Below are 57,671 nucleotides of genomic sequence, written 5' to 3'. Positions count from 1 at the left end.
TCTCCTCCAGCGGGACGCCCCGGTCGGAGAGCAGCGACACGAAGCTGTGCCGGAGCTCCCGGGGCGTCGTCCACTCGTCGGCGCTGATCCCGTCGACGTCCTTGAGTGCCTGGCGGAAGGCGCGGCGGACGTTCGCAGCGTCGAGCGGCTTGCCGACGGCCGAGGAGAAGACGAGCCCGTGTTCCTCCCAGGTGTCGTCGGCGGCGAGCCGGTCCCAGCCCTGATCTTCGAACTGCTGCCAGAGAGCCTCGACGCAGCGCGCCGGCAGGGCAAGGGCGCGCCGGGACTTCCAGGTCCTGGTGTCTCCGCTCCGCCGAACGGAGCGCCACACGGCGATGTGCGGAGGCTGCGGCGATCCATTTCGGGACGCCCCTTCAGGAAGACGTGGTCCCAGGTGAGGGCCCGCAGTTCCTCGGTGCGGGCCCCGGTCAGGAGCGCGAAAACGATGTAGGCGTACATCGAGGTTCCTTCGGCCCCCTTGAGCACGGCTTCGGCCTGGGCGAACGTGAGCGCCTTGGACGGCCGTCCTGCCTGCCCCTGGGGCACAGAGCACAGCTCGACGACGTTGCGCTTCACCTTGTCCCGCGCCATGGCCCGCTTGACCGCGCGGTTCAGGCAGGACTGGAGGGTGCGGGTGCTGAGCGCCTTCGCCTTGATGGCCATCCAGCGGTCTACGTCCTCCGCGCTGAGGTCGCGGAGCTTGCGAGCGCCGAGTGACGGGATGACGTGCTTCTCACTCAGAAGGGTCGTGGTCTCGACGGTGCTGGGGTCGAGGCCGGCCAGGCCGTAGGCAAGCCAGTCCTTCACCGCGTCCTTGACTGTGCAGTTGGTCGGGGCGATGGCGGGGCTCGTCGGCGAAGTGCCGAGAGAGCCGCAGCGAGGCGGCAGGCGGTCCTCCGCCCGGTGCACGCCGGCGACCGGTTTGCAGCCGGAACCGATGTCCCCCCAACCCTCCGCGCATGAACTGCGCTACTCCGGTGGCCGGCCGGGGGGCAGACCACCCCGCCGTCCACGAGCCCTGCCCAACCGTCCCTCGTCGACTCCGCCGTGACACAACTCGGGTACCGGGCCTCGGAGACGTGCCTACTTGCTGACGGCGAAACGCATCAGAGCGTGTTCGTCCCCCTGCTTGATCTTTCCCGTCACGTTGATCACCTCGAGTTTCCAACTGGCGCCGACCCGCTGTGCCTTGGCCACGGCGCATCCGTTGTCCTGGGTGAGCAGGCTCGGCCAGATGTCGGCGACCTGCTGGGAACTGCCCCCCGTCGCGTCGTAGACCTTGAAGCTGATGTTGCGCGCCTTCTGGAAGGAACTGCCCTTCTTGTACGCGGCGGCCACGAACACTATCGACGTGATGTTGGGCGGGATCCGGGCGAACTCGACGGTCACCGTCTCGTCGTCGCCGTCCCCGCGCCCGGTCTGGTTGTCGCCGCTGTGGACCAACGAGCCGTTGCCCATGGGGTCGAGTGAGTCGAGACCCGCCAGGCGCACCGGGTCACCGCCCTGCATGGCGATGGCGATCAGATCGAGGTCGGTGCCGCTCCGGCGGCGCAGCCTGCCCAGCACCCCGCCACTGCTGCCGGCGGTGGGATCCCACGAGACCCCGATGGACAGGTGCGTCACCCCGTCCAGGTCCGCCGGGCCGTCTTCCTTGGTGAGCGTGATCACGTGTGGCTCATTCCTTGCGTCAAAGGGACTTCAACACGCAAAGTGTGCCCGGCACCTTGGTGGTTCCACGTGACGGGTCCATGAGACGCCTCGACACCGGTCAGAAGGGAACAGAGGGAAGGCCGACGGCCCAGCCGCCCGCTCGTCTCCCCGTCCTGGGCACCCGCGATCAGTCCAGTAGAGGGAAGCTCCGCGCTCTCGCCGTCCTGGCGGATCTCCCCTCAGTCACACCCGCATCGCCACGAGTGCGGTGAGGCCGAGCAGCAGGAACAGGAAGGGAGCCAGCGGCCGACCGTGGTCGTCCGGTCGGCTGGGTTCGACGGGCCGCAGCTCCGGATGGCTGCGCAGGGCAGCGACCTCCTCGGCCATGCGGAGGTACGACGGCCGTATACGCAGCCGCCGCTCTCCGGCCGGCCAGCCGAGCACGGTCAACTGCCGGATGGTCCCGTCCGACAGCCGGATCTCGACGTTCCCTTCATCCGTGTACTCGACTGATCGCAGCCGCTCCCACGACACGTGCCGCACTCTCCAGGCCCTGGCCAGCCACAGACCTGTGCTGTCGGCGGTGACCCTCCAGTTGAGCAACGTGGCTGCCGGACCGGTCAGCGACAGCAGTCCGAGCAGAGGGACGAGGGACCAGCTGAACCCCTCCGTCAGCAGCAACCTGACGAGGAACCAGACGCCGACCGCGGCGCCCGCCGTGAACACCAGGCCGAGGACCCGGGCCGCCGCACTCGGTCCCCAGCGCATCGGCAGCCCGGTGGGATCGAGGGTCTTGGCAACCCTGTCCGCACGGTCGATGCGGTCGTGGAGCCGAGACTCCGCCCGGTCGGATGATGCACTCCTGATCGCAGCGGCCTTCGGTACCGGGTCCTCGTCCGGCTGTGGCAGACGGACCGGCGCGACCGTTCGTATCACCAGCGGATTCGCGTCCTCGTCCGTCGTGACGAGGACCAGCTCGCCCCCTTCGTACGGGGCGCCGAACATCACCGCTTCCCGCAATCGCTCGTCCTCGACGAGGAACTCCTCGTCTTCGACCACCCCGCCGTCCACTCCGTCGGGCGGTGCCGAGCCCGCAAGCACCGGCACGCAGTAGCACTCCAGCAGTGGGGTACGGCCCGACGTGTCGTCGGCCGCATAGACCCAGGTACCGACATCACGGACCGAGCGCTCCAGGACGCGCAGGACCGGCACCGGTGAGCGACGCAGCGCCCCGGCACGTCGACGGGCCAGAGCACCTGCGGTGAGCAGCGAAAGGCCCGGCAGCGCGGCGGCCAGGGTCAGCACCTGCCAGCCGAAGGCGTCGTACGGCTCGGCGGCGAGCCGTCGCCACGTTCCGTCCTCCAGGACGGTCACCGTGCTGCCCGTGCCGTAATCCTCCGGGTAGACCGAGCTGATGGTGATGCGGCGGGCGTCGGCCGTGCGGAGACGTAGGGATTCGTCTCCGTGGCCGATCACTCGGCCGGTGACACGTACGGCGCGGGCTGCGTGGTCTTCGTCCTCGTGGATGCCGCTGAGCCCCAGGGCTGTGAACCCTGCGGCTGCGGCGCCCAGGATCAGCGCAGCAACGAGGGGGACCGTCCCTCGTACCAGCGGGCCGACGGGTTCCGGCAGCCGGTGCGGCCTGCCCGAGCTCCGCTCGACGAGTCGCCGCTGCTCGCGCCGCACGGCCAGCCGTGCCCAGGCGGCGGCCCAGCCGAAGGTCAGGGCCGCGATCACGGCGAGATTCGCAACCCGGGAAACCCAGTCGGCGCCCGGCAGCTCCACCCACGCCACGACGACCGCCAGGACGGGCGCGGTGATCAGGACCAGTTCCGGCAGTTTGGCCGGCCAGAACAGCAGGCCGAGGGCGAGGCCCATCTGGATCATGCCCGCCCAGTCCGGGCCGCACGGGGCCACCGCACTGCACGGCGGCTCCGGCTCCACCGCGATCGCCCAGGCCACGGTCACGATCAGGGCCAGGACAGACCACGTCGGACGCGCCCAGGACCCGGGCCGGAGCCTCGCCCACGGCTCGGCGTCGGCGGACAGCCAGGCAGGCACACCTGCGGGCACGGATCCCGAAGGTATCGGGACAGGGGTCTCGGACACGCGAGGATTATGCGGCAGGCCCCATTACTCCGGTCGGCCAGGCTGCGGAGTCCTGGTCGCGGCTGACCGCCGTCGGCCCGCCAGTAGAGTGTGGAAGCTGCGGCATCCCCACAACACCCGCTCTGCCAGAGGGACATGGCCGACAGCGGTCATGTCGTCTCACTGTGTGAGGATGAAGGAACAGGTGCTGATTGCGGGCCGGTACCGGCTGGAGACCGTCATCGGGCGAGGCGCGATGGGAGAGGTCTGGCAGGCGTACGACGAGATGCTCGGGAGTCCGGTGGCGGTCAAGCTGCTGCTCGCCCAGAACACCGATCCCACCGCCGCCGCCCGCTTCCGTCTGGAGGCCCAGACCGCGGGCCGGCTCCGGCACCCGCACGTGGTCGGCGTCGTCGACTTCGGCGAGCAGGAGGGCCGTCTGTTCCTGGTGATGGAGCTGGTCCAGGGCCACAGTCTGCACCGCGTGCTCGCCCAGGCGGGATCCCTGCCGGCCGAGGAGGTCGCCCGCATCGCCGCCCAGGCGGCCGCCGGGCTCGCCGTCGCGCACGAACAGGGTGTCGTGCACCGGGACATCAAGCCCGGCAACCTTCTGCTCGACGCCGTCGGATCCGTAAAAATCGGCGACTTCGGCATCGCCCGCTTCATGGACGACCCGGGCGGCGGACTCACCGCGACCGGCCAGATCGTCGGGACCAGCCTGTACATCGCCCCCGAGCGCGCCCTGGGTCAACCCGCCGGACCGCCCTCCGACGTCTACTCGCTCGGCTGCGTGCTCTACCAACTCCTCGCCGGACGGGTGCCGTTCAACGCCGACAGCGCCATCGCCGTCCTCCACCACCACCTCGACACGCCCCCCGTACCGCCGCGGGAGCTGGGCATCGGACTGCCGCCCGCCTTCGAGAACTACCTGCTCGGTCTCCTTGCCAAGCGGCCCGAGGACCGCCCCACGGCACGCCAGACGGCCGAGTGGTTCGCCGCGGGCTCCTGGAGAGGGCGTCCCGAGCCCCTCCCGGCCGTCGCACCGCCCCCCGAGCCGGAGCCGCATCCGAGCACCCTGGGGTCGCTCCCGGGGCCCCGGTCCGGAACGAACGTGCCCCCCGGCTCCGTCACCACCTATGCCTTCCCGTCCGCCACCGGCACCGCTCCGGCCCACCGGGCCCGGCGCAGTCAGCGTGCGGGAGGCCGCACACTCTCCGCAAGCCGGTCGAGGACGGTGAGCGCCCTCGCCGCAGTGGTGATCTTCCTCGGGGCCCTGCTGCTCGGCATCGCGTGGTTCTCCCCCGACCACAGCTCGGCCGACACACCACCGGCGGACCAGCCGCACAGCACGGGCCCGGCCTCGCCCTCGTTGAGCCCGCCGGGGCCGAAACAGGGTGCGTCGGCACCGACGGCGAACAGGGCCGCCGTTGCGGCCAGTCCGCCGGTCAGCCACACCCAGCCGGTGCACGCGGCGAACCGTTCGAGCCAGTTGCGACGCTCCATGAGACCACAAGCCCCGTCGCCGACGCGCGGGAGGCTCTGCGACGAGCCGGCTGACCTGGCGCCAATTCCGAGTCCAGGCAACGGTGGTGATGGCCGCTGTAGCCCTGCTCGCGCTGCCTCTCGCGGCCACCGGCCACAACCTGTCCGACCTCAATCGCATCTTCAAGCCGCGCTGGTCAAAGGGCTGGCGTACGTGCCGCGGCGACGGCCGGTTCCAGTCGGCGTCCGCGGAGCCGGGTGCGTCGCAGCAGGGGCCGTTCGATGAGGGCGTACGAGGCGAGAGCCGCGCAGAGTGTCACCGCAAGGCCGGCCGGGAGCAGCCAGCCGTCGTGCACACCGAGGCCGGCGAGCAGCCGGATGAGGGGGTAGTGCCACAGGTACATCCCGTAGCTGAGGTTGCGCCCGACCCACACCGGCACGGCCAGCGACAGCAGACGGGAGGGCCATGAACGCGGGCACAGCTCCAGTGCGGCCACCACACATGCCGACAGAACGGCGGCGGCCAGGAATCCCACCGTGTACCAGACTGGATTCCACCCGCTTGACCCGGTGATCGGGATCTGCCAGACGATCAGTCCCAACAGCGCGAGCGCGGGCCAGCACAGTCGTCCCGCCCAGCGGCGGAGCAGCGCCAGCCGGGGGTCTTCGGCACGCAGCCGGGCCAGGACGAGGGCCAGCAGAGCACCGACGAGGAGCTGGTCGGCGCGGGTGTCGGGCCCGTTGTAGATGCGATGTGCCGCCGCGGGATCCCAGAGCACCGTCCGCCAGAGCACCGGCAGGACGCACAGCACCGCCACCCAGCCCAGCACCATCCGTGCCCTCGCGTGCCGCAGCAGCACCAGCAACAGAAGCGGCCAGGCCAGATAGAACTGCTCCTCCACACCCAGGGACCAGGTGTGGCCGAACGGCGCGGTGACACCCGAGTACGCCCCGGGCTCCCCGGCCCGTACGACATTGACCGCCGAACCCACGGCCAGCGCCACCGCCAGCCACACCCCGCGGAACAACGGCAGCGTAAACGCCACGGCCAGCAGGGCGGTGACCGCGCACATCACCAGCAAGGCCGGCATCAGCCGCAGCCACCGCCGCCGGTAGAACGACCACAGCCCGATCCGACCGGTACGGGAGTGCTCGGCGACCAGCAGCCGGGTGATGACGAAACCGCTGATCGTGAAGAACACATCCACGCCCACCGAGCCGCCGGGCAACAGGTCCGGCTCCACGTGGTAGACAATCACCACGGCCACCGCAACCGTGCGCAATCCGTCCAGCCCTGACACCCGCCCACCACCACGCAGCGCCGACGAAAAGCCCCGCCCGCCGCGTCTACCGCGTTCCGCCGACGAAGGGACGGGACGTGGAGTCGCCCGCACATCCAGGCCCTGCTCCGCGGCCTCGTCCGCCGTGCTCCGATAGAGGGTGCTCATGACGGTTGCGCCTGCCCAGGGCCTGCGGAATCACTCAAATTCTCATCTTCCCCACAGACCTGCGCCGCTTTCCGGCTGCCTGGCCGGTCGCTGAGCCGAGCGTCAGCCCGGCAGCTCGTCACTGCAACCGCGCGCAAACCTGCCAAAGCAACGGAGCCCGAAGAAACCGACAGGCGCCGCGAGTGACCACCCTTGGGAGAAATCTGGGAGGAGATCTTCTCCCAAAGCCCTCGTGACACCTCGCCACACCGACCGAGACCAACATCCTGACCTGCATAAACATCAATCTCGGCGGTGACGATCTTGACCGGACCTCATTCGGGACGAAGAGGTCGTGGGCCATGCTCGGGGGGCCAAACAGAGTTGATCAGAGTCTCGGACGTCAGGACGGCGGGTTCGCCCACAGGGGTCCTCGTCCACTGGCCGGCGCAGTTCCAGCTCACGCTTCCCGTCCGCTCCGACCACCGCGTATCGCCCAGCCGACGCGCCATAGCGTCTCATCAAGACGTCAGGCGGCGGCAGGCAGCCGACTGAGTTTGGCGCGTCCACTGACGATCTCCGGTTCGAGCGACGAGCCCGGCGCCGAGCAGGACGCCGATGAGCGCAAGGGCGCTGCTGGGCAATGCTGAGATCACTTGGGCGACGCTCCGATCCACGCCCCTACCGGACCACGTGCGTTCCATGCCGACTCACGAGATCACTTTGTGCCTACGATTGGCGGGTACCGTGGCCGCCTTCATCGAGGCCTACCCCGCCACCCGCTACCTGGTCCGCTACTTCGAGAACCGGACCCTCATCCCCGTCGTCGTCTACCGCAACCTGGCCGGGCCGGGCAGCCTGGCCTTCTTCACCAGCGGCTGACCGGACACTTGCGCGCAGGCCGGAGCGTCACCCGGGAACGCTCCCGGACCCCCGGCTCTGGCAGCCGCCGATTCCCTCACTCACCGAGTGACGTCCAGCTCCGTGTACATCCCGGCCGCGTAGTGGCCCCGGACATTGCACAGCAACTCATAGCGGCCCGGCCGCAGCGTCACCGTGGTCCAGGCTGCCGCGCCGGGGGCGATGCCGTCTCCGGCACCGCTGCCGCACGTGCGCGACGCCTCGCCGAGGCTGCCTGTCTCCGATACCCGGCCGTCGGAGCCGATGGCACGTTCTCCTGCGGCCCGGCCGGTCGGCAGCGGCAACACGACCACCTCGTGCGTGAGGGTTCCCGCATTGACCACCCGCACGGTCACTGTGCCCTCCGGGATCGCCACGGGGTGGGCCGTCAGGCGCATCATGCCCATGCCGTGCCAACCAGGACGGCTGTTGTTCGGGGCGGGCCCGTTCGGACCCCCCATCATGCGCCCCATGTCCCACACGGTCACGTCGACGGCACTACCTTTCGCGGCCGGTGCGCTGCATCGGGCGCTCTGCGCCCGCCAGGAGGCCGGTCCCGTCCTGTGGAAGGAGCCGGACGTGGCCATCAGACCGGTCGTGGCGACACCCAGCACCAAGGCCGCGGCGGCAATGGCGATCACCGACCACACTCCTCGGCGGCGGCGCGCGTTCATCGGTGCTCCCGAAGCAGCGCATGCCGACGTTTGTACTCGTCCTCGTCGATCTCCCCGCGCGCGAACCGCTCGGCGAGCAGGTTCTCGGCCCGTCGGTCCTGCCACCCGCCGTCACCGGACGGTGGAGGAGAGCCCAGTTGCTGCTGCCGCGCACCGGTGAGGTAGCGCACAAGTGCGACGAACCCGACGATCAGGACGGCCCAGAAAAGCACCATGAACACCGCCATGACGATCCAGCCGCTCCAGCCCCATCCGTCGCCGTACCACATCATGCCGATCACTTCCCTCGGCTGATTGCTCCAGTGCCACCAGGATGGATCAGTGAGACCTCAGTCGATCTGGGCCACAGTTCCCAGAAGTAGGGCCGGAGGACCCAACGCCCCACCCGCCTCCGCCGTCCATGGCTGTGCGGAAGACCTTCGCAGAGCACGACGTTCCGCCCAGGCCGTTCACCACCCTGGATTTGACCGTCGCCTTCACCCACTCCGCAACCACCGTCGCCGACGGCCGACTCTCATGACCGGCACGACCGCCGCATACGCGAGGAACGCGTGGCGGTGCTCACTCCTTGCCGCGGACCACCGCCACGGAGCACTGCGCGTGATGCAGCAGGGCCTGGCTGACCGAGCCGAGCAGCAGGCCGGTGAAGCCACTGCGGCCACGGGCACCGGCCACGACCAGCTGCGCGTCATGACTCGCCTCGATCAGAGCCGGGCGGATCCGGGAACGCACCAGGCACCGTCCGCATGGCCCTGAATCAGGGCCGGACGACCCCTGCCGTGGACACCCAGCGGCGCATTGTGATGGAGAGGAACCGGTTTCAGGATCGCCGCGCCGGACGGACCGAGGTACGCCATGACCCACCGCACGTTCACAGCGCAGCTGCGCCGCTTGACCTCGGCAATCGGGTCGCCACGGCTCGAACCCGTCCTCCTGGCCGTCACCGCGGCGGCGCTGACAGCCGGCGGCATCGCCTGGCTCACGGGAGCAGGCGACCTCGCCGACCTCTTCTGGGGGCTGGGCACCCTCTCCGCCGTCGTCCCCGCCGTGGCATGGGTGCTCGTCGCCCTGCGGCACGGGCACGCGGGCGTGGACCTCATCGCCGTGCTCGCGCTCGGCGGCACCCTGGCCGTCCACGAATACCTCGCCGGTGCACTGATCGCGCTGATGCTGGCCACCGGCCGCACCCTGGAAGCCGCCGCCCAGCGGCGCGCCTCCCACGACCTGCGGGCCCTGCTGGAGCACGCACCGCGCTCCGCGCGCCGCCGCACCGACGCCGGTGTGGCCTCGGTGCCGCTGGCCGAGGTCGCCGTCGGTGACCTGCTCATCGTCGGCCCCGGCGAGGTCGTTCCCGTCGACGGCCGGCTGGAGAGCGACGCCGCCGTCCTCGACGAGTCGGTTCTCACCGGTGAGGCCCTCCAGGTCGAGCGGGCCCGCGACGAGACGGTGCGCAGCGGCGTCGTCAACGCCGGTGGCGCTTTCGAACTGCGCGCCACGGCCACCGAGCAGGACAGCACCTATGCCGGGATCGTACGACTGGCCCGGCAGGCGGGCGCCGAGTCCGCGCCCGTCGTACGGCTGGCCGACCGGTACGCGGCCTGGTTCCTGCCGCTGTCCCTGGCGGTGGCGGGCCTGGCCTGGCTGATCAGCGGCTCCGCGGTACGGGCTGTCGCCGTTCTAGTGGTCGCCACCCCCTGCCCTTTGCTGCTGGCCGCCCCGGTCGCGATCGTTTCGGGCCTCTCGCGCGCCTCCCGTCTCGGCGTCGTCATCCGGGACGGCGGCGCACTGGAGAACCTCGGCCGAGCCCGCACCCTCCTGCTGGACAAGACCGGCACCCTCACCCGCGGCCGCCCCCGCGTCCTCGACGTGATCGCCGCGCCCGACGTCAAAGCCGCAGAAGTGCTGCGCCTCGCTGCCTCCCTCGACCAGTACTCGCCGCACGTCCTCGCCCATGCCATCGTCGACACAGCCCGCGAACGCGGACTGGCGCTCTCGGTCCCGACGGACGTCACCGAGGAACCCGGCCGGGGCGCCACCGGAAGCGTGGAGGGGCACCAGGTCTCCGTAGGCCGTATGGGCGCGGCGACCGCCCGGCCGGGCTGGGCGAATGCGGTCGACAACCGCGCGCTCCTCGACGGTGCGGCTGTCGCCTGGCTCACCGTCGACGGACAGCCGGCCGGCGCAGTCCTGCTGCGCGACCCTCTCCGCCACGACGCGCCCCGCACCCTGCGCCACCTGCGAGCGGCGGGCATCGAACGGCTGCTGATGCTCACCGGCGACCGCGCCGCACCCGCCCATGAGGTCGCCGCCGTCCTCGGCCTGGACGACGTGCGCGCCGAACTCGGCCCGGCCGACAAGGTCGCCGCCGTACGCGCCGAACGCGAACGTGCGGTCACCGTCATGGTCGGCGACGGCGTCAACGACGCCCCCGCCCTCGCCGCCGCCGACATAGGCGTCGCCATGGGCGCACGCGGGTCCACCGCCTCCTCCGAAGCGGCCGACATCGTCCTGACCACCGACCGCGTCGACCGCCTCGCCGACGCCGTCACCATCGCCCAACGGGCCCGCCACATCGCCGTACAGAGCGCCCTCGGCGGCATGCTGATGTCCCTGGCCGCCATGGCCGCAGCCGCGGCCGGACTCCTTCCGCCCGCCGCCGGCGCCCTGCTCCAAGAGGGCATCGACGCCGCTGTCATCCTCAACGCCCTGCGCGCACTGCGCGTCGGCCGAGCCGCGCACCCGGCCCTCACCCCCGCTGCCGAAGCCCTCATCCACCGCTTCGCCGCCGAACACGACGACCTCCAGGACGTCCTGGAATCGGTGCGCGACGCAGCCGACCGCCTGTCCGACAGCTCCGGCCCAACGGCCCTGGCCGCGGTGGAGGAGACCCACCGTCTGCTCACCGAACGGCTGCTGCCGCACGAGTACGCGGAGGAGCACGAGCTCTACCCCGCCCTCGCCCCCACCCTCGGCGGCCCCGAGGCCACCGCCACCATGAGCCGCGCCCACACCGAGATCGAACGCCTCTCCCGCCGCATCGCCACCCACCTGCAACTGGCCCACGCGGACGGGGGCCTCTCCGCCGAGCAACTCGACGACCTCCGCTCCTGCCTCTACGGCCTCAACACCGTCCTGCGCCTGCACTTCACCCAGGAGGAGGAGAACTACTTCTCCCTCGCCCCGTGAACGACCGCGAAAGGCGGGTGGGGAGGCCGAGCAGCGCTGTCCCCCGCAGGGACATGAAGGCCCAGCCGCCATTCCCAGGGGGTTGTCATCGGCGTGGTGGAACCACTCCGTGCGCGCATTCCACGCGAGGCGGTGGTTTCGGCTCCCTGGCCGCCTTTGTGCTCGGCGGAAGTACGAAGCCGGTCCGGGCGACGCCATGATGATGGCGGCCCGTCGGCCGATCGGCACGAGGATCGCGCCTGCGTTGCCGATGCCGACGCCGCGCCGGCTCGGCGCCCCCGGGGCGGATATCAGGGTCACCGGGTGATCCGGGATCGGGAGCGTACACGCGGGGAATCGGCGCAGGCCCCATGACCGCCCCATGAACACCTCGTAGGCCGTCTTCATGGACCGGGCCATCGACACCAGGTGGTCGTCGACCGACATCTCGGCGTAGTAGCCGTCGAAGTCCGTCATCTCCTCGCAGACCAGATGCGTCCGGCAGCTGTCCAGGTCGATTGCGGGCAGGTGCGACGAGCCAGGGCTGAACGACGCGTGCAGGAGAGCCAGAAGGGCCAGAAGCGCAACGGCACCCAGGTTGCGGGCTGCGGGCTGCCGCGGGGCTGGCCGTGCGAGGGGTGCGCCGCATCGGGACCTCCTGGTGTCCTCCCGGCGGGGAACCCCTGGACGCCGGCCGGCGGGTCCGGCTGCGGCCGATTGGAGTCCGGCTTCATCCGATGCAGTGATCGACGGCAACGGGATTTGCCCGCACGGGTGTCTGCCAGAGGCGCGTACGGACACCGGCCGCGGCGGGATATCGGCCTCTGTGCGCTGCTGGACGCCGGGTGGCGACCCCGAGGTTTGACAAGAACCTTATGCACCCAATTGATTACTCTTTGTGTTCATGAGGGCTGGCTCGGTCTTTGGCGGCAGCCGCTCCGTGGCACGGACCGGAGCGGTGCTCCTGCTGTTGCTGGCCGCGCTCCTGCACGTCCTGGACTGCGCGCACGGACCGAACGGCGACCCGTCGGGGCGAGCCGACACCCTGCTGCTGACCTCGTCGGCGAGCTGCACACCGGCGCCCGGGCAGGCGCATCGGACGACCGCTCGGCAGACAGCTCCCGGGCAGGAGGGGACGGCGCACTGCTGCGGCTCGGACGAGCCGACGCTTCAGCCGCCGCGCGACGTGGCCCTGGCCCTCCCTGACACGGTCCACGGCGACCCGCCCGCCCAGCATCACGGCGCGCCGCTGCCGCTCGCACGCCCGGCCCCTCGGCATGCGCGCCCTGCCCCCGACGCGGCCTCCCCGGGAGAGACGCGGGCCCGTCTCGGCGTGTGGCGGACCTGACCGGCCCCGCCGCCGCGCTCCGACTCACGACCGCGGCGTGCAGCCGAGCACCTCCGCCTCTTCCCCCGACACACGGCCGGCCCGCATTCTCTGCGCCGGCCGCAGGAGAAGCACGCCATGAACCACACCACCCGCATCACCGTGCCCACGTCCCCAGCCCAGCTACTGGCCCACGCCAAACGCCCGATGCACACCCCCGCCGGCCTGGTCGGCGACACCCCCGTCCTGTGGATCGGCGCCCCCTTCACCGCTGCGGGCCGCGGCTTCTGGGCCAAGCTCGAAGGCCACAACCCCGGTGGCATCAAGGACCGCACCGCCCTGCACATGGTCCGCGCCGCCCGCGAACGCGGACAGCTCACCCCGGGCGCCCGCATCGTCGAGTCCACCTCCGGCACCCTCGGCCTCGGACTGGCCCTCGCCGCCGCCATCCACGGACACCCCGTCACCGTGGTCACCGACCCCGGCATGGAACCCCTGATGACCGGGCTGCTCACCGCGTACGGCGCCGAGGTCGACCTCGTCGGCACCCCGCACCCCACCGGGGGCTGGCAGGAAGCACGCCGCAGGCGCGTCGCGGAACTCCTCGCCGCACAACCGGACGCCTGGTGCCCCGACCAGTACAACAACCCCGACAACATCGCCGCCTACGCCCCGCTCGCCCACGAACTCGTCGCCCAGCTCGGCCGCATCGACACCCTCGTCGTCTCCGTCGGCACCGGCGGCCACTCCGCCGGCACCGCCTCCGTGCTGCGCGGCTACTTCCCCCGCCTGCGCGTCGTCGGCGTGGACACCACCGGTTCGACCATCTTCGGCCAGCCCGCCGCACCCCGCCTGATGCGCGGCCTGGGCAGCAGCATCTACCCCGGCAACGTCGCCTACGACCTCTTCGACGAGGTCCACTGGATCGCCGCGCCGGAGGCGGTGTGGGCCGCCCGCCGCCTGGCCCGCGACCACTACGCCACCGGCGGCTGGAGCGTCGGCGCGGTCGCGGTCGTCGCCCGCTGGCTGGCCCGCACACTGCCCGCCGAAGACCGGATCGTCGCCGTCTTCCCCGACGGCCCCCAGCGCTACGTCGGCACCGTCTTCGACGACGCCTACTGCCGAGAGCACCAGTTGCTCGGCCATCCGCCCACCGACGACCCCGACGAGATCGCCCACCCCGACGACCGGGTCGTCACCCGCTGGACCCGCTGCACCCAGATCACCAGCCCGCTCTCCACCGCCGGGCGGCGCGCCCTCGCCGGAGCCGCCCGATGAAGACCCTCTGGCACCAGACGCACTCCTTCCCACCCGCCGCACGCCTGCTGATGGCCAACCAGTTCGCCATCAACCTCGGTTTCTACATGCTCATGCCCTACCTGGCCGCCCACCTGTCCGGCGGCCTCGGCCTGGCCGCCTGGGCGGTCGGCCTCGTCCTGGGCGTACGCAACTTCTCCCAGCAGGGCATGTTCCTCATCGGCGGAACCATCGCCGACCGCTTCGGCTACAAGACACCGATCATGATCGGCTGCCTGCTGCGCACCGTCGGCTTCGGCCTCCTCGGCTGGGTCGACAACCTCCCCGCCCTCATCGCCGCGTCCGCCGCCACCGGCTTCGCCGGCGCCCTCTTCAACCCGGCCGTGCGCGCCTACCTCGCCGCGGAGGCGGGCGAGCGGCGCGTGGACGCCTTCGCCACCTTCAACGTCTACTACCAGGCCGGCATGCTCCTCGGCCCCCTGGTCGGACTCGCCCTCCTGGCCGCCGACTTCCGCCTCGTCTGCACGGTCGCCGCGGCCATCTTCGCCGCACTCACGCTCCTGCAACGGCGCGCGCTTCCCGGCCATCAGAGCCGCACGACCACCACCAACCGGGAAAACGTCCTCACCCAGTGGCGAACGGTCACCGCCAACCGTCCCTTCCTCCTTTTCTCCGCCGCGATGATCGGCTCGTACGTCCTGACCTTCCAGGTCTACCTCGCCCTGCCGCTCGCGGCGACGGACGCCCTCGGGGCGAACGGCACGACGGTCACCAGCGGCCTGTTCGTCGTCTCCGCTGCCATCGCCGTCGCCGGCCAACTACGGCTCACCGGCTGGGCCAGGCAACGCTGGCAGCCGAGCGAGGCTCTGGTACGCGGGTTGGCGGCGATGGGGCTCGCGTTCGTCCCACTCGCCCTCAGCCCGCGCGGCTCCGCCACAGCCGTACTCACCTCGCTGATCGTGGCCGTGGTCCTGCTGGCGGCCGGATCCGCGGTGGTCTACCCCTTCGAAATGGACACGGTCGTCGCCCTGTCCGGTGACCGCCTCGTCGCCACCCACTACGGCCTCTACCACACCGTCTCGGGCCTCGGCATCACCCTGGGCAACCTCGCCACCGGCGCCCTCTGGGACTTCGCCCGACAGCACGACGCGCTCTGGCTGCCCTGGACGGCCCTCACCGCGACCGGGCTGGGGTGCGCGGCCGCGGTCGCCGCTCTGGCCCGCACCGGATGCCTGACCGCACAAACGCCGAAACTCGTGACGGCGTAGCGGGGGCCGTCGGCTGCACCGACTCCTTCGAGGAGCGGTGGCGAACGGAGCCGCCGTTGTCCACCGCTTCCGAAGGAGTGAGCGTGGCAGCAACACATGGGGAGGCGAGCCGCCCAAGCTCGCCGTCGACGGCGTTTTCAGCCGGTGTCCGTTCGTCTGTCCGGACCTCATCCCGATGCCGGAACAAAACCCCCGGATCAGGTCGAACCAGTACGCCACTTCCCTGGACGCAACCGAAAACCGGTGTCCGCCTGCCCGGATGCGGACTTGCCAGACCGTCTTCAAGGCAGCATAGATTGAGTCCAGTTGACCGTCAGGGGGAACGGTGGCAGGGCAGGACCTTCGGACTCTGTTCAGCTCGAACGACCGCAGCATCGCCGCCAGCGAGGCGTTCACGAACCGGCAGGGTCAGTGGCAAGCGGTGACGGCCGGCCTCGCCGAGCATGTACGGCACGTGAGCCGCGCGGACTTCGACGTGGAGGATCTGGAGGCTCCCCGCCGCAACATCCTCGTGTTCCACGGCGTGGGCGGGATCGGCAAGTCGACGCTCTCCCGCAAGATCGAGGCATCGCTCTCCAGCAGCGAGCACCGTCCCACGCAGTGGGAATCGCCGTCCCACCCCGAGGAGCGGACGCTGCCGGTCCGCATCGACCTGGCGCGCGCCGCGGGCATGGACTTCGAACGCGTCATCCTGACCATCCGCCTTGCCATCGCCTCACTCGGCCGGCCGATGCCCGCCTTCGACCTCGCTCTTCGCCGTTACTGGGAGCACAGCCACCCGGGCGAACCGATCGAGGACTACCTGCGCCGGGGCGGGCTGCTGAGCCGCTTCAGCGCCGCTGCCGCTCTACCGGAGCAGATGCAGTCGGCCCTGGGCGACGTCGCCCAGGCCCTGCTCCTGCCCGGCACCGTCGGGAGCGTGCTCGGGCACGGGGCCGGAGCGCTCATCAAGGCACTCCGAGAGCGGCGCCAGGCGGTCCGCGCTCTCGCAGGCTGCTCTCGCCTGGCCGATCTCCTGGAGGCCGAGCCCGACCTGGAAGCCCTGAGCTTCTACCCGCACCTCCTCGCCTGGGACCTGGCCCAACTCCCGGCCGACAAGCGCGCACTACCTGTGATCCTGCTGGACACCTTCGAGGACACCGGCGACCGCACCCACCGTGACGTCGAGCGCCTGCTCCAGCGCCTCGTGTGGCTGATGCCCAACGCGTTCTTCGTCGTCACCGGACGCAACCGCCTTCAGTGGGCGAAGACGAGCCTCGAAGGGCAACTCGACTGGTCCGGGCCGGATGCCTGGCCCGGCCTCGACTCCGAGACGTCACCTGCCGGTGCAGGTGCATCCGGCCACCAGATCCTGATCGGCGACTTCTCCCCCGATGACTGCGAGGACTACCTGGCCCGCAGGCTGAGCCGCGACGGACAGCCACTCATCGACGAACCGGTCCGCCGGATCATCACCGAACGCTCCCACGGGCTACCTCTGCACCTGGACCTCTCGGTCATGCGCTTCCTGGAACTCCGGCGCGGCGGCAGGCGCCCGCAGGTCACCGACTTCGACCACGATTTCCCGGCCCTGATCGCCCGTACCCTCCGCGACCTGACCGTAGAGGAACGCCACGTACTGCGCTCGGTCAGCCTGCTCAGCGCATTCTCCGTGCCCCTGGCCACCCAGGTCGCCGGCATGGACCACGACGCCCCCGCCCTACGGCTGATCGAACGCCCCTTCATCCGGGAGTCCCCCTCCCGCCTGTGGCCCTTCCACGTCCACGACCTGATCCGCGCCGCCATTCGCAACGCGGACGACGGCAGTGACGACCGCTGGTCGGACCAGGACTGGCAACGCGCGGCCCAGCGTGCCTTCGACGCCCTGGAGTCACAGTGGCGCCAGGACCCTCGTCGCGACCGCGATGTACTGGTCCGTTGCCTTCAGCAAGGTCTCCTCCTTGCCCGGGACTTTCGTCTCGGTCTCGGCTGGCTCTCCGATGCCGCGTTCCAGTACGTGGGAGATTCCGTCTGGGAACCGCTCGCGCTCCCCGTTGCGGGTGGCCCCTCATCGGGCGGCGGCCTGCAGACCGCCGCCGATGCCCTGGTGGAAACGCTCAGCGCCATCGCTCGGCGCCAGCACGAGCACCGCGAGCGTACGGTCAGTCGGCTCTCGGCCGTCCTGGCGTCGGGGCTGCTCCCCGATGACCTCGTCGAACTGGCCACGTACTACCTGGCGAAGGCCCAGCGGGACCTCGGCCTGACCGACGATTCACGCCGGGGCATGCAGCGTGTCGCGTCCGCCGACGGGCGGCTCGCTTCCGCCGCTCGACGGGGCCTGGCCCACCTGAGCCGACTGTCCGGAGACTTCCCTGCGGCAGTGGAGGCCGCCGGGAGGCTGGGCTGGGAAGGGCGGCACCACCGGGTCCTGGGAGACGTGTGGTGGGTGCAGGCGGACATGGAGCGGGCGAACGCCGCCTACCTGGCAGCCAGGACCGAAGCCGAAGAACACGGTGCGGTCGGCGAGACCGCCATGGCGCAGGCGCATCTCGTCTTCGCCCTCTCCATCGCCGACCCACTCCGCGCCGACGACGAACTCGACCTGGCGAACCGGCTGCTGTCCCAGCTCAGCCTGCGCTCCAGCGAGATGACCGTTCGCATCGCCGCGCTCGTCCGCGACGCCGGGTTCACCGCAGACGTGCCCGACCGAGCAGCCGTACTGCGCGCCGAGATCGACGTTTCCGGCATTTCCTATGCCGCAGCCAAACTGCAGTTGGTCCTGTGCTTCCATCACGCCGTCCTCGACGCGCAGGACGACCTCGCCACCGCGATCACCCACCTGCGCGAACTCACGTTGGGCGGCGACTACGCCTACTACGTCGAGATCGCGCACTTCATGGGCGGACTTCCGCTTCCCGAACAGGCCGCGCGAGCACGGTGGATCGACGGAGAGCGACAGACTCGCGAACGATGGCGCCACTTGGTCGAGACACGCCGCAATCACTTCAGTACGGCTCACAGGCCGGCCTGAACATCTCCTCCTCGCGCCCTGTCTGGAGACGAAACCCCACCGGCAGTTCGCTTCACGGAGAGTGAACCAGGTGAACAGCCTGAAGGAGTTCTTCCATGCCACCGCTACGGAGGTACAGGACGCACTGCAGTGTTTCGCCGGCTGGCATCTGATCGAATTCGTCGAGGAACCGCTGGCGTTGGAGTGGCGGTCCTGCCGACGCAGGGGAGATGCCGGTGCGCTCGCGGCGAGCACAGGAGGCGCTCCGCCCCAGACACCCTGATGGACGGCGAGGCGTCACTACGATCAGCGGCATGGACTGGCTGGAGCGCGCCGCAAGGCTGAGGCAGTGGAGTCGGGACGGCGTGCGAGCGCCGCACAAACCGTTGCTGCTGCTGTATGCCCTGGGCCGCTTTCAGGCAGACGCCGAAGACCAGTTGCTGTACAGCGCGGTGGAAGCGGATCTGAAGCAGCTGCTGGCCGAGTACGGCCCGGCACGTGAGACGACACCCGCGTACCCCTTTCACCATCTGGTCAGCGACGGAGTATGGGAGGTACGGACCGACCGAGGTGAAGGCAGTCCCGGCCCCGGCGTGCGGAACCTGCGCACCAGCCGGGCCACCGGGCAGCTGGCCCCGGACCTGCGGTGGGCCCTCCGGCGGGAGCCGTCGCTGCTGGGCCGCATGGCGAGGGTCCTGCTGGATCTGCACTTTCCACCGTCGCTGCACCAGGACCTGTGCGACGCCGTGGGCCTGGAACTGGAGCTGGCGGAGACCGACGCTCTGGCGGTGCCCGAGAGGCGGCAGCGGGACCGGCGGATGCGGGACATGGTGCTGACCGCCTACGAATACCGGTGCGCCTTCTGCGGATACGACGGCATGATCGGCGCGGTACCCGTCGGGCTGGAGGCCGCGCATGTCCGTTGGTGGGCGTTGGACGGCCCGGACGACATCGACAACGGGCTGTGCCTGTGCTCGCTGCACCACAAGCTCTTCGACAAGGGCGTCCTCGGCATAGGCGACGGCCACCGCATCCTGGTCTCGCAGCGCTTCGTCGGCCGCAGCCCCGCCGCCCGCGACCACGTCATCGCCCTAGCCGGCCGCCCGCTCATCGGCCCGCAACCCGGGATCCGGCCCGTCGCGGAGAGCTACCGTTCCTGGCACACCAGCCAGGTCTTCCGAGGTTCCCCTCGCCCCGCCGAGCCCGGGCTCGAAAGCGGGGTCGACGGTCAGGGCGGGCCGCCGCCGGCGAGGAGTTCGTCACTGTAGAGCGGGCGCGGGTGCCGTCGGCGATCCGAACCGCTGGTCGACCCAGTGGACAGCACTCGTTGGTCGAAAGGCGCTACCCGTGCGGACTCCCCTGAGGGGGATATTTGAATCTCCCCACACCTTGCTCGGGGTGGTCTCGGAGTTGCTCGGCTTGATTCCCCACGTGGACCCACGCTGACCTGCGATCGGGCGCCACGGGGGGAGGGGCGCCCAATAGCCCGACAGCACCAGGGCCGTGGCCGCATTCCGCGATCTCGCGATCGCCCGGGGCACTTTGGCCGGCTGGCCAACCTGGCCGACATCGTCGACCGCCGACGGTCACACAAGGGTCACGCGCTCGACCTGATCAAGCCTCGGCGCCGAGCAGGCTCACCCCCTGGGGGACTGTGGCCCGCAGTTCCCTCACCAAGGCGCGCACGACGGTGGATCTGGCCAGTTCGGAGGTGGTGACATAGCCGACCTGGCGTGTCGGGCGGTTGGGACCGAGATCAGTGACACGGACCGAAGCCGGTGCTCCGGCCAGGGAGAGCGCGGGCATGATCGCCATTCCGTGGCCTGCGCTCACCAAGGAGAGCACCGCTCCGTCGTCCTCGGCCTCGACAGTGGCCTTCGGGATCCAGTCCTGGGCGGCCCACCAGTCGCGGGTGTACGAGCCACAGTTTTCGGCCCAGTCGACCAGCGGCAGCGAGCGCGGTACGGCGTGACCGGGCGCGTGCACCAGGGCATACGGCTCCTCGAAGAGTCCGCTCGCGACCAGTCCCGGTGGAAGCGGCGCGGAGCCGCCCAGCGTGGCGATGGCTAGGTCGGCTTTCCCGTCGGCCACTTCGCCGGCGGTGCCACGCCCGACCTCGCGTACGATCCGCACCCGCGGCTCGATCGTGGGATGCCGGGCGCGCAGCCGCTGTAGCACGGGCGGCAGCAGGTGCAGAGCCGCGCTGCGGAAGGCCGAGATCCGTAGCGGCCCCTGCGCCGCGTCGGACCGGGCCGCACCGCGCGCCTCAGCGGTCAGGACGTCCAGCAGGCGCAGGATGCGGCGGGCGTGCGCGGCGGCCTTCTTTCCCGCGGGGGTGGGGCGGGCGCCGGTGCGGCCGCGTTCGAAGAGGACGACACCGATCTTGCGCTCGCTGCCGCGCACTGAGTGAGAGACCGCGGACTGCGTCAGACCGAGTTTCTCGGCCGCGGCCGAGAAGCCGCCGGTGTCCGCGACCGCCACCAGCACGCGCAGCTCGTGCGGGGCGAGATCGGAGTCGGTCGTGCGGGCCACGGGGCGCTCACCTCAGCATATGAGAACTGCTCATGGAACGGGGTGTCGCATGAGCCCAACCGGCTGCCTACCAGACGCATTCCCGCCCTACGGTCCGGTCATGAACGAGACCGCGATCACCGTGCACCAGACCTCTCGCCCCCACCGTTTCCCCACCGCCGAGCACTTCGCCTTCGTCGAGTCCGCGCTTCCCGAACCCGCAGCCGGCAGCGCGCTCGTGGAAAACCTCTACTGGTCCGTCGACCCCTACCACCGCGAAATGATGGACGACGTACCCGGCGGCTTCGCGCTCGGCGCACCGCTGGAGGGCCGCGCCATCGGGCGGGTCATCGCCTCACGCGCACCTGGGTTGTCCGAGGGCGAGATCGTGCTCCACCGGCAGGGCTGGCGCACGCACGCAGTGGTCACGCCCGAGGAGATCCGGCAGCTGCCCCGCTTCGACAGGGTGCCCCTGACCGCATACCTGAGCATCCTGGGTGGCACCGGTCTGACCGCCTATGTGGGCCTGACCCGGATCGCCCGGCTCCAGGAGGGCGAGGACCTGTTCGTGTCGGCCGCCGCGGGCGGGGTCGGCACCGCGACCGGGCGGTTCGCCCGGCTGCTCGGTGCCGGACGGCTCGTGGGCAGTGCGGGTTCGGCGGCGAAGGCCGGTCGTCTCACGCGGGAGCTCGGCTATGACGCTGTCTTCGACTACCACGAGGGGCTCGCCGCCGATCTGCTCGGCAAGGCCGCACCGGACGGCATCGACGTGTTCGTCGACAACGTCGGCGGCCAGCAACTGGCTGCGGCGGTAGGAGCGTTGCGCGAGTTCGGACGCATCGTCCGCATCGGCACGATCAGCCAGTACAACACCCCCGACGCGCCGCCGCCACGATTCAACTACGCGGACCTCGTGGAAAAGAGCATCCGCATGGAAGGCTTCTTGGTCAGCAACTACCGCGATATGCAGGAGGAATTGTACGAGTTTGCGGTACCGCATCTGCAGAGCGGCCGGCTCGCTCTGGACGAGACGGTTGTTGACGGGTTCGAGCACATCGTGGACGCGTTCCTGGGGATGTTGCACGGCCAGAACACCGGAAAGATCATCGTGCGAGACCACACGCAAAACTCGTCCGTAAACTGACACTAAAATCGGTATTGCGGAGCAGCGCCCTCACGCGCTCTTCCCGCCCCGCAGGCAGACACCTTGATCATCAAGGGGTCGTGTCATGCAGCCTCGGGATCCGCCCAGGTCGCCAAACCAGGATGATCACAACTCGTCGTCCATCGCACCTCGCGAGAATACTTCCGGCGTGGGTGCTCACCGCACTTTCCCACTCGCTTGAGGACATGACCGAGTGACGCGAGAAGCAGCCCTGGCCGTTTCAAAGAATTCCCATCACCCCTTCGCCGGTCGCGTCTCTGCCCAGGCGTCGAGCGGGAGGCGCACCGGTCGGCACCGTGCCGTGGGGGCACCGGCTCCAGGTGGCGCATGCCACAGGCGGACATGCCCGTGGGAGAAGCGGGAAGACGTGGTGGGGCACAACCGCGGCAGAGCGGCATGTGGGTGGTGGGGGCAGATCAAGAGGTGAGTTGCTCATATGACTGAGAATTCCGGTACGCCTGCGCTCCGTCCGGGAGAGCGTGGGTCCCAGGACGCCGAGCAGCAGGCGATCGACGCGCGGAACAGGAAACTGGCGCGTGCGGGTGTCGCCCGGGCCGAACGGCTCCTCGTCTCCTCGTACCGGCTCTCCTCGGAGCAGGAGGCGTTCGACTTGCTGCGCCGTGCCTCCCAGCGGTTCAACGTCAAACTGCACACCCTCGCCGAGACCGCCGTCCACCTGCCCGCCCCGCTACCGGGCGCCTCCAGCTGGGTGCCGAGCCGACCGCTCCCGGCCGCTCCGCCGCTGCCCGCCCTGCGCAGCGACGAGCGCCGGCTGGCCGACGACAGTGCCGTCCTCAAGACCGCCCTGGACCGTACCCTGCGCATCACCGGTGCCGAGATGGGCAACGTGCAACTGGTGCAGAACGGCATGCTGCGCATGGAACACCACACCGGGCTGAACGGGCGCTTCACCGACTACTTCACCTTCGTCGACACCTCCACCACCTCCTGCGCGCAGGCCGCGGAGGAGAACCGGCAGGTCACCGTCGAGGACGTCGCCGCCTCCGACGCCTTCGACGAAGCCTCCCGGCGCGCGATCCTGCAGACGGGCAGCCGTGCCTGCCACAGCGCACCTCTGCTCAGCCCCAGGGGCACCGTCATCGGCATGGTCTCCTCCCACCACGACCAGCCCCTGCACCACCTCACCCCCGCCCAGTCGGCGGCACTCGACCAGCTCGGCAGGCAGGTCGGCCGCTGGCTGGTCTGGCACCGCAGCACCACCGTGATCTCCGCCCTCAACCACCTCCACACCACGGCGACCCGCTGACCCTCCTCACTGACAGCCAGGCCGCTGGACAGGACGCCCGGCCGGCTGCGGATCTGCGCGACGGGGGGCCTCGGGAATAGCCTGAAGAGGAGAGCGGTACCGGATGGAACGGGCCCTCCAGCGGCATTCCCTTCGCCGAAGGGGAGGTAGAGACATGCCCTGGAATCTGAACGGCACGTATCTGGAGAGTTGCAACTGCGACGTGGTCTGTCCCTGCACCACCTCGGGCCTGACCGCGCCGGCCGACCACGAGCGCTGCCGGGTGACCTTCGCGTTCCACGTGGACAGCGGGAGCGTGGACGGCGTGGACGTCTCCGACCGCAGCGTCGCCGTCTTCATCGACGCCCCCCGGGTGATGGCCGACGGCGGCTGGCAGGTGGCGCTGTACCTCGACGCCTCGGCCGACGACGGCCAGGCGGAGGCCCTGGGCAGGGTCTTCTCCGGTGAGGCCGGCGGGCCGATGGCGGCTCTCGCGCCGCTCATCGGCAAGGTGCTCGGCGTGGAGCGCGTTCCCATCGAGTACCTCGACGACGGGCGCCGCCACACCGCTCGGGTGGGCGAGGTCATCGACATCGAGATCGAGGACCAGGTCGCCCCGCAGTTCGGCGAGGACGGTCCGGTGATGCACCTGACCGGCATGTTCCACCCGGCGAACAGCACGCTGTCCGTCGCCCGGTCCATCCGGGCGAGGGGCGGTGGCGTGTACGGCCGGTCCTGGGACTTCTCCGGTGGCAACGGCCACTCGGCGCCCTTCGCGTGGTCCGCGTGACCGGTCGGCCGGTCACCGTCCGTGGTGGGACGGCCCCCGCAGGACTGCTCCTGGTCGTGGCGGCCGCCGCCTGGGTCTGGGTGGTGACGCGCTGGGGCGGCACCCGGGCGATGCCGGGCACGATGGGCCTGGGCCTGCCCGCCTTCCTCGCGGTGTGGACCCTGATGATGGCCGCGATGATGCTGCCCGGCACGGCGCCCGTCGCCGCGCTGTACGCACGCACCATCACGGTGCACCGGACACCGCGCATGATCGTCTTCACGGTCGCCTACCTGCTCGTCTGGGCCGCGGCCGGGCTGCCGGCGTACGCGCTGGCCACCGGCCTGGGCCGGGTGGGGGGCCTCCCCGTCGCCACGGGGACCGCGGTGGCCGCGGCCGTTTTCGTCGTCGGCGGCGTCTACCAGCTCACGCCCCTCAAGGACCGCTGCCTGGCGAAGTGCCGCTCGCCGGTGGGGCAGATGCTGCGCTATGCCGCGTACCCGGGGCGCTCCCGCGATCTGCGTGCCGGGACCCACCACGGGGCCTTCTGCCTGGGCTGCTGCTGGTCGCTGATGGTGCTGCTGACCGCGTTCGGCGTGATGAACCTGTGGGCCATGGTGGTCCTGACCGCCGTGATCACCGCCGAGAAGCTGGCTCCGGCCGGCCACCTGGTGGCCCGTGCCGTGGGGATCACCTCGATCGCCCTGGCCGTCGCCGTGTTCTGGTTCCCGGGGCTGGCTCCGGGGCTCACCGGCGGCGGTACGGCGACGATGTGAGGGCCGGGGAGCGCCCGACCTGGAGTTCACGGTCGGCGCCAACGTCTTCGACGGCAACACCACCCGCGTCGACGCCTTCGGCCTGAAGTCGGCCGTGCGGCTGCACACCAGGGACGGTTACGACACCGAGGTCGGCGAGAACCGGCAGACCTTCGCCGGCCTTCATCTCGCACGCCGACCCGCAGTGGCTCCTGGTGGCCGTCGGCTGGTAGGCCCGAGGCAGCCGTCTCGGGCCATGGCCTGAACTCGGCCGCCTTGGCCAGAACCAGTACCGTTTCCGCTGCGTCGTACGGCATGTGTGCCGATGGCCGGACCTGTGGGGGGACCACATGAGCGCCGAGATCTACTTCAGCAACAACTACCGGGACCTGTGCGAGCGGAACGGGACGGGTGCCGGGTTCCAGTTCGAGTTCTCCTGCTCGCGCTGCTACGACACCTGGCGCTCACCGTTCGAGCCGTACACCGGGGAACGGGCCGCCACCTGGCTCCGCAAGGGCGTCGACGTGGCATGGGGACTGCTCGGCCGGACCGGCACCGGGCTGACGTCGGCGGCCGACGGGCTGGCGGGGGCCGGCTACGGGCGCTCCCGCGACGAGGCGTTCCAGCGGGCGATCAACAACGCGCAGGGGCACTTCAACCGCTGCGCGCGCTGCACCGACTACGTGTGCGGCCGCTGCTGGAACGCGGCTCAGGGCCTGTGCCTGCGCTGCGCTCCGGACACGGCAGCCGAGGCGATGGCGGCCCAGCAGCGCGGCCTCAACGACATGGCCTCGCAGCGGGCGTACGCGGCCGGGCAGCAGGCCGGGCAGGGCTACGACCCCAGCACGCCCCGCCAGTTGGTCTGCCCGCAGTGCCGCACCGAGACGCACGGTGCCGCGTTCTGCCCGGGGTGCGGGCATCAACTGGCCCAATCCGAGCGGTGTTCATCCTGTTCCACGGTGCTGCCCCCCGGGGCAGCCTTCTGCCCGGGGTGCGGCTCGCGCAGTTGACGCCCTCTCCTGCCCGAGGGCAGAAGATTCCGGTCCGTACCGCCACGCGGTACCCCCGTGGGTTCCTGTTTCACAGGCCACCGCCGACTGGTGAGAGTCGGTCTTACACGGCCTCCGCAGGCCTGACTTTCCGCCCGTCCGGCGGTAGGTCCCACAACTTCCTTGTCGGACACGGCGGTCCTACCCATACCGCTGCGCCCCTCCGGGGCACTACGGGCACGATGCCCATACCTCCGCCCTGAAGGGTTGAGCACTGGGCACGTGTCCGACGGCAGGGCGGCGCCCTGACAGCGAGTGGGCGGGGCCGGCGTCGTGTACTGCAGCCGCCCGGCGCCGAGTTCGCGGTGTTCGCCGGTGCACGGTCCCGCCCGCAGCGTCTCCGGCCCCAGGTGGGCATGGCCAGCAGGCGCCCGGCCGTCCTGGACCCTCGTAGCGCGCGGGTGTCACCGGGGCGCAGCCGGAGCAGGTCCTTGCGGTGGCGCGGGCCGACGATGTCGCGCACGCCCCAGCCGAGCCATCGCTGCGCCTGCGGGTCCGAGGCGGCGGCCGCCGCGGCGAGGAGGTCCAGCATCGTCTCCGGGGAGTAGAGCAGGAGGCGCTCCGTCCGCAGGGTGTGCCGCCGGTGCCCGCACGGGCCGGGCAGCGGGAGCGGCGGCGCCGCCCGCCCACGACGCGACCACGGCCAGACCATGTGGGCTCCCCCCGAAGACCGCCGAAGACTCCCGAAGCCCCACTCAGCCGAGGCAGCCGGAACGGCAGCCGGAGTCTACTGCCGCCGGCACGGACGGGAGCCATGCGTACCACCCGGATTCCGTGACCCCCTTGGCCTCATACCCTGGGGGGGTATATACAGATGGTCTCGGTCATCTGCGAAGGGCGGACACCATGCATGCGGTCGGGCACGCGCTCTCCATCGCCGGGTCGATGACCTGGGAGATCACCTGGGCGCTGATCCTCGGCTTCACACTCTCCGCGGTCGTGCAGGCGGTGGTGCGCCGCGAGACGGTCGTACGGCTGCTCGGAGACGACCGGCCCCGTACGCTCGCGATCTCCGCGGGATTCGGCGCCGCTTCCTCGTCCTGTTCCTACGCCGCCGTCGCGCTCGCCCGCTCCCTGTTCCGCAAGGGCGCCGACTTCACCGCGGCCATGGCCTTCGAGATCGCCTCCACCAACCTCGTGATCGAACTGGGCGTGATCCTGGCCCTGCTGATGGGGTGGCAGTTCACCGCCGCGGAGTTCGTCGGCGGCCCGGTCATGATCGTCGTCCTCGCCGTGCTCTTCCGCGTGCTGCTGCGCGAACGGCTGCTGCGACAGGCGCGGGAGCAGGCCGAGCGAGGGCTGGCGGGCTCGATGGAGGGGCACGCGGCGATGGACATGTCCGTGGGCGGCGAGGGCGGTTTCGTCCGCCGGCTGTTCTCCCGGGACGGGTTCACGTCCGTCTCGCACATCTTCGTGATGGAGTGGGCGGCGATCCTGCGCGACCTGGTGGCGGGGCTGCTGATCGCCGGGGCGATCGCCGCCTGGGTGCCGGACGACTTCTGGCAGAGCTTCTTCCTGGCCGGCCATCCGCTCGCGGCCAAGGTGACGGGACCGCTGATCGGTCCCGTGGTGGCCATCGTGTCGTTCGTCTGCTCCATCGGCAACGTGCCGCTGGCCGTGGTGCTCTGGAAAGGGGGCATCAGCTTCGGCGGTGTCATCGCCTTCATCTACGCCGACCTGCTGATCCTGCCGATCCTCAACATCTACCGGAAGTACTACGGCGCCCGGACCGCCGCGTTCCTGCTGGGCACCTTCTACGCCTCGATCGTGGTGGCCGGCTATGTGGTGGAACTCGTCTTCGGGAGCCTCGGGCTGATCCCCGACCAGGCCGACGCGAAGATCCCCGACGAGGGAATCAGCTGGAACTACACCACGTACCTCAACATCGTCTTCCTGCTGCTGGCCGCCGCGCTGGTCGTACGGTTCCTGCGCACCGGCGGCCGGGCGATGCTGCGGATGATGGGGGGTTCGCCGGACGGACACCGCGGGGAGCATCAGGAGGGGCACGAGCATCCGCACAGCGAACACCATCCGTGACCGTGGAGAACGCGATCGTGCAGAAGGAGATCACGTGGACCGCAGCCGCGACCTCGCCGTCGCGCCCGCCGTGCGTGCCGTCTACGGGCCGCAGGACCTCAGCTCCGCACCGGCGTTCGCGGGCGGGTTCATCAACTTCGGGCACTGGGCCGGGATCCCGCTCGACCGTCCGCTGACCGCCGAGGACCGGGTACGCAGCCAGCGCGACCTCTACCGTCTCGTGTTCGGGGCCCTCGACGGGGCGGACGCCCGTGCCGTCGAGGTCGGCTGCGGGCTGGGGGTCGGCGCCGCGCTCGCGCTGGAGGAGTTCGGCTTCGCCGCCGTGACCGGTCTGGACATCCACCCCGAGCAACTGGAACGGGCCCGCCGGACCAACGCCGGGCTGCTCGCCCGGGCGCCGGAACGCCTCGGTTTCGCGCACGGGGCGGCGGAGCGGATGCCGTTCGAGGACGGCGGCTTCGACCGGCTGTACTCGGTGGAGGCCGCCCAGCACTTCCGCGACCTGACCGCGTTCGCCCGCGAGGCCGCCCGCGTGCTGCGGCCCGGCGGCCGGCTGGCCGTCACCAGCTTCTTCCTGCCGGCCGGCGCCGAGGACGCGGGCGGGGAACTGGCCGCGCGGCTGGAGAGCTTCGCGTCCGGCCTGGACGTGGCCCACCCGCTGGGGTCCCTGCTCGACGCCCTCGGCAGCGCCGGCCTGACCGGCGTACGGGCCCAGTCGATCGGCGACCACGTCTGGCCGGGCCTGGACCGCTTCCTCGCCGGCATCGACCTGCCCGTGCAGTGGCCGCGCAACTTCCTGCCGGCCTACCGCGACGGCCTGCTGGACTACTACGTCGTCACGGCGGACCGCCCGCTCGCCGGCCGCTGACCCGCACCGCGGCCACCGGACGGTGCTACGCCCGCCCGGGTGGCTCTGCGGTGTGCGCCGCGTGGCTGTCCGGCCGTGACCGGGCCGACTTGATGATCATCGGTCCGTGACGACCTACGACGGCGCTCGCCCCGCCGGCCACCCACGCCGCACGGCGCCCGCCGTCGCAGCCGCCGCCCCGCACCCGGGCCCCGCCCGCACCCCCGCCCGCGCCCTCGCCGCGGCCCTGACCCTGCTCTGCTGCTGCCTCCTGGCCTGCCTGTCGGCCGCACCACCCGCAGCCGCGCTCCCCCGGCCGCCCCGAGAACCCCACGCCGGCCCACGCTCCCTGACGGATGCCGAGGCCCGCACGGACGCGTACCTGGCATCGCTGCGGGCGCAGGCCCGGGACCCCCGGGCCCTGCGCAGGTTCTTCCTGAAGCTGCCCAAGGGCGGCGACCTGCACAACCACCTCTTCGGCGCGGTCAGGACGGAGTACCTGATCGCGCTCGCCGCCGGGGACGGGCTGTGCATCGACACGGCGACGCTGACCGCCGTCGTACCGCCCTGCGGCCCCGGCACCCGGCCGGCCGCCGACGCCCGCGGCGACCGTGACTTCCGCGAGGCGATCCTGCGGGCCTGGTCCATGTACGGCTTCCCGCCGGACCGAAGCGGCCACGACCACTTCTTCGCCACGTTCGACACGTTCGGGCTGGTGCCCGCGCGCCACCCGGGCAAGGTGCTCGCCGAGGTCGCCGACTCGGTGGCGGCGCAGCACCAGTTCTACCTGGAGACCATGGTCAACCCGGCCTCCGACCGCGCCGAGCAGCTGGCCGACGAGGTCGGCTGGGACCCCGACCTCCCCGAGACGTACGCGAGGCTCGTGGCGGACGGCCGCCTCGACGAGGTGGTCGCCGAGGCGCGCCGGGCGACGGACGAGGCCGAAGCCGGGTTCCGGGCCGCCGCCCGCTGCGGCACCGACCGGCCCCGCCCCGGCTGCCGGCTCACCGTGCGCTACGTCTACCAGGCCTTCCGCGGCGAGTCCCGCGAACGTGTCTTCACCGAGCTGGCCCTCGGCATGCGGCTCGCCGAGACCGACCCCCGCTTCCTCGCCGTCAACCTCGTCCAGCCCGAGGACGGGCCCGTCGCGCTGGCCGACTACACCGTGCAGATGCGCATGGTGAGGTTCCTGCACACGGTCTACCCGAGCGCCCATGTCACCCTGCACGCGGGCGAGTTGCGGCCCGGCCTGGTCGACCCCGAGGACCTCCGGTTCCACGTCCGGGAGGCCGTGGACATCGCCGGCGCCGAGCGCGTCGGGCACGGCGTCGACCTCCGCCACGAGGACGACTGGCAGCGGACGGCCCGCACGATGGCCGCCCGGCGGATCGCCGTCGAGGTGCCCTTCACCAGCAACGCCCAGATCCTCGGCGTGCGGGGGGCCGCACACCCCTTCGACACCTACCGGTCCTACGGGGTGCCGGTCGTCCTGGCCACCGACGACCCCGGTGTCTCCCGCACCGACATCAGCCACGAGTACCAGTACGCCGCGGAGACCTACGGCCTGACGTACCCGGAGCTCAAGGACCTGGCCCGGGCCTCGCTGGAGTACGCCTTCCTCCCGGGCGACAGCCTGTGGCGGGGCAACCCCACCCGCGACGGCTACCGGCCGGCCGCCGCCTGCGCCGGGCAGCTTCCCGGCAGCGGGCGGGCGCCGGGCGCGGAGTGCCGGGCCCTGCTCGACGCGAGCGCGAAGGCTGCGCTGCAGTGGCGCGAGGAGGCCGCGTCGGCGTCCTTCGAGCGGACCTTCGGGCGGGCCTCGACCGCGAAAGCAGGGGCGCGATAGGCCGTGTGTCCGGTGCGGCACCGTGGGGGCTGGTCGCGCAGTTCCTCCCCCAGCCTTCGGCTGGGGGTACCCCCAGCGCCCCTTACGGGGCGCTGCAGAACCGGAGCGGACTTCGCCGGACCCGCCTAGTCTGCACGGGTGACCGAGACCCCCGAGTTGACCCTGCTGCCCCGAGTCGCGTGCCGGGGGCGGGAGATCACCGCGCCGCGGCTGCGCGGGCTGCTGGCACTGCTCGCCGCGGACCTGCGCACCGGCTGCAGCACCGGGCGGCTGGTGGAGGGGCTGTGGCCGGACGAGCTGCCGGAGCGGCCGGGCAAGGCGGTGCAGATCCTGGTGTCCCGGCTCAGGTCGCAGCTGGGTGCCGAGCTGGTCGTGAGCACGCCGACGGGGTACCGGCTGGGGCTGGACGAGACCCAGGTCGACAGTTCCGCGCTGCTCGTGCACGAGGCGGCCGCCGCCGAGCGGGCGCGGGCCGGGGACCACGAGGGCGCCCTGGCGCGGGCCGAGGCGGGGCTGGCGCTGTGGGACGGGAGCGTGGGCGCCGGGGCGGACGAGGAACTGCACGACCCGGTGGCGGCGTTGCGGGCCGAGCGGCTGCGGGCGTACCGGGCGCTGGTGCGCTCGCACGCCCTCGCGCTCGCCCGGCTGGGCCGGCGGGCGGAGGCCACCGCACCGCTGACCGAGCTGAACCGGGAGCTGCCCCGGGACGAGGAGGTGCTGGCGGAGCTGCTGCGCTGCGAGGCCGCCGGCGCGGGGCGGGCCGCGGCGCTGACCCGGTACGACGGCTACCGGCGCCGGCTCCGGGACGAGCTGGGCAGTGATCCGGGGGCCCGGCTCCGGGCCGTGCACCAGGAGTTGCTGAGCGCGGAGGCGGCGCCGGTCCGGCACGGGGTGCCGCACGAGCCGAACCCGCTGCTGGGGCGGGACGCCGACATCGCCGCCGTGGCCGGGCTGCTGCGCGGCGCCCGGGTGGTCACCGTGGTCGGCCCCGGCGGGCTCGGCAAGACCCGTCTCTCGCACGCGGTGAGCCGGGCGGCCGAACAGTCCGTCGTCCACTTCGTGACCCTGGCCGGGGTCACCGACGACGACGTGGCGGACGAGGTCGCCTCGGCCGTCGGCGGCGGCGAGGGCGGCCGGCTCCCGGGCGGCGGCAAGGACGCGGTGAGCGGGATCGTCGCCGCGCTGGGTCCGGGCCCCGCGCTGCTGGTCCTCGACAACTGCGAGCACGTGGTGGCCGGCGCCTCCGCCCTCGTACAGGGGCTGGTGTCACGGTCGAAGGAGCTGCGCGTCCTGGCCACCAGCCGGGCCCCGCTCGGGCTGACCTCGGAGTCCGTGTACGCCCTGCCGGAGCTGTCCCTGGCGACCTCCGTCGAGCTCTTCGGGCAGCGGGCGCGGGCCGCCCGGCCCGGGGTGGAGCTGCCCGCCGACCGCGTCGCCGAGATCTGCCGGCACCTGGACGGGCTGCCGCTGGCGGTGGAGCTGGCCGCGGCCCGGGTGCGGGTGCTCTCCGTGGCCGACATCGCGCACCGGCTGCGGGACCGTTTCGCGCTGCTGCGCGGCGGTGCCCGGGACGCCCCCGAACGGCACCGCACGCTGCGGGCCGTGGTCGAGTGGAGCTGGAACCTGCTGGAGCCGCAGGGACGGGCGGCCCTGCGCGCGCTGTCGGTGTTCCCCGGGGGCTTCGACGTGACGGCGGCGGAGTACGTGCTCGGCTCCGGCGGGGCCGCCGACGGGGACGGCGACGCGATGGACCTGCTGGAGCAGCTGGCCGGCCAGTCCCTGGTCAAGGTCGGCGAGAGCGCCGCCGGGGTGCGGTTCCACATGCTGGAGACGCTGCGGGAGTTCGGCGCCGCCCGGCGGGCGGAGGCGGGTGAGGACGAGGCCGTCACGGGCCGGTTCCTCGCCTGGGCCCGGGACTTCGGCCGGGCCCACCACGCCGGGATGTACGGCACCGAGGCGCCGGACTCCTTCGACCGGGTCCGGGCCGAGCAGGACAACCTGGTCCTCGCGCTGCGGCACGCCCTGGCCCGCGCCGACGGTCCCGCCACCGCCGCCGTCACCGCCGTCCTGGCCTCCCTGTGGTCGGTCGGCAACAGCTACACCCGGTTCGTCACCCTCGCCGCCGAGACCGGCGTTCCGCTGTCCCACTTCCGCCCGGGAGCCGAGCACCCCGAGGACGTGGAGACGGCCCGGAGCGCGGCGGCGGTGTGCGCGGCCGGTCTCTTCATGGGCTACGGCCCGCACGCCGTACGCCAACTCGTCACGCTGCGCCGCCTGCCGCCCGCCCCGGCGGACACCGTGCCGCGGGCCCTGGCCGTCGTGCTGTGCGCGGTCCCGGACATGCGCCCGCCCGGGTACGCGCAGCTTGAGGAGCTGTGCGACGCCGACGAGCCCCTGCTGGCGGGCCTCGCGGCGGGTGTCGCCAGCTACCTGTGGGAGTCCGCGTACGAGACGGAACGCGCGCTCCGCTACGCGCGCCGGATGCTCGCGGCGGTGGGGCCGCTCGGCAATCCGGTCATGACGCTGCTCAGCCACGGCCGGATCGGCGAGCTGTGCCTCAAGACGGAGCGCGGCGCGGAGGCGTACGACCATCTCCGGGCCGCCGACGCGCTCGGTGAGGCCGGTACCTGGTCGGACGCGATCGGCGTCCGCTACGGGCTGGTCTCCGCCTGCCTGCAGCGCGGGGAGGTCGAGGAGGCGGAGTACTGGCTGGGCCGGGCCGCCCCGGACCGGCAGCCGGAGGCCGCCCAGGCCTTCAGCCCCGAACTGCTGCAGGCCCGGGCGGAGATCGCGCTGGCCCGGGGGCTGACCGAGGTCGGCCTCGGCCTGTGGCGGCAGGCGGCGGCCGGGATCCGGGAGGCCGGTGCGCTGACCCCGGACGATCCCTTCCTGGACTCGTGGTCGCTCCAGGTGCAGGCGGCCGCGCTCGCCGCGCACGCCCAGCACGGCCGGCTCGAGCCGGTGGCCGAGCTCGCCCGGCACCTGCGGGACCGCCTGCTCGGGATGCTGTCCGACGACGCTTCCGGCGCCGGGGACCTGCTGGAACTGCCGGTCTACGGCTCGGTGCTGCTCGCGCTCGGCCATGCCGGGCTGGCCCGGGGCGACACGGCGGCGGTACGGCTGCTGGCGCTGGCGGAGGTGCTGCCGGTGATGCGGGACCTGCCCACCCTCTCCTCGGCCAGGTCCCGGCAGGCGGCCGAGAACGCGGACGGGGCCGCGTACACCGACGCGAGGTCGGGGTACGCGGCCCTGGGGCGGGATCAGTTGCGGGCGGCGGCCCGGCAGGCGCTGCACGAGGTCACTGCCGGGGCTCGCGGCTGAACCGGGCCTTGGACCACAGGTAGCCGAGCACGGTCAGCCCGAGGCCCCAGCCGACGGCGAGCAGCGCGTTCCTCGTGCCGATCCCGCTGCCCAGCAGCAGACCGCGCAGGGTCTCGATGAAGGGCGAGAACGGCTGGTACTCGGCGAACCAGCGGAACCAGCCCGGCATGGCGTCCACCGGGACGAACGCGCTGGACAGGAACGGCAGCATCACCAGCGGCGTCCCGATGTTGCTGGCGCCCTCGGCGTTGGGGCTGATCAGGCCGATGCCGACCGCGAGCCAGGTCAGCGCGAGGCTGACCAGGGCCATCAGCCCGGCCGCGGCGAGCCACTCCACCGGCGACGCGTCGGGCCGGAACCCGATCGCGAGTCCGATGCCCAGGACCAGGACCAGGGCCATCATCGTCTGGATCACACTGCCGACCACGTGTCCGATCAGCACCGAGGCGCGGGAGATCGCCATGGTGCGGAACCGGGCCATGATGCCCTCGGTCATGTCGGTGGCCACGGACACGGCGGTGCCGAGCGAGGTCATGGCGGCGGTCAGGAAGAGGATGCCGGGGACGAGGTAGGCGACGTACTCGGACCGGTCGGCGTGGCCGCCGGTGATGCCGGCGCTCATCACGTTGCCGAAGACGTAGACGAACAGGAGCAGCAGGATGACCGGGGTGAGCAGGAGGTTGAGGGTGAGGGAGGGGTAGCGGCGGGCGTGCAGGAGGTTGCGCCGCAGCATGGTGAGGTTGTCGCGGAGGGCGTGGGAAGCGGTGCTCATCGGACGGTCTCCTTGTCGGTCGAAGCCACGGGGTTGCCCGTCAGGGCGAAGAACACGTCGTCCAGGTCGGGGGTGTGCACGGAGAGTTCGTCGGCCTCGATGCCGGCGGCGTCGAGCCAGTCGAGGATGGCGCGCAGCTCGCGCTGGGTGCCGCCGCTGGGGATCTGCAGGGCGAGGGCCTCGTCGTCCCGGGTGGTCTCGCGCAGTTCGGTCGCCGCCCGCTCGTAGGCCGCCGGGTCGGAGAACCGCAGCCGTACGTGACCGCCGGGCACCAGCCGCTTCAGCTCCCCGGCGCTGCCCTCGGCGACGAGCCGGCCGCCGTTGAGCACCGCGATGCGGTCGGCGAGCTGGTCGGCCTCGTCCAGGTACTGGGTGGTGAGGAAGACGGTGGTGCCGCCGGAGACCAGCTCGCGGATGATCTGCCACATGGTGTGGCGGGAGCGCGGGTCGAGTCCGGTGGTCGGCTCGTCGAGGAAGATGATGCGCGGGCGGCCGACCAGGGTCATGGCGATGTCGAGGCGGCGCTTCATGCCGCCGGAGTAGGTGGAGGCGGGCTTCCTCGCGGCCTCGGTGAGGTCGAAGCGCTCCAGCAGGTCGGCGGTGACCTGCCGTCCCTCCGGCTTGGAGAGGTGGTGCAGGTCGGCCATGAGGAGCATGTTCTCCTCGCCGGTGATCAGTCCGTCCACGGCGGAGAACTGGCCGGTGACCCCGATGGCGGCCCGTACCTTCTGGGCCTCGGCAGTGAGGTCGTGCCCGGCGATCCGGGCGGTGCCGGCGTCGGCGGAGATCAGGGTGGACAGGATGTTGACCGCGGTGGTCTTGCCCGCGCCGTTCGGCCCGAGGAGCGAGAAGACCGTGCCGGCCGGCACCCGGATGTCGATGCCGTCGAGGACGGTCTTGTCCCCGTAGGCCTTGCGCAGCCCGGTGGCCGCGATCGCGAGTTCGCGTTCGTCCCGTCGTTCGTGTTCGTTCGTCGTCATGCCGCAGAGCGTGCGGCCACGGCGGTTCAGCCTGGCTTCAGCCCGGTTTCAGCGGGGACAGGACGCGGTTCCATACATTTCCCATAGGAAAGGTGTCTAAGGTCCCCCACCATGGATTCCACCGTTCCGATCGTCATCGCGGGAGCCATGGTCGGCTTCGCCGTGGGGCTCACCGGCATGGGCGGCGGAGCGCTCATGACGCCGATCATGGTCATGGTGTTCGGGGTGAATCCCACCGCGGCCATCGGCAGCGACCTGGCCGCGTCCGTGTTCATGAAGCCGTTCGGCGCGCTGGTCCACCAGCGGGCCGGGACCGTCCGCTGGGACATCGTGCGCTGGCTGCTGCCGACCGCCGTCCCGGCCGCCTTCGGCGGGGTGTTCCTGCTCCGGGCGCTCGGCGACGGCGACGACCTTCAGCAGCGCGTCAAGTACGTCGTCGGTACGGCGCTGATGCTCGCCGTCGCCGGCATGCTCGCCCGGATGTGGCTCGACCACCGCCGCACCACCGCCGACGGCCCGGACGGTTCGGCCGGCGAGGACGCGCACGTTCCCGTACGGCCCGTGGCCACGCTGCTCATCGGGCTGGTGGGCGGCGTGATCGTCGGGATGACCTCGGTCGGCTCGGGCTCCCTGATCATCGTGATGCTGATGCTGGCCCATCCGCGGCTCAGGGCCAACCATCTCGTCGGCACGGACCTGGTGCAGGCCATCCCCATGGTGGCCGCGGCCGCCCTCGGCCACCTGCTCGTCGGCGACGCCGACCTGGGGCTCGCGGCGACGCTCCTGATCGGTGCCGTTCCCGGGGTGCTGCTCGGCTCCCTCGTCTCCAGCCGGGTCGCCGGATCCACGGTGCGCTGGGCCCTGGTCGTGCTGCTCACCGGGTCCGGGCTTGCGATGCTGAAGGCGTCGTCCACCGTCGTCCTGCTCGGCTGCCTGGCCATGACGCTGCTCGGCGCGCTCACCGCCGTACGCGACCGGCGCTCGGCCCGCCGCGGGGCCGCGGATACGGCGGAAGCACCGGAGACGGCGGGCGTCCCCGGCTCCAGGTGACCGCCGGCTCCCGACTCGCGGAGGTCACCGCCCGCGCGCGACCATGGTCGGAAGTCGAGTCGGCCCTGAGGAGCGGGCATGAGACGGAACCGACTGCTCACTTCGGCCGCGCTGCTGGGCGCGGCCGTCGCCCTGGGCCCCGCGCTGCCCCACACCGCGGCGGCCGCCTCCGGCCCGGCATGTTCCTACGTGGCGGCGGACTACCGGCCGACGCTCGGATACGGCGCCACCGGAGCCGCGGTCAGGCAGGCGCAGTGCCTCAGCAACGCGTGGGGCGGGCAGCCGCCCAGGCTCACCACCGACGGGGTCTACGGCACGGTCATGCAGAAGAAGATCGAGTGGATCCAGACCTGCCACGGCCTGCCGGCGAGCGGGGTCGTCGAGGGCCGCACCTGGCACGTGCTGTACCACCCGGCCCTGGACTGCTACGTCCCCTACCCGTCCTGACCGCTCTCCTGACCGCTCCCCCTGCCCGGCCCGTCCCCCCGTCTCCTCCGCCTCCCCGTTAGGGTGTTGTTAAAGAAAGGACAAAGAACCAGCGGGACGAGACGACGAGACAGGGGAGACAGCCTTGGGGGCTCCACGCCTGAGCAGGACGCCGTTGCCGGGAATCGGGGTGCGTTACGACCTCGCCACGCGCGAGCAGGGCCGGGTGTCCGTGGTCGCGCACCGGGACGGTTCACGGATCCTGAGCGCCTACCACCGGGACGACCCCGACGCCTGCGCCCTGTCGCTGCGGCTGTCCTCGGGGGAGACGGCGGCGCTCATCGACGCGCTGATGCCGACGCACCACAGCCCGAACCTGCTCTCCACCACCGACCTGGGGCTGGTGGCCGAGCGGATCGAACTCCCCGCCACCTCGTACTGGAACGGCCGGCTGCTCGGCGAGACACGGATGCGGACCGAGACGGGGGTGTCCATCGTCGCCGTGCTGCGCCGCGCCGAGGCGGTCCCCTCCCCCACGCCCGGTTTCCGCCTGGCGGGCGGCGACACGCTCATCGTCATCGGCACCCGTGAGGGCGTCGACGCGGCCGCCTCCATACTCGGGCGGGAGTGAGGCCGCCGTGCACGACTCCGCCGTGTTCCTGATCGAGTTCGGTGCGATCATCCTCGGCCTCGGCCTGCTGGGCCGGCTCGCCGGGCGCCTCCGCTTCTCGCCCATCCCCCTCTACCTGCTGGCCGGGCTCGCCTTCGGCGAGGGCGGGCTCTACCCGCTCGGCACCAGCGAGGAGTTCGTCGCGATCGGCGCCGAGATCGGCGTCGTACTGCTGCTCCTCATGCTGGGCCTGGAGTACACCGCCAGCGACCTCGTCTCCAACCTCAGGACGCAGTACCCGGCGGGCCTGGTCGACGCCGCGCTGAACGCGCTGCCCGGCGCCGCGATGGCCCTGCTGCTCGGCTGGGGCCCGGTGGCGGCCGTAGTGCTGGCCGGCGTCACCTGGATCTCCTCGTCCGGGGTGATCGCGAAGGTGCTCGGGGACCTGGGACGGCTCGGCAACCGGGAGACCCCGGTGATCCTGAGCATCCTGGTCCTGGAGGACCTCTCCATGGCCGTCTACCTGCCGATCCTCACCGCGCTGCTGGCGGGCGCCGGCCTGGCGGCGGGCAGCCTGACGCTGGCGGTCGCCCTCGGGGTCGCCGGGCTGGTCCTGCTGATCGCCGTCCGGTACGGCAGGCACATCTCCCGGTTCGTCTCCAGCGACGACTCGGAGAAGCTGCTCCTGGTGGTGCTGGGCCTGACCCTGCTGGTCGCGGGCATCGCGCAGAAGCTGCAGGTCTCCGCCGCGGTGGGCGCCTTCCTGGTCGGCATCGCCCTCTCCGGCGAGGTGGCCGAGGGCGCCCACCACCTCCTCGCGCCCCTCCGCGACCTGTTCGCCGCCGTCTTCTTCGTCTTCTTCGGCCTGCACACCGACCCGTCGAGCATCCCGCCGGTCCTGCTGCCCGCGCTCGCCCTGGCGGCCGTCACCACGCTGACGAAGATCGCCACCGGCTACTGGGCCGCGAAACGCGCCGGGATCTCGGCCAAGGGCCGCTGGCGGGCGGGCGGCACCCTGGTCGCCCGCGGCGAGTTCTCCATCGTCATCGCGGGCCTCGCCGTCACCGCCGGCATCGAACCCTCCCTGGGCCCCCTGGCCACCGCCTACGTCCTCATCCTCGTCGTCCTCGGCCCCCTCACCGCCCGCTACACCGAACCCCTGGCCCGCCGCCTCACCCGCCGGACGGACGCCGAGCAGCCCCTCCCCCTGCCGGCCCCGGCCACCCCGGTCGACGACCAGGACACGGTCGGCCGGACGTGACCGGGGGCCCGCGGCGGCCCGCGCCCGAGCCGACCCGCTAGGTCGACGCCCCGGTCACTATCCCCAGCAGGGTGAGCGTGAAGAAGGCCGTGCCCCAGGCCAGAGCCAGGCGTATGCAGCGGTACTTGGTCCAGGTGATCCGGGACAGTGCGGCCAGCTGGGTCAGGTCCCGGGACAGGGGGTCGGTGCGGCGGACGGTGTGTTCCAGCTGCGCCGCCGACCTCGCCAGCCGCACGTCACCGAAGTAGTGCGTGCGGGCGGGGCGGGGGCTTCCCAGCCGTGGGGCCACGGCCAGGCCCAGCAGCACGAGTGCCGGTACGCAGGCGGCGGAGCCCACCCAGATGAGCAGCTGGGGGACGACCGGGTAGAGGCGGGGGGCGATGATGCCGCTGCCGACGGCGCCCAGCAGGGCGGTCAGGGCCGCGCCCAGGGACGCCAGGAGCAGACCCGCCTTGTTGTCGGCCCGTACGAGTTCCTCACGTGCCTCGGACAGCAGGACTCTGGCGAGTGCCGCGCCGCCGTCGGTGGTCGCGGTGCCGGTGCCCGGGTCCGGGCCCGTACCGCCTCCGGATGTGGTCATGGTCCCCCTTCTGTTCCGTCGTTCCTGTTGCGTCGTTCCTGTTCCGTCGTTCCTGTTGCGTCGGTGTACGTCGGTGCCGGACGGCCGCCCCGGGGTCCGGGGCGGCCGTGGTGCCGGGTGTCCGATGCGGGTGCGTCAGACCGTCGACGAGCGGCGGATCTCGTCCTCCAGCGCGTTCACCGCCTGGCGGACCCGGATGTTCATCGCCGCCGTGTGCTCCCGGAAGGCCGCCTCCGACTCGGCACGGTGGCGCCGGACCTCCTGCTCGATGGCGTCCTGGGCCATCTCCAGGTCCGCGAGTGCCCGGCGCTCGGCGAGCCGCACCTGTTCGCCGTGGATTTTGACCGCGCTGTTGCTCTCGCCGGTGAGCATCAGGTCGTACGCGGTCTCGCCGGTCAGGTACTTCACCAGCACGGGAAGCACGTCGAGGAGGACGAACAGCAGGCGGACCAGCCAGATGCCCACGAACAGCACCGGGTTCCCGCTCGCCAGCTCGTCGAGTGCCCGGATGCGTTCGAGGACCCCGATCTCCTTCTGTTTGGCACGCTCCTCGGCCACCCGCCGCACGATGCCGTCGTCCCGGGCCTTGAGGAACGCGCTCCGGGACGAGGTCAGTTCACCCTCGATCTTCGAGATGCGGGTGTTCATGCCGGCGAGCCGCCGCTCGTTCTGGGCGGTGCGGTGGGTGGTCCGGTAGTCCTGTGCCTTGTCGCGCAGCCGCAGGCATTCGGACGTCCGCTGGTACAGGCCGGTCGCGGCGATCCGGACCAGCCGGCGGCACTCGTCCCGCACCTCGGAGTCGATGGCCTCCAGCCTGGTGGTGTCCTGGTCGACCCGCTTCTGCAGGGTGGCGGCGTCCGAGCGCAGGGCGTTCAGTTCGTCGACCCGGTCGCCGGGCGTCGCGCCGAAGGAGAGGACGTACCTCGTGCCGCAGCCCGCGGGAGCGACCGTCCGCGTCGTGGCCGGCACGGGGTTGCAGCGCACCAGGTTCGTGCGCAACTCGTCGACGGTGTCGGTGCGTTCGTCCTGGACGCGTTCCTCGATGGCCGTCTGGAAGATGCGCAGCACCAGCGGTTCGGCGATCACCGCGCCGAGCATCAGGGCGACCAGCAGCCGGGTGAGGAGGGGGCCGAGCCGACGCCGTGCGTTCGGCTGCGGTGTGACCAGCCAGCGGTCCAGGTTGAGCACGAACAGCATCCAGATGGCCGTCGGCAGCAGGGCCACGACGGAGATCCTGCCGAGCGCCTCGGTCGCGAAGTTCCACATGGAGAACGCCGCGATGACGGAGGTGCCGAGCACCACCCCGCCCAGCGACGTGTACTTGCTCCGCTCGTACCGGACCCTGGACAGCAGCTCCTCGTCGACGCCGGTCAGGGTACGCAGCCCGCGTGCGGCGCCGGGGCCGATGCGGTGTCTCGGGAAGTCAGTCAACGAGGTCGTCCTCGTCCTTGACGAAACCCCCCTGCGGGTCGTGCTCCCGGCCCGCTGCCGCCCGGCCGGGGCGGCCCTGGCCCGACTCGACCATGCGGGCGGTGTCCGCGGCGGCCCCGATGCCGGGTGCGGCCTGGCCGCCCATCTCCCGCAGGACCTGGTCCAGCATCTGGTGGTAGTCGACGTACTCGCTGCCGGCCGCCTGCCGCAGCAGGGTCAGCAGCATCTCGCGGCGGAGCTGCGCGTCCGTGGTCTCCAGCAAGCGGGCGTGGGCCCGCTCCTCCGCCTCGGCCTGGTGACGGCGGGCCGCCTCCTCCCCGGTGGCCCGGTGGATGCGGGCCGCCACCTCCGTGACGTCGATCTCCTGGCGGGCGATGCCGAAGGCGTCCACGTGGTCGGATCCCTGGGAGAGCAGTTCCGCGATCCGGCGTGCGTCCTGCGTCTCGAAGTCCCGCTGTCCCTTGCGCAGTTCCCAGGAGCGCCGCTCGTCGCGGAGCTTCTGCTCCCAGTCGCGCAGGTCGTCCGAGGCGTACACCTCGGCGTTGACGAACTCGACGCTCATGCCCGCGACCCGCGGCGGCACGATCGCGCTGTAGGCGGTCATCCGGTGGCCGGCCTCGGTGCGCACCGCGTTGATCTCCTCCACGCGGTGCCCGGCGCTCACTCGCGGCAGGTCGCTGTCGCCCAGCAGATAGGCGCGCAGCGGCACGGTGACGTCGATGATGCCCTGCCGGGCGATGACGGTCGGGTCGGTCACCTGGCAGGTGAAGGACGCCCGCATCGTGAAGTTGTCCGCCTCGCTGACCGAGGGCAGCGGGCGCTCCACGTCGACCAGGCGGGCCCTGGTGTCGACGATGCTGACGGAGGAGGCGTCGAGCACGTCCGGGTGGGACGGGTCGAAGACCATGCCCTCGGGGAAGGTGCGGTAGTTCCCGCCGACCCTGAAGACGTGCACCGCGCCCGGCGGCAGCGGCGGTACGTCGTCGCGGCGGCGGCGCCGAGACCACCAGGTGCCCTGGACCGTGGCCAGGATGTGCTCGGCTATGACCGGGTAGTTCACTTGCTTCGGCCTCCTTGAGCGGAAGTGAAGGGACGGGTGGACGTGAGGGGCGCGGTGGCGCGCCGGTGGTCGGCCGGTGTCCGGCCGCGCAGGGAGCCGATGAGCACCTGCGCCAGCTGCTGGGCACCGGGGATCGCGTGGTCGGGGTGGCGCAGCGCGATGGACAGGTGGCGGCCGAGTGCCGCCCACTGCCGCTCGGTCATGGCGTTCCGCATGACGTCGCCGAGTTCGCGTACGGCGCCGGTGACGGACGGGTCGTCCCGCAGCTGCACCAGGGTCCGGCACAGCGCGGTGACCGCCCGGCTCCGGTTGCTGCTGTGCAGGACGTCGGCCCACAGGGATCCGAGATGCCGGACGCTGTCCGGAACGGTGCGCAGCAGTGCCGCGGTGACGGGTTCGGCGGCGGCGTCCAGCCGGCTCGCCTCCAGGAGCTGGACGGCGGCCCTGAGGGCGATCGACCGCTCCCGGGAGCCCGGCGCGGACTTCACGACGACGGTGCGTACGAACCGGAGGATCAGCAGGGCCCGCGCCGGGTCGGCTTCGGCGGTCTGCAGCAGCAGGACCAGGGAGCGGCGGGCCGAGAACGCGACCCGTTCGCCGCGGTTGGCCAGGAACCACAGCGTCTTGAGCGCCTCCAGGCGGTAGAGCGAGCCCAGCCTGCCGGTCAGCGCCATGGCCGCCGTCACCGCACGGCCGGGGCCCCGGTTGTCCACCCAGCTGATGACGGTGCTCAGGGCCTGCGGGGCGAGATGCTCGACGTCGCACATGAACTGGAGGGTCAGCGCGGCGGTCACCCGCTGGCTGGTGATGCCGTCGGACCACACCGTCAGCAGGTTCTCGTCGACCTCGACCAGCGCGTACCGGGCCAGGAGCGCCACGCCCCGGGCCACCTCGGTCCGGGTGTCCAGGTCGCCGTGCAGGGCCAGTTCGCCCAGCCACCGGCGCAGCGGGTACCAGAGTTCGTAGCCGTAGAGGTCGTACAGCTCCGCGATGACGAGTTCGCGGATCCGCGGCGAGGTGAAGACGACGCACCGCTCGCTGCGGCCCGCGCCCCGGCTCGGTCTGAGCCGGAACTCGGTCGTCACGAGCTCCACCGCGCGTTCCCGCCACCGGGCCCGGGACTGCCGGGCCACGGCGCCGGTCAGCGGCGCGGCGGCCGGGCCGGCCGGCTCCGCGGCCGGCGTCTCGCCGCTCTGCTCCCAGTTGCGCACCTGAGCCGCGAGGGCAGCGCACTCCTTCTCCAGCGTGCGCTCCGGGATGCCCTCCAGGAACGCCAGGGCCGCGAGCGCGAGCAGGTCGTCCGCGTCCGGCCGCCTGCCGAACCATTCCCGGACCTGCTCGCGGTGCCGGTCCCGCAGGATGTCCAGCGCCGCCTCGGCGCCCGACCGGGACAGGGCCACGGCCGCCGCGACCACGTCCGCCGGGCGGCGCTGTTCGCCGACCCGCTCCAGCAGTTCCCTCTCGGTCTCCGGCGCGAGGCCGGCGTGCGGCAGCCGCGCCCTGCAGTGCTCGAACAGCTCCCCGGGGTCGGGGGCCTGCCACGGCACGCAGTAATCCCGCAGCGCCAGCCGCCGGCTGGCCGCGTCGTCGGCCGTGATCACGAGGTACGACCCCTTGCGGCCGAGTTCCTCGCCGAGCCGCCCGATCTCGTACGTCTGCACGGCCTCGGGGCGCAGCTCGCCCACGTAGTCGAGGATGACGTACCCCTGCCCCGGCCTGAGCTCGCGTGAACCGGCCAGTTCGGCGAGGGCGTTGGCGGGCGACAGGCTGCGCAGCCCGGCCTCCTCGCCGAGGACCGTCCTGAGCAGGGCGAGGGCGCCCGCGCCGCGGCCGCAGTTGTCCTGGCCGGTCAGCACGACGAGGGCGTTCTCGCGCAACGTGCCGAGCGCGTCGTCGAAGCAGGGCCGCGGCGGGACGTAGAACCGCAGGGCCCGGTCCGTCTCCCCGGGCTCGATGGTGCCGGGCGAGAGGCCGGGAGCCGAGGCGGCGCCGAAGCCGAACGCGGCCCCCGAGGCGTCGACGACGCCGTAGAAGTTGTTGTTGACGAGCTGCTGGACGCGGCGCAGATCGTCGTAGCCGCGGTCGTCCTCCTCCCGCTCGTCCTGCTCCCTGCGCCGCTCGGCGGCCCTCTCGTCCGCGCCGAGGTCCGAACGGAGCGGCTCCCCAGGCACCTCGGGCACCTCTTGCGCACCGCCGCTCGCACCGCCCGCGCCGTCCGGCAGGGGCGGCACACCGTCCTCGCCGACGGGCGGTACGGCGGGCACGTCGTCCGGGTCGGAGAGGTCAGCCACCGGAGCTCCCGAAGCCGAAGACGGCGCCCCGGGCGTCCACGGAGCCGGTCACGTGGGTGACGTTGACCTGGTGCGCCCGGTACTCGTGGGTGGCGCCGGTGCCCGCTGTGCCCGCGGCGGCCGGACCGGGCCGGTCCGCCGCGGGCTCCCCCGACACCGGAGCCGCGGGTTTCCCCGATCCCGCGGTTCCGGGTTCCTGTGAGGCGGTGGCGGCCGTGGTGCCGAGCGTGGGCACGCGCAGCCAGGCCGAGGCCTCGTACTCCTTCACCCGGACGGTGACCTGGGTGAAGTCCGCCGTGGTCAGGGTGGTGTGACCGCCCGCCACCAGCGACCGGTAGACGTCGTCGGAGAGCAGCAGCGCCAGGTCCGCGTCCGGGTGTGCGGCCAGGGCGTCGTAGAGCGGGCGCGCGGTCAGCAGACGGGCCGTGGCCACCACGGCCGAACCCGCGAAGCCGTTTTCGGCCAGCTCCACCAGCCCCTGGTGGATCGCGGCGCGCAGCCGCATCCGGGCCTCGGGCACCCGCTGGGCGTTGTGGTGGCGCAGCTCGGCGACGAGGTGGCGGACGTAGTCGTCGACCAGCCGCGGCTCGCCGCCGTCCTGCCGGATCACCGCGAGCTGTTCGTCGCCCGTGCGCTGGATCTGCCACGCGGAGCGGTCCAGGCCCGCGCCCTTCGCGGCGCGGTCCAGGAGCCGTGGCAGGTCATGCTGGAACTCGGACTGGTTGCGATCGTTCTTGCTGCCGTAGGCCTGTGCGTCCACGGCTATGCAGGTACAGGGACAGAACCCGGGCCACTCAGCCACCCGATCATTTCCTCTCTCGGCAGGACATGGGCGGACACCGCCCACGAAGTGCTGTCCGAGAGGCTAGGAGAGAGCGCGCGAGGTGATCCCGTACCACTACGGGTTGTCGGCAACGACTTTGGCGAATTCAAGCAGTTTCGGAACGTCACAGATGGTTATGTTGCGGTAACTGCGCTCCACCAGTCCCATGGCCGTCAGAGTTGCCAGATTCTTTTCGGCCGTGGTGAGACGGAGGCCTGCCAGTGACGCGAGTTCCGTCTGGGTGAGCGTCACCCCGAGGACGCACCGCTTTCCGTCGCCGTCCGGCGTGGGCTGCGCGTAGGCCCGGCTCAGCTCGGCCAGCACCCGGGCCAGCCGGGTCAGGGAGTCGTAGGCCTGGAAGTCGATCCGGCGCCCGTTGGCCCAGCGCAGCCGGGCGCAGAGCATGTGCAGGATGGCCCGCATGGCGTCCGGGTGCCGGGTGAGGAAGGTCTCCAGCGTCCGCACCTGGACGATGTGCGCGGTCACGTCACTGCAGGCGATCACGGTGCCGGAGCGGGGGCGCTCCTCGAAGGCCGCCATCTCGCCGACCAGGTCGCCCGCTATGCGGACGGCGAGCAGCATGTCGTATCCGCTCTCCGCGCTGGCGACGACCTTCACGACACCGCTCGTGATCAGCAGGACGTGCCGGCTCTCGTCGCCCTGCTGCAGCAGGGTGCGGTGTGCCGGATAGCTGATGGGAGTGGACTGCGCGAGCAGTTCCGCACATGTCGTGTTCCGTAACCGGCCGAGAAAAGTGGACGGCGCCCACCCGTGATTCACCAGCAACCCCCGACGATCCCGCTCCGTGACGCGGCGCCCCGTTCAAGCGCCCGACCATGCTGCCGTCGAGGGGGGTCGCGGCCGACAGGCATGACAGCATGTGGCCTGTTTTTCGCGCTTCACAGCCGGAATTGACCGAATGGGTATTACTTAAAGACGAGATGTGGTCGACCACTGCAGCAGACGGCTCCGGGTGTCAGTTGTTCCAGGTCTCGTCGTACGGGTCGGCCGGGGTCGGGATCGGCTTGGCGTCGGTGACCTGGAGGTACGGGATCGGGCCGTTGTTCACCGGGTCGCGGGTCTCGCGGGCGGTGTACGTGCCCGTCACCTGGAGCCAGGCGTCCGGCTGGAGGACCGGGGGGATCTTCCCGGTCAGGGCCACCTTCACCGGCTGGGCGTCCGCCGCGCAGCAGTTCAGCGCCATGCGGACGAGATACGGGGTGCCGGCCGAGTCGACGGCCACGAAGCCGGCGATCCGGACCTGGTGGCCGGCCACCGAACGCCCGTGGTCGTACACGGCGCGGCCCGCGTAGTCGACCAGGTTGAGCGGTATCGGGTCGGACTTCGTCAACTTGTTGTAGCCGTACGGCTGTTGCAGGGCCGTACCGGTGCGCATCGCGCTGTAGGAGCCGAGTGCGGGCGGCGCGATGAGGATCAGGGCGAGGAGCGGGAGGACCAGCAGCCAGGAGATGCGGGGTTCGCGGTGCACGTGCCCCTCGGGCGCGGCCTCCGTCACGGATTCCTGCACTGCCTCCCGCGCGGCCTCCTTCCGGCTGCGGGCGCGCTTCCACTCGTACCACGCCGTCGCCAGCGCCGAGACGATCAGGACCGCGCCCGCCGCCAGCAGCAACGGCTGCAGACCCGCCTTGACGTAACGGAGATACAGGTCGGTCATGCCCGCGTGCAGCAGGGCCGCCCCCACCAGGAACATCACCGCCGCCTGCGCCTGCCGGTTCACAGCAGCACCGCCCCGGTCAGGACCGCGCCCGCGATCGCCGCCGCGAAGGTGGCCGGGGCGAAGCGCAGGGCGAAGCCGCGGCCGAAGGTGCCGGCCTGCATCGCGAAGAGCTTGAGGTCGATCATCGGGCCCACGATCAGGAAGGCCAGCTTCGCGGTGAGCGAGAACTGGGTGAGGGAAGCCGCCACGAACGCGTCCGCCTCCGAGCAGATGGACAGGAGTACGGCCAGCACCGACAGGGCGAGGATCGCGACCACCGGGTTGGCGGCCGCCGTGCGCAGCCACTCCGCCGGGGCCACCGCCTTCAGCGTCGCCGCCGCCATCGCGCCGAGCACCAGGAAGCCGCCCGCCTGCATGGTGTCGTGCCGGACCGAGGACCAGAACGCCTCCCCCTTGGTCTCGCCCTCGTGGTGCGCGTGCGCCGGCAGCCGCAGCCAGTCGGTGCGGCCGAGCCGCTGCCACAGCCAGCCCATCGCGCACGCCACCAGCAGGCTGCCGGCGAACCGGCCCACCACCATCTCCGGGTTGCGCGGGAACGCGACCGCCGTCGCCGTCAGCACGATCGGGTTGATCGCGGGCGCGGAGAGCAGGAACGCGATGGCCGCGGCCGGGGTGACACCCCGCCGGACCAGGGCGCCGGCCACCGGGACCGACGCACACTCGCAGCCCGGCAGGACCACCCCGGCCAGGCCCGCGACCGGTACCGCGAGGGCGGGATGGCCGGGCAGGGCACGGGCGAAGAAGGAGGGCGGGACGAAGACCGCGATCGCCGCGGAGAGCAGCACGCCGAGGACGAGGAACGGGAGCGCCTGGACGACCACCGCCACGAACACGGTCATCCAGCTCTGCATCACCGGCTTCGACAGCGCGCCGCGCACCGGGCCCTGGAACACCACGACCAGGAGGAGGAGCAGGGTGAGGGCCAGCGGGGAGTTGAGGTGCCAGCCCTCCCGGTCGGGCGGGGTGTCGGCGCCGGGGGCCCCGTCCGCGGGCGCGGCGCCGGGCGGGGCGGCTTTCTCGGTGATGGCCACGGGTCGGATACCTCCGGCACTTCGGTCAGATCCGGGATTATGCTCCCTCCCCCTCCCTACGGTCGGTCGGGGGCGGCTGTTCACTTCGTTGTTGGAACCATGCGTTGCGTTGGGGCAGTCTTTTCCCTCGTGGCGAGCGTTCCGTATCAGGGTGGTGGGGCCCCGGCGTCCATGGTGGTGTGCGGGGACGACGGACTCGCGCACCGGCTGGCCGCCGAGTTGCGCACGGTCTACGGCGAACAGGTCACCCTCGTCGTACCGCCGAACGTGCGCATCGCCCGGCCGCCGGTCGTCGGACGCGCCCGGGCCGCCTCGGCCGCGCTGTTCGACCGGGTGGTCAGTGCGACCGTGGGCCGGACGGGCGGGAACGGCGGCAGCGGCGGTGGCGGTACCGGTGCCGGTGCGGTCTCCGGTGGCGGTGAAGGGCCGCGCGGGGAACGGGTGCTGGAGGCCGACGAGGCCAGTGAGGCGGTGCTCGCCGAGGCGGGGGTGGAGCGGGCCGCCGCGCTCGCGCTCGTGTACGACGACGACGAGACCAACATCCGGGCCGCCCTCACCGCCCGCCGGCTGAATCCGCGGCTGCGGCTGGTGCTGCGGCTGTACAACCGGCGGTTGGGGGCGCACATCGAGGAACTCCTCGACCAGGCGGCCGCGTTGGCGATCGGGGACGCGGACGGCAGCGGAAGCGGCGCGGTGGGGGACGCCTCCACGATCGTGCTGTCCGACGCCGACACCGCCGCGCCGGCGCTCGCCGCCACCGCGCTCGCCGGGCGCGGCAAGGTCATCCATACGGACGGTCTGGTGCTGCGGGCGGTGGATCTGCCGCCGGGTGCCGGTGCGGGGCAGGACGCCGTCGAGCGGGGGCTGTTCCCGCTGGCGCTGCTCTCGCCGAACGGCACCGGGCCCGAACCGGCCGAGGGCGGCCGGGAGGAGCGGGGGCCGCGGCTGCTGCCGGACGACGAGCAGGTACGGGCCGCGGGCGAGCGTGGCGTGATGGTGCTGGAGCACGTGTCGTCGTCGGCGGGGGCGGCGGAGCCGGCCGGGCGCGGGGTGGGGGTCGTACCCCCGCTCGCCTCGCTGTTCTCGCGGCGGCTCAGGTGGTCGCTGTTCGGGAGCGTGGGGTGCGTGGTCGCGCTCGCGGTCGCGTTGTCGGTGGTGACGCACATGCATCCGGTGCGGGCCTTCTACTACACGCTCCTCGACCTGTTCGCCATCGACGACCCCGCGATCGGGGCGCCGGTCGGCCGGCAGATCCTGCAGCTGCTGTCGGGGCTGGTCGGGTTGCTGCTGCTGCCGGTGCTGCTGGCGGCGGTGCTGGAGGCGCTCGGGACCTTCCGCACCGCGTCCGCGCTGCGCAAGCCGCCGCGGGGGCTGGGTGGGCATGTGGTGCTCCTCGGGCTGGGGAAGATCGGCACGCGGGTGCTGACGCGGTTGCGCGAGCTGCACGTGCCCGTGGTGTGCGTCGAGGCCGATCCCGAGGCGCGCGGGCTGGCGGTGGCGCGGCGGCTCCGGGTGCCGGTGGTGCTCGGGGACGTGACCCAGGAAGGGGTCCTGGAGGCCGCCAAGATCCATCGGGCGCAGGCGCTGCTCGCGGTGACCAGCGCGGACACGACGAACCTGGAGGCCGTGCTGTACGCGCGGTCCGTGCGGCCCGATCTGACGGCGGTGCTGCGGCTGTACGACGACGACTTCGCGACCGCCGTGTACCGGACGCTGCGGGCGGCGCATCCGCATGCGATCACCCGGAGCCGGAGTGTCTCGTACCTGGCGGCGCCGTCCTTCGCGGGGGCGATGCTGGGGCGGCAGATCCTCGGGGCGATCCCGGTGGAGCGGAAGGTGCTGCTGGTGGCGGTGGTGGAGGTGGGCGGACATCCGCAGTTGGAGGGGCGGACGGTGGCGGGGGCGTTTCGGGCGGGGGCGTGGCGGGTGCTGGCGCTCGAGGGCCGACAGGGGGTTGCGGCGGGGGAGTACGTGTTGCGGGGTGGGGACCGGGCGGTGGTGGTCGCCACCCGGAGGGGGCTGGCGGAGCTGTCCGGCCGCCGGGTGCCGCCCACCCACCCACCCGACTCGCTCGGTTGAGAGGTGGGGTGGATGGGCTGGGGTGGAGCACCCACGTGCGGCCGGGCGGGGGCTGAGCGCGCAGTTCCTCCCCCAGCCTTCGGCCGGGGGTACCCCCAGCGCCCCTGACGGGGCGCCTGAGTGCCGCGTGCTCAGCAGTGCCCTGCGCCCCTTACGGGGCGCTTCGGTGCCGCTTGCTCTGCACTCCCCCTTGGCGGAGCGCACGAGTGCGGGCCTCACTTCTCGATGAACCGAGTCGGGCGGGTGGGTGGGCAGACTCCCGTCAGTCCGTCGGCGCTGTCGCCGTAGGCGCGAGGTGGCGTTCCGCGAACTCCATTTCCAGGCGGAGTTGCTTGATGCGTTCGTCGACCACCAGGGAGCCGTGGCCCGCGTCGTAGCGGTAGACCTCGTGGATGGCCGAGCGGGCGGCCAGGCGGTTGACGTAGTTGTCGATCTGGCGGATGGGGCAGCGGGGGTCGTTGAGGCCGGCCGAGATGTAGACCGGGGCCTTGACGTCGTCCACGTAGGTGAGGGGGGAGGACGCGGCGAAGCGGTCCGGGACCTCTTCCGGCGTGCCGCCCAGCAGCGTGCGGTCCATCGCCTTCAGGGACTCCATCTCGTCGTGGTACGCCGTGACGTAGTCGGCGACCGGGACGACCGCGATGCCCACCGCCCAGGAGGCCGGCTGGGTGCCCAGGCCGAGGAGCGTGAGGTAGCCGCCCCAGGAGCCGCCGGTCAGGACGAGACGGTCGGGGTCGGCGAGGCCGGACTCGACCGCCCAGTCCCGGACCGCCGCCACGTCCTCCAGCTCGATCAGGCCCACCCGGTGCTTCAGCGCATCCGTCCAGGCCCGGCCGTAACCCGTGGAGCCGCGGTAGTTGATGCGGACCACCGCGTACCCGTGGTCGACCCAGGCCGCCGGGCCGGCCGCGAAGCTGTCGCTGTCGTGCCAGGTCGGGCCGCCGTGCAGGTCGAAGACGGTGGGGAGGGGGCCCGTCGCTCCGGCCGGCTTCTGGATCAGGGCGTGGATCAGGCCGCCGGGGCCCTCCACCCAGGCGTCCGAGACCGGAACCGACGGCGGGCACTTCATGCCGGGCGGGTCCAGCACCACCTCGCCGGTCGTCGAGCGGACCACCGGCGGCTCGGCGGCCGACGACCACAGGTACTCGACGGTGCCGTCGGGGCGGGCCGTGGCCCCGGAGACGGAGCCCGGCGGGGTCGGGATGCGGACCAGCTCGCGCGTGGCCAGGTCGTAGCGGAACAGGTCGCTGCGGGCCTTGTGGCTGTGCGCGATGAGCAGCGCGCCACCGTCCGGGTACCACTCCGCGCTCACGTCGCCCGGCAGGTCGAGGGTCAGGTCCGTCTGCGCGCCGGAGACGACGTCCCAGACCAGGGGCTCCCAGCGGCCCCGCCGCTGGTGGCCGATGAGCAGGCGCGGGTCGCCGTCGACGGGGGCGAAGCCCAGCACCTCCAGGCCCAGTTCCTCCGTGCCGCCGTCGGTGTCGTCGAGCTCGGCGACCGTCGTGCCGTCCGGGCGGACCACGCGCAGCGCCGAGTGCATCGCGTCGCCGTGCTCGGTGTGCTCGATCGCGATCAGCGAGCCGTCGTGGGAGAGGTCGCCGACACCGGCCGACTCCGCGTGCCGGTAGATCTCCAGGGGCTCCTCCCCCACTCTGACCAGGTAGATCGTCGTACCCTCGTCGTCCGTGGAGCGGCCCACGACCGCCGTGCGGCCGTCCCGGCCCAGTGCCAGACCCGAGGGGTACGACGGCTCCAGGCCCGGCGTCGCCTCCTCGTCCGCGCCGCCGCCGAAGGGCTGGCGGCGCCAGACGCCGAACTCGTCGCCGTCCTTGTCGTCGAACCACCAGATCCACGCGCCGTCCGGGGAGAGCAGCCCGTCCGTCGTGCCGTTCGGCCGGTTCGTCGCCTGGCGCTGCTCCCCGCTCGCTCGGTCCCAGGCGTACAGCTCGTACGTCCCCGTCGCGTTCGACACGAACAGGGAACGGTCGGGGGCGTCCTCCGCCCAGTCCGGCAGGGAGACCCGAGGGGCGCGGAAGCGCTTCTCCCAGTCCGGCATGTCGCTCTCACTCATGGCCGCAGTCATGGCCCCATAGTGCCTGCACCCGCCCACAACGCGCTGGCGCGTGTCCGCAGCCTGTGGATAACTTTGCGAGGCCCCGAGTCAGACCCGTACAAGGCGCCCCGTACCGTGGACGGTGTGTACCGCTTTCTGCTGACACCCCGCTGGTGGGGCATCAACGTCTTCGTGCTGCTCGCCATCCCGTTCTGCATCTTCATGGGGTCGTGGCAGCTGAGCCGCTTCGAGGCGCGGGTCGCCGCGCACCGCAGCGCCGACGAGCAGGTGGAGACGGCGAAGACGGAGGCGGCCCGCCCGCTGGCCGACCTGCTGCCCGTCGACCAGTCGACCTCCGGCAAGCGGGCCACCGTCACCGGCCGGTACGCCAAGCAGCTGCTCGTGCCCGACCGCCAGGTCGACGGCAAGAACGGCTTCTACGTCCTGACCCTGCTGCGCACCGACTCCGGCAAGGCCCTGCCCGTCGTACGCGGCTGGCTGCCCGGCAGGGCGGACGCCGCCAAGGTGCCCGCCGCGCCCACCGGCGAGGTCACTGTGACCGGCGCGCTGCAGGCCTCCGAGACGCCGGGGGACAACGGCGTCAGCAACCAGGGCGGGCTGCCGTCCGGGCAGACGGCGGCGATCAGCGCGGCCTCGCTGGTGAACCTGGTGCCGTACCCGGTGTACGACGCGTGGATCACCCTGGACAAGGCCGACTCGGGGATGACGGCCGTACCGGCGACCGCGCCGGACAACTCGGGGCTCGACCTGAAGGCGTTCCAGAACCTCGGCTACACCGGTGAGTGGTTCGTGTTCGCGGGGTTCGTGGTGTTCATGTGGTTCCGGCTGCTGCGCCGCGAGGTGGAGTTCGCCCGGGACGCGGCGCTCGGCCTGGTCCCGGACCCGGAAGAGGAAGCCCAGCAGCCGACCGCCGTATGACGGCCCCCGCCGGTCCCGCCGGTCACTGGGCCGCCAGGACCCCGGTCCAGTAGACCGTCCCGGCGCACGCGTTCGTCACCGTCGCCGAGCCGGTCGGGGACCCGGCCTGCGGGGTGTAGGAGACCGCGACGCTCCCGTCGGCCGTGCCGCCGTCCTCGGTGAGCAGCTGGGTGGTGGTGCCGTCCGACCCGGAAGTGGTCGTACCGGCGCTGCTGCTGGCGCCCTCGGAGGGGCTCGGGGAAGGCGTGGAACCGCCGGTGGAGCCGGTGGAGCCGGTGCCGGTGGAGCCGCCGGTGCTGGAGCCGCTGGTCGGGCAGGTCTCCGAGGGGACGAACCCGAACTTCTCCTCGTAGGCCGCGCCGGGCGCCAGGACCAGGCCGGTGAGCTCGGTGGTCGGGTCGGGCAGCCCGGCCGCCGCGTCGCCGGAGGTGTGCCGGGCCGTGAGGACCTTGGTGGCGTCGGCCGCGCCCTGCGCGAGGACGCCCACGCTGCCGGGGCCGCCGACGGTACAGCTCGTCGTCGAGACGTTGACGACGCGGAAGGTGCCGTAGACGGCGCCCGTCGAGTCGGGGGCGCCGACGGTGGAGGTCGGGGTGGCGAGCTGTGCCGAGGTGCAGACGGGGGCGCTGCTGGCGGCGCTGGCGGTGGGGACGACCTTGGTGCCGGAGGCGGCTCCGGTGCTCTCGCTCTTGCCGCCGTCCTTCGCGCCGCCGGGGCTCTGGTCGGCGGCCTGGCCGCCACTGCCGCCCGCGGTGCCGGCACCGCCGTCGGGGTTCTTGCCGCCGGTGGACCCGCCCTGCGCCTCGGAGGCCTGGCCGGCCATGGAGGTGTTGGGGTCGGCGCCGCCGGAGTTGGAGACGTGCACCAGGGCGGGGATCGCGGTGCCGATGAACAGGGCCGCCGCCGCCATGCCGACGGCGGCCTGCCGCTTGCGGGCCCGGCGGGCGGGCACCGCGCGGCGCAGGTGGTCGAGGCTGCCGTCACGCGGCGCGAGGTCGTCGACCGCGGAGTGCAGCAGCCGGCGCAGGGCCAGCTCGTCCGTGTCGAGCCCGTCCAGGGGTTCGGGGCCGTCGGCACCGGCTCCGAAGCCGGCGCCGAGCCCGCTCCGGAGCCCTTCAGGGCCCTCTTCCAGGCCGTCGGGGCCCTTGTCGTCGGGGCCGTGGTTCACAGTTCCGTTCCCAGCGTGCGATTGCGTGTGCTCGTGCTCGTGGTGCTGTTCCGGCATCGGCTCGTGCCAGGCGTAGGGTTCGTGGCGATCATGCGAGTCGCCTCCCTCGGGGCTGTCCGTCATGCCGCCGACTCCATCGCCACCCGTAGTGCCGCGATGCCGCGCGAGCCGTAGGCCTTCACCGAGCCCAGCGAGATGCCGAGCGTCTCGGCGACCTGGGCCTCGGTCATGTCGGCGAAGTAGCGCAGGACGAGGACCTCGCGCTGGCGGCGCTGGAGGCCCTTCATCGCCTTGATCAGGTCGCGCCGCTCCAGCTGGTCGTAGGCGCCTTCCTCGGCGCTGGCCGCGTCCGGCATCGGCTTGGAGAGGAGCTTGAGGCCGAGGATACGGCGGCGCAGCGCGGAGCGGGAGAGGTTGACGACCGTCTGGCGCAGGTAGGCCAGGGTCTTCTCCGGGTCGCGGACGCGTTTGCGGGCGGAGTGGACGCGGATGAACGCTTCCTGGACGACGTCCTCGCAGGAGGCGGTGTCGTCGAGGAGGAGCGCGGCGAGGCCGAGGAGCGAGCGGTAGTGCGCCCGGTAGGTCTCGGTGAGGTGGTCGACGGTGGTACCGGCCGCCGTCGCCGTCTCCTCCGCGCCGTCGCGCTGGCTGGGTATGCGGGTGGGCCGCGCTGCGGGCATGGGCGCGATCACCGGCATGCCGCCGGGCGCGCCGGGCATGCGGGGGCGCAGGCCGGCGCGGGGCGGCCGCAGGGCCGTCGCGCCGCGGGGCGCACTGAGTTCGAGTACCTCTGCCACGCAAGTTGGACACGTCTACCCCCGCCGGGGTTGTACGTGCCGGGCATCACTTTTGCGTCGGGTCTGCCGGACGGGCGCGTACCGAGCCCGCCGGACGGGCGCACGTCGGCTCTGCCGGGCGCGCGCAGCGCGGTCGGCACCGTTCTGTGCGCGTCCGGCAGCACACCCGACGGTGCGTCAATTGCCGCCATGCGTCCCGCTCTTCCCTTATATCCCATTATGAACGGGCGTCCCCACGCCCCGATCACGGCGTCCCCACGCCAGGATCATGCGTCCCCGCGCCCCCAAGGCCCGGTTGCATAAGCGCCCGGTAAGTGGGCGACCGCAAAGACGCTCCCCGCCGTCCGCATGGTTGCGGAGGACGGGGAGCAAAATCTTCGAACGCGGACCGGCCCCGGTTCAAGAGGTTTGGACCATGCTCCGGGACACATTTCTTACGTGGACCCTACCTGTGGGCCCGCTCCCACTCAGGGCGCATCCGGGGCATTTGCCGTGGTCACCGGGTGTTCACACGAAATCCGCCATACCTGAACGGCCGGTCAGTTCCACCGCCACCAGCTCGGCGATCTGAGCGGTGTTCAGGGCGGCCCCTTTGCGAAGGTTGTCCCCGCACACGAAGAGCTCCAGCGCGGTCGGGTCGTCGAGCGCCCGCCGCACCCGCCCGACCCAGGTCGGGTCGGTGCCCACCACGTCGGCGGGCGTCGGGAACTCCCCGGCGGCCGGGTTGTCGAAGAGGACGACGCCCGGAGCCGTGTCGAGGATCTCCCGGGCCTTGTCGACGGTGACCTCGCCCTGGAAGCGGGCGTGCACCGTCAGGGAGTGCGTGGTGACCACCGGCACCCGCACGCACGTCACCGCGACCGGCAGCTTCGGCAGCCCGAGGATCTTGCGGGACTCGTCCCGCACCTTCATCTCCTCCGACGACCAGCCGTCCTCCCGCAGCGACCCGGCCCACGGTACGACGTTCAGCGCGACCGGCTCCGGGAACGGCCCGGTCAGGTCGCCGACCGCCCGCCGTACGTCACCGGGCTTCGTGCCCAGCTCCGTACCGGCGACCATCGACAGCTGGGCCCGCAGTGTCTCCACGCCGGCCCGCCCGGCCCCGCTCACCGCCTGGTACGACGACACCACCAGCTCGCGCAGCCCGAACTCGGCGTGCAGCGCGCCCAGGGCGACGATCATCGACAGGGTGGTGCAGTTGGGGTTGGCGATGATCCCGCGCGGCCGGTTGCGGGCGCAGTGCGGGTTGACCTCGGGGACGACCAGCGGCACCTCCGGGTCCATCCGGAAGGCGCCGGAGTTGTCCACCACGACGACGCCCTTGGCGGCCGCGACCGGCGCCCAGCGCGCGGACACCTCGTCGGGGACGTCGAACATCGCGACGTCGATGCCGTCGAAGGCCTCCTCCGACAGCGCGACGACCTCGACCTCCTCCCCGCGCACGGTCAGCTTGCGGCCGGCCGAGCGCGCGGAGGCGATCAGGCGGATCTCGCCCCAGACGTCCGCCCGCTGGGACAGGATCTGGAGCATCACCGTGCCGACGGCCCCGGTCGCACCCACGACCGCGAGCGCCGGCTTGGCAGTCATCGGCCGGTGCCTCCGTAGACGACGGCCTCGTCGGTGTCGGAGTCGAGACCGAAGGCGGTGTGCACGGCGCGCACGGCCTCCGGCACGTCGTCGGCCCGGGTGACGACCGAGATACGGATCTCCGAGGTCGAGATCAGCTCGATGTTGACCCCGGCGTCGCTGAGCGCCTCGAAGAACGACGCCGTGACCCCCGGGTTGGTCTTCATGCCCGCGCCGACCAGCGAGATCTTGCCGATCTGGTCGTCGTAGCGCAGCGAGTCGAAGCCGATGCCGGACCGGTTGCGCTCCAGCGCGTCGATGGCCTTGCGGCCCTCGGTCTTGGGGAGCGTGAAGGAGATGTCCGTCAGGCCGGTGGCGGCGGCGGACACGTTCTGCACGACCATGTCGATGTTGATCTCGGCGTCGGCGATGGTCCGGAAGATGGCGGCGGCCTCGCCCGGCTTGTCGGGCACCCCGACGACCGTGACCTTGGCCTCGGAGGTGTCGTGCGCGACACCGGAGATGATGGCCTGTTCCACCTTCTTGTCCCCAATCGGCTTGCTGCTGACCCACGTGCCCTGCAGTCCGCTGAAGCTGGACCGGACGTGGATCGGGATGTTGTATCGGCGCGCGTACTCCACACAGCGGTGGAGCAGCACCTTGGAACCGGAGGCGGCGAGCTCCAGCATGTCCTCGAAGGAGATCCAGTCGATCTTCCGCGCCTTCGTCACCACGCGCGGGTCGGCGGTGAACACACCGTCGACGTCGGTGTAGATCTCGCAGACCTCGGCGTCCAGCGCGGCGGCGAGGGCCACGGCGGTCGTGTCGGACCCGCCGCGCCCCAGCGTGGTGATGTCCTTCTTGTCCTGGCTCACGCCCTGGAACCCGGCCACGATCGCGATGTTGCCCTCGTCCAGCGCCGTCCTGATCCGCCCCGGCGTGACGTCGATGATCCGGGCTTTGTTGTGGACCGAGTCGGTGATGACGCCTGCCTGGCTGCCGGTGAACGACTGGGCCTCGTGGCCCAGGTTTTTGATCGCCATGGCCAGCAGTGCCATGGAGATACGCTCTCCGGCGGTCAGCAGCATGTCGAACTCACGCCCGGCAGGCATCGGCGATACCTGCTCGGCGAGATCGATCAGCTCGTCCGTCGTGTCGCCCATCGCGGAAACGACGACAACCACCTGGTTGCCGTTCTTCTTCGCTTCCACGATTCGCTTGGCGACGCGCTTGATGCCCTCGG

At 72.0% G+C, this 57,671-nt stretch carries 45 protein-coding genes and 4 pseudogenes (2 of these 49 cut by a window edge); 25 read left to right on the top strand and 24 right to left on the bottom strand.

The window, feature by feature from the left end; all coding sequences use genetic code 11:
• From ACZ4UV_RS28530 to ACZ4UV_RS28520, 3 genes and pseudogenes are all read right to left on the bottom strand, one after another.
• Window positions 1–888: pseudogene (locus tag ACZ4UV_RS28530) on the bottom strand (site-specific integrase) (it extends 131 nt beyond the left edge of the window).
• 195 nt (window positions 889–1,083) lie between these two features.
• The gene (locus tag ACZ4UV_RS28525; protein ID WP_451017539.1) at window positions 1,084–1,668 is read right to left on the bottom strand and encodes a TerD family protein; all 585 of its coding nucleotides are present in this window, start codon (window positions 1,666–1,668) and stop codon (window positions 1,084–1,086) included.
• Between the two features lie 225 nt (window positions 1,669–1,893).
• A complete protein-coding gene (locus ACZ4UV_RS28520) occupies window positions 1,894–3,723 on the bottom strand; it encodes a hypothetical protein (RefSeq protein ID WP_467841658.1) in 1,830 nt (609 codons plus the stop codon).
• Between the two features lie 208 nt (window positions 3,724–3,931).
• Here ACZ4UV_RS28520 and ACZ4UV_RS28515 point away from each other — a divergent pair, with 208 nt between their 5' ends.
• Window positions 3,932–5,506, top strand: a complete 1,575-nt coding sequence (locus tag ACZ4UV_RS28515) for a protein kinase domain-containing protein (RefSeq protein ID WP_467841656.1) — start codon at window positions 3,932–3,934, stop codon at window positions 5,504–5,506.
• Here ACZ4UV_RS28515 and ACZ4UV_RS28510 read toward each other — a convergent pair.
• The gene (locus ACZ4UV_RS28510; RefSeq protein ID WP_467841653.1) at window positions 5,418–6,668 is read right to left on the bottom strand and encodes an acyltransferase family protein; all 1,251 of its coding nucleotides are present in this window, start codon (window positions 6,666–6,668) and stop codon (window positions 5,418–5,420) included. The genes ACZ4UV_RS28515 and ACZ4UV_RS28510 overlap by 89 nt on opposite strands.
• A gap of 726 nt (window positions 6,669–7,394) precedes the next feature.
• Here ACZ4UV_RS28510 and ACZ4UV_RS28505 point away from each other — a divergent pair.
• The gene (locus tag ACZ4UV_RS28505) at window positions 7,395–7,529 is read left to right on the top strand and encodes a hypothetical protein (RefSeq protein ID WP_451019706.1); all 135 of its coding nucleotides are present in this window, start codon (window positions 7,395–7,397) and stop codon (window positions 7,527–7,529) included.
• 80 nt (window positions 7,530–7,609) lie between these two features.
• Here ACZ4UV_RS28505 and ACZ4UV_RS28500 read toward each other — a convergent pair whose 3' ends face one another.
• The 3 genes and pseudogenes from ACZ4UV_RS28500 to ACZ4UV_RS28490 form a co-directional block, all read right to left on the bottom strand.
• A complete protein-coding gene (locus ACZ4UV_RS28500; protein WP_467841650.1) occupies window positions 7,610–8,221 on the bottom strand; it encodes a sulfocyanin-like copper-binding protein in 612 nt (203 codons plus the stop codon).
• Window positions 8,218–8,493, bottom strand: a complete 276-nt coding sequence (locus ACZ4UV_RS28495) for an SHOCT domain-containing protein (protein ID WP_451019708.1) — start codon at window positions 8,491–8,493, stop codon at window positions 8,218–8,220. Before ACZ4UV_RS28495 ends, ACZ4UV_RS28500 begins: the two co-directional genes overlap by 4 nt.
• 289 nt (window positions 8,494–8,782) lie before the next feature.
• Window positions 8,783–8,962, bottom strand: a pseudogene (locus tag ACZ4UV_RS28490) (universal stress protein); the annotation flags it as partial.
• Between the two features lie 114 nt (window positions 8,963–9,076).
• Here ACZ4UV_RS28490 and ACZ4UV_RS28485 point away from each other — a divergent pair.
• Entirely contained in the window at window positions 9,077–11,407 is a 2,331-nt protein-coding gene (locus ACZ4UV_RS28485) for a heavy metal translocating P-type ATPase (protein WP_451019709.1), read from the top strand.
• Window positions 11,408–11,524: 117 nt separating this feature from the next.
• Here the strand turns inward: ACZ4UV_RS28485 and ACZ4UV_RS28480 are convergent.
• Window positions 11,525–12,187: pseudogene (locus ACZ4UV_RS28480) on the bottom strand (DUF4238 domain-containing protein); the annotation flags it as partial.
• Between the two features lie 103 nt (window positions 12,188–12,290).
• Here ACZ4UV_RS28480 and ACZ4UV_RS28475 point away from each other — a divergent pair.
• From ACZ4UV_RS28475 to ACZ4UV_RS28450, 6 genes are all read left to right on the top strand, one after another.
• The gene (locus ACZ4UV_RS28475; RefSeq protein WP_451019710.1) at window positions 12,291–12,734 is read left to right on the top strand and encodes a hypothetical protein; all 444 of its coding nucleotides are present in this window, start codon (window positions 12,291–12,293) and stop codon (window positions 12,732–12,734) included.
• Window positions 12,735–12,851: 117 nt separating this feature from the next.
• Window positions 12,852–13,991 (top strand): PLP-dependent cysteine synthase family protein, encoded by a 1,140-nt coding sequence (locus tag ACZ4UV_RS28470; protein WP_451019711.1) that lies wholly within the window; start codon window positions 12,852–12,854, stop codon window positions 13,989–13,991.
• A complete protein-coding gene (locus ACZ4UV_RS28465; protein WP_451019712.1) occupies window positions 13,988–15,238 on the top strand; it encodes an MDR family MFS transporter in 1,251 nt (416 codons plus the stop codon). The genes ACZ4UV_RS28470 and ACZ4UV_RS28465 overlap by 4 nt, the downstream gene beginning before the upstream one ends.
• 325 nt (window positions 15,239–15,563) lie before the next feature.
• Entirely contained in the window at window positions 15,564–18,248 is a 2,685-nt protein-coding gene (locus tag ACZ4UV_RS28460) for an ATP/GTP-binding protein (RefSeq protein ID WP_467841646.1), read from the top strand.
• 70 nt (window positions 18,249–18,318) lie between these two features.
• The gene (locus ACZ4UV_RS28455) at window positions 18,319–18,510 is read left to right on the top strand and encodes a hypothetical protein (protein WP_467841644.1); all 192 of its coding nucleotides are present in this window, start codon (window positions 18,319–18,321) and stop codon (window positions 18,508–18,510) included.
• Window positions 18,511–18,541: 31 nt separating this feature from the next.
• Window positions 18,542–19,495, top strand: a complete 954-nt coding sequence (locus ACZ4UV_RS28450) for a phosphorothioated DNA-binding restriction endonuclease (RefSeq protein WP_467841641.1) — start codon at window positions 18,542–18,544, stop codon at window positions 19,493–19,495.
• A gap of 346 nt (window positions 19,496–19,841) precedes the next feature.
• Here ACZ4UV_RS28450 and ACZ4UV_RS28445 read toward each other — a convergent pair whose 3' ends face one another.
• The gene (locus tag ACZ4UV_RS28445) at window positions 19,842–20,759 is read right to left on the bottom strand and encodes a LysR family transcriptional regulator (RefSeq protein ID WP_467841639.1); all 918 of its coding nucleotides are present in this window, start codon (window positions 20,757–20,759) and stop codon (window positions 19,842–19,844) included.
• A 100-nt stretch (window positions 20,760–20,859) separates the two neighbouring features.
• Here ACZ4UV_RS28445 and ACZ4UV_RS28440 point away from each other — a divergent pair, with 100 nt between their 5' ends.
• The 10 genes and pseudogenes from ACZ4UV_RS28440 (at window position 20,860) to ACZ4UV_RS28395 (ending at window position 33,773) form a co-directional block, all read left to right on the top strand.
• Window positions 20,860–21,882, top strand: coding sequence for an NADP-dependent oxidoreductase (locus ACZ4UV_RS28440; protein WP_467841636.1), 1,023 nt, complete (start codon window positions 20,860–20,862; stop codon window positions 21,880–21,882).
• Window positions 21,883–22,339: 457 nt separating this feature from the next.
• Window positions 22,340–23,170, top strand: a complete 831-nt coding sequence (locus ACZ4UV_RS28435) for a GAF and ANTAR domain-containing protein (protein WP_467841633.1) — start codon at window positions 22,340–22,342, stop codon at window positions 23,168–23,170.
• A 154-nt stretch (window positions 23,171–23,324) separates the two neighbouring features.
• Window positions 23,325–23,939, top strand: coding sequence for a DUF1326 domain-containing protein (locus tag ACZ4UV_RS28430; RefSeq protein ID WP_451019717.1), 615 nt, complete (start codon window positions 23,325–23,327; stop codon window positions 23,937–23,939).
• A complete protein-coding gene (locus tag ACZ4UV_RS28425; protein ID WP_451019718.1) occupies window positions 23,936–24,694 on the top strand; it encodes a DUF2182 domain-containing protein in 759 nt (252 codons plus the stop codon). The genes ACZ4UV_RS28430 and ACZ4UV_RS28425 overlap by 4 nt, the downstream gene beginning before the upstream one ends.
• A 16-nt stretch (window positions 24,695–24,710) precedes the next feature.
• A pseudogene (locus ACZ4UV_RS28420) lies at window positions 24,711–24,851 on the top strand (beta-1,3-glucanase family protein); the annotation flags it as partial.
• A 172-nt stretch (window positions 24,852–25,023) separates the two neighbouring features.
• On the top strand, window positions 25,024–25,683 hold the full coding sequence (locus tag ACZ4UV_RS28415; RefSeq protein WP_451019719.1) for a zinc ribbon domain-containing protein: 660 nt from the start codon (window positions 25,024–25,026) through the stop codon (window positions 25,681–25,683).
• Between the two features lie 885 nt (window positions 25,684–26,568).
• Complete coding sequence (locus ACZ4UV_RS28410) at window positions 26,569–27,759, top strand: permease (protein WP_467841628.1); 1,191 nt, start codon at window positions 26,569–26,571, stop codon at window positions 27,757–27,759.
• A gap of 34 nt (window positions 27,760–27,793) precedes the next feature.
• On the top strand, window positions 27,794–28,627 hold the full coding sequence (locus tag ACZ4UV_RS28405) for a class I SAM-dependent methyltransferase (protein WP_451019720.1): 834 nt from the start codon (window positions 27,794–27,796) through the stop codon (window positions 28,625–28,627).
• 226 nt (window positions 28,628–28,853) lie between these two features.
• The gene (locus ACZ4UV_RS28400) at window positions 28,854–30,452 is read left to right on the top strand and encodes an adenosine deaminase family protein (RefSeq protein WP_451019721.1); all 1,599 of its coding nucleotides are present in this window, start codon (window positions 28,854–28,856) and stop codon (window positions 30,450–30,452) included.
• 138 nt (window positions 30,453–30,590) lie between these two features.
• Window positions 30,591–33,773, top strand: coding sequence for an ATP-binding protein (locus ACZ4UV_RS28395; protein WP_467841625.1), 3,183 nt, complete (start codon window positions 30,591–30,593; stop codon window positions 33,771–33,773).
• Here ACZ4UV_RS28395 and ACZ4UV_RS28390 read toward each other — a convergent pair.
• Together ACZ4UV_RS28390 and ACZ4UV_RS28385 are read right to left on the bottom strand one after the other, a co-directional pair.
• Entirely contained in the window at window positions 33,751–34,545 is a 795-nt protein-coding gene (locus ACZ4UV_RS28390; RefSeq protein WP_390049560.1) for an ABC transporter permease, read from the bottom strand. The two genes, ACZ4UV_RS28395 and ACZ4UV_RS28390, sit on opposite strands and share 23 nt — an antisense overlap.
• Entirely contained in the window at window positions 34,542–35,525 is a 984-nt protein-coding gene (locus ACZ4UV_RS28385; RefSeq protein ID WP_351491624.1) for an ATP-binding cassette domain-containing protein, read from the bottom strand. The genes ACZ4UV_RS28390 and ACZ4UV_RS28385 overlap by 4 nt, the downstream gene beginning before the upstream one ends.
• 111 nt (window positions 35,526–35,636) lie before the next feature.
• On the opposite strand from ACZ4UV_RS28385, the gene ACZ4UV_RS28380 reads away from it, so the two are divergent.
• The 4 genes from ACZ4UV_RS28380 to ACZ4UV_RS28365 all read left to right on the top strand — a co-directional run bounded on the left by ACZ4UV_RS28380 (window position 35,637) and on the right by ACZ4UV_RS28365 (window position 38,872).
• On the top strand, window positions 35,637–36,575 hold the full coding sequence (locus tag ACZ4UV_RS28380) for a sulfite exporter TauE/SafE family protein (RefSeq protein ID WP_467841620.1): 939 nt from the start codon (window positions 35,637–35,639) through the stop codon (window positions 36,573–36,575).
• A gap of 78 nt (window positions 36,576–36,653) precedes the next feature.
• Window positions 36,654–37,022, top strand: coding sequence for a peptidoglycan-binding domain-containing protein (locus tag ACZ4UV_RS28375; protein ID WP_390049554.1), 369 nt, complete (start codon window positions 36,654–36,656; stop codon window positions 37,020–37,022).
• Between the two features lie 124 nt (window positions 37,023–37,146).
• Window positions 37,147–37,632, top strand: coding sequence for a cation:proton antiporter regulatory subunit (locus tag ACZ4UV_RS28370; RefSeq protein ID WP_390049552.1), 486 nt, complete (start codon window positions 37,147–37,149; stop codon window positions 37,630–37,632).
• 7 nt (window positions 37,633–37,639) lie between these two features.
• On the top strand, window positions 37,640–38,872 hold the full coding sequence (locus ACZ4UV_RS28365) for a cation:proton antiporter (RefSeq protein WP_451019872.1): 1,233 nt from the start codon (window positions 37,640–37,642) through the stop codon (window positions 38,870–38,872).
• Between the two features lie 37 nt (window positions 38,873–38,909).
• Here the strand turns inward: ACZ4UV_RS28365 and ACZ4UV_RS28360 are convergent, their stop codons facing one another.
• The 8 genes from ACZ4UV_RS28360 to ACZ4UV_RS28325 all read right to left on the bottom strand — a co-directional run bounded on the left by ACZ4UV_RS28360 (window position 38,910) and on the right by ACZ4UV_RS28325 (window position 47,826).
• Window positions 38,910–39,452, bottom strand: a complete 543-nt coding sequence (locus ACZ4UV_RS28360) for a Pycsar system effector family protein (RefSeq protein ID WP_451019871.1) — start codon at window positions 39,450–39,452, stop codon at window positions 38,910–38,912.
• A 135-nt stretch (window positions 39,453–39,587) separates the two neighbouring features.
• The gene (locus ACZ4UV_RS28355; RefSeq protein WP_451019870.1) at window positions 39,588–40,883 is read right to left on the bottom strand and encodes a DUF4407 domain-containing protein; all 1,296 of its coding nucleotides are present in this window, start codon (window positions 40,881–40,883) and stop codon (window positions 39,588–39,590) included.
• Window positions 40,876–41,943: a hypothetical protein gene (locus ACZ4UV_RS28350; RefSeq protein ID WP_451019869.1), complete on the bottom strand. Its 1,068-nt coding sequence runs from the start codon at window positions 41,941–41,943 to the stop codon at window positions 40,876–40,878. The genes ACZ4UV_RS28355 and ACZ4UV_RS28350 overlap by 8 nt, the downstream gene beginning before the upstream one ends.
• Window positions 41,940–44,234: a hypothetical protein gene (locus ACZ4UV_RS28345; protein WP_451019868.1), complete on the bottom strand. Its 2,295-nt coding sequence runs from the start codon at window positions 44,232–44,234 to the stop codon at window positions 41,940–41,942. The genes ACZ4UV_RS28350 and ACZ4UV_RS28345 overlap by 4 nt, the downstream gene beginning before the upstream one ends.
• The gene (locus tag ACZ4UV_RS28340) at window positions 44,227–44,994 is read right to left on the bottom strand and encodes a hypothetical protein (RefSeq protein ID WP_451019867.1); all 768 of its coding nucleotides are present in this window, start codon (window positions 44,992–44,994) and stop codon (window positions 44,227–44,229) included. The genes ACZ4UV_RS28345 and ACZ4UV_RS28340 overlap by 8 nt, the downstream gene beginning before the upstream one ends.
• Before the next feature lie 138 nt (window positions 44,995–45,132).
• Entirely contained in the window at window positions 45,133–45,837 is a 705-nt protein-coding gene (locus tag ACZ4UV_RS28335) for a Crp/Fnr family transcriptional regulator (protein WP_451019876.1), read from the bottom strand.
• A gap of 196 nt (window positions 45,838–46,033) precedes the next feature.
• A complete protein-coding gene (locus ACZ4UV_RS28330; protein ID WP_467841612.1) occupies window positions 46,034–46,795 on the bottom strand; it encodes a TIGR03943 family putative permease subunit in 762 nt (253 codons plus the stop codon).
• Window positions 46,792–47,826 (bottom strand): permease, encoded by a 1,035-nt coding sequence (locus ACZ4UV_RS28325; RefSeq protein ID WP_451019865.1) that lies wholly within the window; start codon window positions 47,824–47,826, stop codon window positions 46,792–46,794. The genes ACZ4UV_RS28330 and ACZ4UV_RS28325 overlap by 4 nt, the downstream gene beginning before the upstream one ends.
• 171 nt (window positions 47,827–47,997) lie before the next feature.
• Here ACZ4UV_RS28325 and ACZ4UV_RS28320 point away from each other — a divergent pair, with 171 nt between their 5' ends.
• Window positions 47,998–49,905: an NAD-binding protein gene (locus tag ACZ4UV_RS28320; protein ID WP_467841805.1), complete on the top strand. Its 1,908-nt coding sequence runs from the start codon at window positions 47,998–48,000 to the stop codon at window positions 49,903–49,905.
• A 262-nt stretch (window positions 49,906–50,167) separates the two neighbouring features.
• Here ACZ4UV_RS28320 and ACZ4UV_RS28315 read toward each other — a convergent pair whose 3' ends face one another.
• Window positions 50,168–51,976, bottom strand: coding sequence for a S9 family peptidase (locus ACZ4UV_RS28315; protein WP_451019470.1), 1,809 nt, complete (start codon window positions 51,974–51,976; stop codon window positions 50,168–50,170).
• A gap of 126 nt (window positions 51,977–52,102) precedes the next feature.
• Between ACZ4UV_RS28315 and ACZ4UV_RS28310 the strand changes: the two genes are divergently transcribed.
• Window positions 52,103–52,897, top strand: a complete 795-nt coding sequence (locus tag ACZ4UV_RS28310; RefSeq protein ID WP_351487127.1) for an SURF1 family protein — start codon at window positions 52,103–52,105, stop codon at window positions 52,895–52,897.
• 22 nt (window positions 52,898–52,919) lie between these two features.
• Here ACZ4UV_RS28310 and ACZ4UV_RS28305 read toward each other — a convergent pair whose 3' ends face one another.
• From ACZ4UV_RS28305 to ACZ4UV_RS28290, 4 genes are all read right to left on the bottom strand, one after another.
• Window positions 52,920–54,065 carry a hypothetical protein gene (locus ACZ4UV_RS28305; RefSeq protein WP_451019469.1) on the bottom strand — a complete coding sequence of 382 codons (1,146 nt, stop codon included), beginning with the start codon at window positions 54,063–54,065 and terminating at the stop codon, window positions 52,920–52,922.
• A gap of 119 nt (window positions 54,066–54,184) precedes the next feature.
• Window positions 54,185–54,862, bottom strand: a complete 678-nt coding sequence (locus ACZ4UV_RS28300; RefSeq protein WP_351487123.1) for a SigE family RNA polymerase sigma factor — start codon at window positions 54,860–54,862, stop codon at window positions 54,185–54,187.
• Between the two features lie 507 nt (window positions 54,863–55,369).
• Window positions 55,370–56,449, bottom strand: coding sequence for an aspartate-semialdehyde dehydrogenase (locus tag ACZ4UV_RS28295; protein ID WP_351487121.1), 1,080 nt, complete (start codon window positions 56,447–56,449; stop codon window positions 55,370–55,372).
• Window positions 56,446–57,671, bottom strand: the 3' portion of a protein-coding gene (locus tag ACZ4UV_RS28290; protein WP_294002992.1) for an aspartate kinase. It continues 46 nt past the right edge of the window; the window shows 1,226 of its 1,272 coding nt (coding positions 47–1,272); its start codon lies off the right edge, out of view — the gene reads right to left on this strand; it ends in the stop codon at window positions 56,446–56,448. The genes ACZ4UV_RS28295 and ACZ4UV_RS28290 overlap by 4 nt, the downstream gene beginning before the upstream one ends.

This window comes from Streptomyces sp. NPDC028289 (assembly GCF_055565975.1).
This window is presented reverse-complemented; position numbering and strand designations above follow the sequence as displayed.

Bases quoted from the DNA above. Each gene is read 5' to 3' on its own strand.
- ACZ4UV_RS28380 (WP_467841620.1), top strand. From the start codon at position 35,637: ATGGATTCCACCGTTCCGATCGTCATCGCGGGAGCCATGGTCGGCTTC.
- ACZ4UV_RS28315 (WP_451019470.1), bottom strand. From the start codon at position 51,976: ATGAGTGAGAGCGACATGCCGGACTGGGAGAAGCGCTTCCGCGCCCCT.
- ACZ4UV_RS28475 (WP_451019710.1), top strand. From the start codon at position 12,291: ATGAGGGCTGGCTCGGTCTTTGGCGGCAGCCGCTCCGTGGCACGGACC.
- ACZ4UV_RS28385 (WP_351491624.1), bottom strand. From the start codon at position 35,525: ATGACGACGAACGAACACGAACGACGGGACGAACGCGAACTCGCGATC.
- ACZ4UV_RS28415 (WP_451019719.1), top strand. From the start codon at position 25,024: ATGAGCGCCGAGATCTACTTCAGCAACAACTACCGGGACCTGTGCGAG.
- ACZ4UV_RS28430 (WP_451019717.1), top strand. From the start codon at position 23,325: ATGCCCTGGAATCTGAACGGCACGTATCTGGAGAGTTGCAACTGCGAC.
- ACZ4UV_RS28375 (WP_390049554.1), top strand. From the start codon at position 36,654: ATGAGACGGAACCGACTGCTCACTTCGGCCGCGCTGCTGGGCGCGGCC.
- ACZ4UV_RS28510 (WP_467841653.1), bottom strand. From the start codon at position 6,668: ATGAGCACCCTCTATCGGAGCACGGCGGACGAGGCCGCGGAGCAGGGC.
- ACZ4UV_RS28435 (WP_467841633.1), top strand. From the start codon at position 22,340: ATGACTGAGAATTCCGGTACGCCTGCGCTCCGTCCGGGAGAGCGTGGG.
- ACZ4UV_RS28320 (WP_467841805.1), top strand. From the start codon at position 47,998: ATGGTGGTGTGCGGGGACGACGGACTCGCGCACCGGCTGGCCGCCGAG.
- ACZ4UV_RS28295 (WP_351487121.1), bottom strand. From the start codon at position 56,449: ATGACTGCCAAGCCGGCGCTCGCGGTCGTGGGTGCGACCGGGGCCGTC.
- ACZ4UV_RS28440 (WP_467841636.1), top strand. From the start codon at position 20,860: ATGAACGAGACCGCGATCACCGTGCACCAGACCTCTCGCCCCCACCGT.
- ACZ4UV_RS28390 (WP_390049560.1), bottom strand. From the start codon at position 34,545: ATGAGCACCGCTTCCCACGCCCTCCGCGACAACCTCACCATGCTGCGG.
- ACZ4UV_RS28485 (WP_451019709.1), top strand. From the start codon at position 9,077: ATGACCCACCGCACGTTCACAGCGCAGCTGCGCCGCTTGACCTCGGCA.
- ACZ4UV_RS28465 (WP_451019712.1), top strand. From the start codon at position 13,988: ATGAAGACCCTCTGGCACCAGACGCACTCCTTCCCACCCGCCGCACGC.
- ACZ4UV_RS28360 (WP_451019871.1), bottom strand. From the start codon at position 39,452: ATGACCACATCCGGAGGCGGTACGGGCCCGGACCCGGGCACCGGCACC.
- ACZ4UV_RS28450 (WP_467841641.1), top strand. From the start codon at position 18,542: ATGGACTGGCTGGAGCGCGCCGCAAGGCTGAGGCAGTGGAGTCGGGAC.
- ACZ4UV_RS28410 (WP_467841628.1), top strand. From the start codon at position 26,569: ATGCATGCGGTCGGGCACGCGCTCTCCATCGCCGGGTCGATGACCTGG.
- ACZ4UV_RS28495 (WP_451019708.1), bottom strand. From the start codon at position 8,493: ATGATGTGGTACGGCGACGGATGGGGCTGGAGCGGCTGGATCGTCATG.
- ACZ4UV_RS28470 (WP_451019711.1), top strand. From the start codon at position 12,852: ATGAACCACACCACCCGCATCACCGTGCCCACGTCCCCAGCCCAGCTA.
- ACZ4UV_RS28500 (WP_467841650.1), bottom strand. From the start codon at position 8,221: ATGAACGCGCGCCGCCGCCGAGGAGTGTGGTCGGTGATCGCCATTGCC.
- ACZ4UV_RS28515 (WP_467841656.1), top strand. From the start codon at position 3,932: ATGAAGGAACAGGTGCTGATTGCGGGCCGGTACCGGCTGGAGACCGTC.